The sequence below is a fragment of the Labilithrix sp. genome (genome assembly GCA_019637155.1).
GTDB lineage: Bacteria > Myxococcota_A > Polyangia > Polyangiales > Polyangiaceae > Labilithrix.
In genome coordinates this window covers 1-57671 of sequence record JAHBWE010000031.1, presented here as the reverse complement: position 1 = coordinate 57671, position 57671 = coordinate 1, and the positions used below count along the sequence as shown (strand labels likewise).

The window sequence follows — 57671 nt, the reverse complement described above, 5'->3', positions numbered from 1 at the left end:
ACGCGAGCTTCCACACCGAGCCCGGCCTCGGCCAGGTGGCCAAGGTCGATCTCGTGCGTCAGGTGATCGACTTCGACGGCGTGGCCGTCGGTCCGCCCGAGGTCATCGCCGAGTACGCGACCGACCTCAAGTTCGGGATCGTCCTCGACGTTCCCGGCGCCACTGGCGCCGCGCGCCATGTCGTCTACGACATGGACACGGACAACGGGAACGGAAGCATCTTCAACGCGACGAACGGCCCCAACAGCATCCTGCCGGGGCAGCCCGGGCCGCAGCGCGTACGCTCCGTTCGGTTCCGCCTCGCCATCCGCGCCGCCGTGGCCGACCGTGAGGTCGATCTTCCCACGGGCGTGGCGACCTCCAGGGCCCGCGTCTGCGTCGACACCGCTACACCTTGCAGGAAGTTCGCGCGCGTCCGCACGGTCGTCTCCGAGGTCGCGCTCACCAACCAGGCGGGGGCATTCTACTGATGGCCACCACTCGACCGATCGCACTTCGCCGCGCTCGGGCCCGTCGTCGCGCCGGCGGCGCCGCGCTCTTCATCGTCGCGATCACGCTCGGGCTCCTCGCGGCGATGGGCGCCTGGAGCCTGGCGGGGACCGCGCAGCAGGTCCGCGCGGCCGGTCATGGGCGTCAGGCCGCGCAGGGACAGCACGCGGCGGAGCTCGCGGTCACGATGACGGCGTCGATGCTCACGCCGCGCAACGCGCGCGTCGTCATGAACGACATGATGGCGGACGCGGCGGTGCGCGTCAGTTCGAGGGTGGATTGCACGACCTCGAAGCCGCTCACCTCCGGCGGAAGCTCGATTCGCGACCGCGTCGCGGAGGCGTGCCTCACTCTGACGCCGAAGTCGATGAAACCCTACTCCGAAGACCCGAACAACTACCCCGACCCCAGCACGCCGCCAGACGGCTACAACGCTCCGCCGTACACGATACCTTTCTCGAACCAGAGCTTCGGCGAGGTGCAGAGCTACGCCAACATCCGGGTCGAGCTCACCAATCCGATCGACTGGGCTGCGCCGGCCGGATACTCGGTCTCTTCCGCGGCAGGCCCGCCGCCGGTCTTCACCGTGATCCGCGCTACCGTGTTCGCGGAGATGCGTCCAGCAGCCGTGGGCGGTGTGATGCAACCCGCTCACTCCATCGTCGTCGGGCGCGGACGCCTCGTCGTCGGCCCCTACATGCAGTGAACTGAGGAGGACCAACCGTGCAACGCCATTCGTTCCGCTCGGCTCGTCTCGCCGCTCTCGTCGTCGGCTCTGCTGCGCTCTCGCTCTCCGGAGCCGCCCACGCGCAGGTCGCGGGGACGTCGAGCCGTCCTCTGCCGGACGTCCTGCTCCTCGTCGACAACTCCGGCTCGATGGAGCGCATGCCGAACAACAAGCTCCCCGGCGAGGATCCGGGAACGCTGTGCGACCACGGCGTCATGAGCGAGCCGAACCGCTGGGGCATGCTGCTCCAGGCGCTCACCGGCAACATCCAGCCGTTCTTCAGCTGCGCGGCGAGGCCGCGCGGCGCGACGGAACCGTTCGCCCAGATCTACAAGATCAACAACCAGCCGCCGTACGACGTCGGCTACGCGATCCCGTACCACCAGCCGACCTCCGGCAACTCGCCGGCGAACGCCTGCGCGATCACGCCGTGGCACCTCCCGGGCGCGAGCTCTCCCAACGGCGTCGGCCCCAACGGCCTCGGAGCCGGCGGCCTCGCCACGGACTTCCCCGACAACGCGCTCGCAAGCGTCCTCTACAACTCGATCAACAACGGGCTCATCGCGACGGATGCGTCGGGGCTGAGCCGATGCACGTTCGAGCAGACGAACGACGGGCAGCTCGACGTCGCGCGCGACTTTGCGCGCTTCGCGCTCATGATGTTCGACAGCGACACGTCAGGCTTCACGGGCGTGACCACGAGCGGCAGCAACACGTACATCGACATCGCGAACCCGTTCACCGGCACGTGGAGCTACCACCGACGCTCCACTAGCGCCGACTACAACACCCGCACGTGCATCGCGACGGACGCAGACTGCCCCGTCACCGTCTTCCCGGAGATCGGTTGGACTCGCGGCAGGCCGACGACCGCCCCGCCCTGCCCGTTCACCCCACAAGAGGTCGGCGCGCGCAACCGGGGCGCGCCGCCGTGGGAGGGACGCTTGGTCCCCTTCCCGGACCCCGACGCGAACCTCTACGAGCTCGGCGCGCAGAACGAGCACGTCCAGCAGGTGCTCCTCGCGTCGCGTCCATGGGGTGCGACGCCGATCGACGGGATGCTCGACGACGCGCGCACCTTCCTCTGGGACGATCCGGCGGGGCCGCGGAGCGATCCGTACGGCTGCCGCGACAAGTACATCGTCCTCCTCACCGACGGCGCCCCGAACCTCGATCTCCGTGGCGCGGGCGGCTGCGCCGGGACGGACTGTCCGTACGAGCGCGGCTCCGTCATCGCGAACGACATGTTCACCGCGACGGACCCGCTGAAGAAGGTCACCACCTTCGTGATCGGCTTCTCCGTGAACGGCGTGGCGGGCGGCCCTGCCGAGGGCCTCCCCACCGGCGTCACCTCGTGCAAGGGATGGTTCGACCAGGTGGCCGCCTCCGCAAGCAGCGACCACGACGCTGCGCTCGCGATGCAGGCGGCTTGCACCCCACCGCCGACGGAGGGCACGACCGGCTACGCGTGTTGCAAGCTGAACGAGCTCGCGCTCGCGGGGTCCGAGACGAGCGCGTTCTTCGCAGAGTCGCAGGCCGACATCGTCCTCGCGTTCGGCCGCATCATGGCGAACATCATCCGCAGCGCGAGCACGAAGACGATCCCCGTGATGTCTCCGTCGACTCGCTTCTCGGCTTCCGCGACCGCGGCGTCGCCCACCGCCGTCGCCGGCCAGTTCCACGGTACGTTCATCCCGAGCTCCCAGCGCCCGTGGTCCGGCGAGATCGACCGCACACGGTTCGTATGCAAGAACGACCCTATCACCGGGAAGCTCGCCTCTCTCCCCGACGATAGCCAGCTCGCCAGCAAGGGCGACTTCATGTCCGAGAACCTGGCGAAGCAGACCGAGGACAACGCGCGCTTCTTCCTCTCGGTCGTTGCGGGCGACGCCGGCGATACCTCGATCGACTCGAGCGCGTCCGTTCGTCCGTACGCCAACGCCGGAACACCGTCGTCGACCGGCGCCGATCCCATCACCAAGCCCGGCGGCGGGGCCCCGACCTACGGCGGAACCGAGGTCGCGATGCCCGCCCCTCTCAGCTTCCCCCCCGCGTGGCCGGCAGCGCTCGGCATCACCGAACACACGTGCAAGCGTGGTCGCGCGGTACAGACCGGCGGCCGCATCGACCGCGGCACCACGTTGATCCCTGCGCTCGACGGTGCGGCAGGACCAGCCGAGTGCACGTCGGTGGTATGGGGGTTTGCGACCGCGGTTCCGACCCCCCTCAGCTTCCGCGGCTACGACTTCAACGTCCGGTGCCGCACGTCCGAGTCGGAGCCGGGCAAATGCTCGATCTCGGGCGACTCGTGCGTCCCGCATGCGCTGCCGGCCACGTGCCCGTCCGGCGAGGTCTGCGTCGCGCGCTGCGCTGCGCTCGGCGCCGTCTATCACGCCAACCCCGCCATCGTTCCGCCGCCGCAGAGCCTCCTCCGTGAAGACGGCTTCCGCGACTACCAGGCGAACCGCGCCGCGCGGAGGACGGTCCTCTACGCCGCAACCACCGACGGCATCCTCCACGCGTTCAAGGCGCTCGATGAAGGCGGCACGGACGCGAAGCACGAGCTCTGGGCGTTCGTCCCGCCGGCGGTCCTTCCGCGCCTCGCCTCGAACTACCCCGGCGGCAACCAGATCCTCCTCGACGGCACGCCCGTCGTGCGTGAGACGGTCTGGGATCGCCCCGCGGCCGGTACGCAGGCCGCCTCGCAGTGGCACTCCACGCTGGTCGCCGGGATCGGAACGACGGGCGGCTACTACGCCCTCAACGTGACCGACGCGGACTGCGGCGGTGACTGCACGGCGAACCACCAGACGCCGACGTCGAACGACATCGCCCAGGTCTCGACGAGCGGCGACACGGGCAGCGCGGCGATGAGGGGTCCGCACTTCCTGTGGCAGCTCACCGACGTGCCGCAGGCGAGCGCCACCGACCCGGCCAAGGAGATCCGCAGGTCGACCATCGGCAACACGCCGATGGTCGCGCTGTTCGGCAAGCACACGTCGACGCCCGCCGTCGGGACCGTCGTCATCCGTGACGCGGCCGACGTCGATCGCCAAGTCGGGATCGCGATCCTCCCCGGCGGCTACGACGAGCCGCCGATCACTGGCCAGACCTGCCCGCGCCGCGCGAAGCCCACGACCCCCGACGAGTCCGGCGCGGACTACTCCGACCGCACGCCGCGTACGGACGTCCGCAGGTGGGCGCGAGGCGACTGCACGCAGCCCGTGCCGGGACGCGGCGTCACGGTCGTCCGCCTCGACAACGGCGAGATCATCGCGCACTTCGGGCGCGCCAATCAGGACGTCCCCGCCCTCATCGGCGCCTCGCTGAAGATGATCGACACCCCGCTCGACTCGCCGATGGTCGGCACGCCCGTCGTCTTCCCGGACCAGGTCGGCGTTCCGATCCAGAAGGCGTTCATCGGCGACGCCGACGGCACGCTCTGGCGCATCGACTTCACGAGCACGGACCCGCGAAGGTGGCGCATGAACCTCTTCTCGGACCTCTATGCCGTGACGACGGCCGCCACTCCGGGGCTCGCCGGCCACCCCATCCAGGTCCCGCCGGTCCTCTCGCTCGACGAGTCCGGGAGCCTCATCATCAATGTGGCTACCGGCGATCAGGAGAGCATGGTCGCGAGCAGCGACACCAACTACGTCTTCTCGATCCGCGAGGTCCGCGACGCGAGCTCCTTCCCGAAGGCCAGCACGCTCTGGTGGCAGGTGCTCCCCAACTCCGAGCGCGTCACCGGCCCGATGACCGTCTTCGACCGCATCCTCTACTTCGCGTCGTATCAGCCGCGCCAGCCCGCCACGGGCTCCGCCATCTGCACCGGCCTTGGCCTCACCAAGCTCTGGGGCCTCCACTACACCGCGCCGTTCACCGACGGCGATCCGACGAGCGGCGGCCGGCCCGAGTGGTGCCAGGACACCGACATCGATTCGGTCACGGGGCTATGTGCTCCGGGCGCATCGAAGGTCGCGAACGTGATCCCCGTCGACAGCATCGGCCAGCCGATCAGCGACATCATCCCCGGCGTGACGCTGACCGCATCCTCCGCATGCTCGGAAGACGCCGCAACCGACGAATACGGCAACATGGGCTACCAATCCGTCGCCTCGTCATCCTACAGCCTCACGTTCGGCATCACCCGCCCCGGCGGCGCCGGCAGGAACACGCAGGCGGACCGCAAGTCGGTCTCGCGACCGCTCCCGAAGCAAGCGACGAAAGTCGATTCATGGGCGCTCGTTCTGCAGTGACCATCCTCGCGGCGGCGCTCCTCGCCGCCGCTTGCAAGAAGCCACCGCCACCCCCCGAGGTCGACGCGGGCAAACCGAAAGATCACCTCCGCGAGGGCGAGTTCCCCGAAGGGCACGAGAACGCCTTCGGCCTCGTCCTTCCGCGGGACTCGTCCATCGTCTATCGCATCACGGACATGGTGGAGGTCCGGAGCCGGCTCTTGCCGGAGGAGCTCTCGAACTACGTCCGCGCGCACGTGCAAGACGCGAAGATCGTCGCCGGCGCCCAGAAGACGACGTTCGAAGACGCCGTCCCGCCGAAGGAGCCGAACCGGCGCCTCCACATCGAAGTCACCGTTTCGTACAAGGACGCTGCGCGGAGCTCGATGAGAGTCCGTGACGTCACGCCGCCGCCCCCCGCCCCGTCGATGACGCCCGACGAGGCGTATCGCAAGGCTGGGCGTGGGCCGGATGGGAAGCCGCTCGACCCCAAGAACATGTTCTGAGTCGCGAGACCACCGCTTTGGGGTAATAGAGCGGCGTGCGTTCGGCGCCCGCCCTCCTCCTCATCCTCTTCGCCTGCGAGAGCGACACGGTCGCGACCGAGGCGGCGGGCGGCTGCCCGGGGGCCGAGCTCCTCGTCGCGGCGAGCGACTTCGAGTCGAGCGTCGCGTGTCATGCGCCCGGCTGCGTCGAGGACGAGCGCACCACCGGCGTCGACCTCGGAAACGATCCGATGCTCGTCGGCGACCGCGGGCGCGTGTTCTGGCTCTCGCGCGATCGCGACCTCGTGTTCGAGCTCGATCCCTCGTGCGGAGCGCCGCGCGCGAAGACGAACCTCGTCGAGTTCCGCACGCCGACCGCGCGCGCCAACCCGCACGACGTCGCGAGCGTGGACGACGCGACGCTCCTCGTCGCGCTCTACAACACGCCGAAGCTCGTCTTCGTGAAAAACGGCGAGGTCGACGGCGACCTCGATCTCTCGAGCTTCGACGAGGACGGCAACCCGCAGGCCGAGTCGGTGCGCGTCGTCCCCGTCGGCGGCGTCCCGAAGGCGTTCGTCGCGCTCGAGCGCCTCGACGATCGCTCGACGCCGCCGCTCCAGTCGACGCGCCCCTCGCAGATGCTCCGGATCGACGTCGCGACGCGGACGGTCGAGGCGACGATAGACCTCGCCGGACGGAACCCCTTCAACCCGATGGTCGAGCTCGGCGGCGCGCTGTTCCTCGCCGAGCCGGGCCGCTTCGACGCGGACGACGACGAGCACGCCGGCATCGAGCGCTTCGACACCGCGACGTCGACGACGAAGCTGCTCGCCGCCGAGAGGGCGCTCGGCGGCAGCGTCTCCGAGATCGCGGTGCGCCCCGGCTGCGGCGTCGCGATCGCGGCCGGTCCGCAGCCGGGCGTGAACCCGACCGCGATCGTGACCTTCGATCCCGACACCGGCGCGGTCCTCCGCTCGTACGCGTCTCCCGTCCTCGGCCCCACGCCGGGCTACGACCTCCAGGGCCTCACCTGGCACGGCTCGACGCTCTGGGTCGGCGATCGCCGCGCGGTCCAGAACCAGTTCCTCGTCCACGAGCTCGCCCTCACCGGCGCCTGCGAGCTGACCGAGACCGGCCGCTCGCTCTCGCTCCCGCGCGCGCCGGTCGCGTTCCTCCCCGCGAAGCCATGACCGAAGCGACCAAAGAAGCCACCGCCAACGAAGACGAGCAGAAGCGCGCGGGCCGCGGCGGCCTCGCGATGCTCGCGGCGAACGTCTACTTCCTCGTGACCGGCTTCGTGCAGCAGCCGCTCCTCCAGCGCGCGATCGGCCTCGCGGACTACGGCGCCCTCGCGCGCGTGCTCGCGGTGTCGAACGTGTTCAACAACGTCGTCGTCACGAGCTCGATCCAGGGCGTGAGCCGCGTCACCGCCGCGGCGGGTGACGCCGAGCGCCAGGCGTTCCGCGCCGCGCTCCGCGTCCACCTCGGCGTCGCCGCGCTCGCGACCGCGCTCCTGCTCGGCGCCGCGCCGGTCGTGACCGCGTTCCAGAGCGCGCCCGAGATCCTGACGCCGCTCGTCGTGATCGCGGGCGTGCTCGCGGTGTACGGCGTGTACGCGCCGCTCGTCGGGTACCTCAACGGCCGCCGCATGTTCACGCGGCAGGCGTCGCTCAACGTCGTCGCCGCCACGCTCCGCACCGCGTCGATGATCGGCGTCGGCTGGTTCTTCGCGAAGAACGGCGGCGGCATCGCGCGCGCGGCGGGCACGCTCCCCGGCATGCTCGGCGCGACGGTCGGCACCGTGCTCGCCGCCACCGGCGTGTTCCTCCTCGCGCTCACGTGGACCGGGACCGGCGCCGCGCTGCCGAGCGGCGAGCGGCCCGCCGGCGTGCCGGCCGCGCGCGAGTACGTGCGGCTCATCGTGCCCGTCATCCTCGCGCAGCTCTTCGTCCAGGCCTTGATGCAGGCCGACATCATCCTGCTCGGCCGCTTCCTCTCGCTCTCCGCGGTGAAGGCCGACGGCGCGGTCGCGCCCGGCGGCGCGCTGCTCGAGCCGGGCACCGCCGCGAACCAGTGGATCGCGGTGTACCGCGCCTGCCAGCTCTTCGCGTTCCTCCCCTTCCAGTTCCTGTTCAGCGTGACGCAGGTGCTCTTCCCGATGCTCGCGAAGGCGAAGAAGGAGGAGGGCGACAAACGCGTCGCCGAGCTCGTCTCGCGCGGCGCGCGCATCGGCGCGATCCTGTGCGGGCTCATGATCTCCGTCATCGTCGCGATGCCGGAGCCGCTCATCCGGCTCGCGTACGCGCCGGAGGTCGCGGCGTCCGGCGCGCCGGCGCTGCGCGTGCTCGTCCTCGGCCAGGGCGCGTTCGCGATGCTGAGCCTGACGACGACGATCCTGGTCAGCCTCGGCCGCGAGCGCGCGGCGATGGGGCTCACCGCGCTCGCGCTCGCGCTCCTCGCCGGCGCGTGCAGCGTCCTCGTGCCCGACGCGATCTTCGGAAAGGCGCAGCTCATCGCGTCGGCGACGGCGGTGCTCTCCGCGCTCTCGCTCGCGCTCGTCGTCGGCGTGATCACCGCGCGCCGCACCGCCGGCGCGTTCGTCCCCGCGCTCACCGCGCTCCGCGTCGGCATGTGCGTCGCGCTCGCCGCGTTCGCGGGCCTCTACACCCCGCCCTTCGGCAAGCTCGCCACCCTCGCCGTCGCCCCCCTCCTCGGCGTCGCGTACCTCGGCCTCCTCGTCGCCACGCGCGAGCTCGGACGAGAGGACCTCGGGATGGTCCTCTCGGTGGTGCGGCGGAAGAAGGGCTGACGCAGCTACTTGAGGATCGGCGTCGCCGCGCGGAGCGACTCGCTCGGCGGGGCGGTGGAGCGGCCGCCGCGGAGGCCGTGCTTCTGGACGAGGCGGTGGAGGTACATGCGGTCCATCCCCGCCATGCGGGCGGCCTTGCTCATGTTGCCGCCCGCCGCTTCGAGGAGCTGCGAGAGGTAGCCGCGCTCGAACGAGTCGATCACGGCGTCCTTCGAGATGCGGAACGGGACCGAGAGGTCGATGCCGTTCGCGGGGCCGGAGGTCGCGACGCCGACCGCGCCGTTCTGACCGCGGCGGAGCGCGGGGCTCGCCGACTGGAGGACGACGCTGCGCTCGACGTAGTTGCGGAGCTCGCGCACGTTGCCGGGCCAGTCGTGCTTCGCCATCTCGGAGAGGGCCTGCTGTCCGAAGAGGCGCTCCTCCTCCGGGACCCCGAGCTGCGAGAGGAAGGTGCGGACGAGCAGCAGCATGTCGTCGAGGCGCTCGCGGAGCGGGGGCACGCGCGCGCTGATGACGGCGATGCGGAAGTAGAGGTCCTCGCGGAAGCGACCCTTGTTGACCTCGCGCTCGAGGTCGCGGTTCGTCGCCGAGATGACGCGGACGTTCACCCGGCGCGCGCGGGTCTCGCCGACGCGGCGGATCTCGCGCGCCTCGAGGGCGCGCAGCAGCTTGGGCTGCAGCTCGAGCGGGAGCTCGCCGAGCTCGTCGAGGAACACGGTGCCGCCGTCGGCGGCCTCGAACGCGCCCATGCGATCGCGGTCGGCGCCCGTGAACGCGCCGCGGATGTGACCGAAGAGCTCGCTCTCGATCAGCGCGGGGCTGATCGCGCCGCAGTCGACGACGACGAACGGTTTGTCCGCGCGCGCGCTGCGCTGCATGATCTCCGTCGCGACGAGCTCCTTGCCGGTGCCGCTCTCGCCCTCGATCAAGACGTTGATGTCGCTTTGCGCGATCTTGTCGAGAAGCCCGAAGAGGCGGCGCATCGGCATGCTCGTCCCCACGAGCGCGCCGAACGACGGCAGCATCGGGACGATGTCTTCCTTCTGCGGCGCGCCCGCGCGGATGCGGACGATCGAGTCGCCGAGGCCGAGCACGCCGCCCTCCGCGAGGTCGGCGTCGCGGACGCGGACGTTCTCGAGCTTCGTCCCGTTCATCGAGCCGGAGTCGCGGAGGCGCCACACGCCGTCCTCGCGCACGAGGCGGCAGTGGAAGCGCGAGACCATCGGGTCGCGCAGGACGATGTCGTTCGAGGCGTGCGAGCCGATCTTGCAGACGTCGCCGTCGTGCACGATGGTGCGGTTCGCGGGCATCCCGCCCTCGCGCTCGATCGTGAGCGAGACGCGGGGGACCGAGACCGTCTCCACCAGCTGGCGGACGGTCTGGATGCTCCTCGGCGCCTGGACCCCGCTCGCGACCGGCGGCTCGATGTCCGGGATGGTCGGGTTCGGCTCCGGATAGCTCGGCTCCGCGAGCGCCTGCGGGACCGGCGGTGAAGGCGGAATCGCCGCGGGCGGAATGGAAGCCGGCGGACGCGGGGCGATCCCCGAGGAGCTCTTCCCAGCCGACGGAATTTGGGGCGCCAGCGGGGCGACCGGAGCCGACGGGGTCTGGGGACGAGCGGGCATCTTGGGATGGGCCATGGTGGATCGTCTCTCCGGTCATGGGTGATCGCAAAGGTGATGCCCACCCACAGGGAGGTGCCGCGAACTTGATGTCCCCCGGAGTTGCGGCACAATTTGCTCTGGTCTTGCGCAAATCCAACCACGCCCTGAGGCGTCGTTTACTCACCCTGTTGTAACGATCCCTCACATGCGGGCCCGCACGCTTGAAAGTTCACGGGAAAATTGCTGCCAGAGCGTTCGCGGTGATGCTTCTCGGGAGCATCGGCGCCGCCGCGTGCTCACACGAGAAGCGACCCGCACCTGCGACGGCCGCGTCGACGGTCGCGGACGCGGGATCGGCGCCCAAGACCGAGGCCGAGCCCCCCGCGCCGCGTCCGGCGGAGCCGCCCGAGCCGGTGCGGACGGCGCTCGGCCTCCGCGGCTCGGAGCTCTTCATCCCCTCGTGGTTCACGACCCACGGCGGTCGTTACGACCTCGTCGTCCATTTCCACGGCGAAGGCCGCTGGCAGGAGCAGAACGTCGAGCGCGCGAAGCTGAACGTCGCGGTCGTGAGCGTCAACCTGGGGATGGGGACGCCGCCCTACTCGAACGCCTTCAAGGACCCGGAGGTCTTCGAGCGCTTGCTCGCCGACGTCGAGGCCGAGGTGACGAAGTCGCGCGGCGAGGCGAAGCTCGGACGCCTCGCCCTGTCGGCGTGGAGCGCCGGCTTCAGCTCGATCTCGCGGATCATGTCCGACACGACGGCGGACCGCGTCGACGCGGTCCTCCTCGCCGACGGATTTTTCACGAATTTCAAGAACGTCAGGAAACGCACGATAAACACGGCCGGCCTCGAGCGGTGGACCCGCTTCTCCCAGGCGGCGCGGAAGAACGAGAAGCTCTTCGCCATCACCCACACGACCATCCCGACCGGCCCCTACCCGAGCGTTCAGGAGTGCGTCGGAAAGCTGCTCGAGCTCGAGTCGATCCGGCGCAAGCCGTGCTCCATCGACGGACCGCGACCGAAGATGCACCAGTTCTACAAGGTCGACGAAGGCAGCTTTCACATCGCTGGATTCCACGGCAAGCTCGCCGCAGACCACGTGCGGCAGCTGCACGCAATGGGTGAGACGACGTACCCCTATTTGAAGGAGCGCTGGGAGAAGCAGGACGCGGAGGAGACCGCCGCGCGCTAAGCTCCAAGGTGATGCGGCGCCGAGAGGAACCGACGCTCGCAAAGCGGACCAACCCGCTCCTCGGCCTCATGACCGAGCACGCGACGATCGCGATCGGCGCGCGCGTCTACGGCGACGACGTCGTGCGGATCGGTTCGCATCCCTCGAACGAGCTCGTGCTCGACGACGCGACGGTGTCGCGCTTCCACTGCCGGCTCACGCGCGAGAACGGTCGCTGGCGCCTCACCGACTCCGGCTCGCTCAACGGCACACGTCTCGACGGCGTGCGCGTGCTCGTCGCCGAGGTCGAGCGCGAGGCGACGCTCACGCTCGGCGACACGACACTGCGCCTCGTCCCCGGCAAGACGCACACGTCCGCGCCGCCGCCGCGCGACTCGTTCGGCGCGCTCGTCGGCGCGAGCCCGCCGATGCTCCGTCTCTTCGAGATCGTCGAGCGCGTCGCCGCGAGCGACATCGACACGCTCGTCCTCGGCGAGAGCGGCACCGGCAAGGAGCTCGTCGCGACGGAGATCATCCAGCGGAGCGCGCGCGCCGACGGCCCGCTCGTCGTCGTCGACTGCGGAGCGATCTCGCCTTCGCTCGTCGAGAGCGAGCTCTTCGGCCACGTGCGCGGCGCCTTCACCGGCGCCGACCGCGAGCGCGAGGGCGCCTTCGAAGCGGCCGACGGCGGCACGCTCTTCCTCGATGAGATCGGCGAGCTCCCGCTCGAGCTCCAGCCGAAGCTCCTCCGCGCGCTCGAGAACCGCGAGGTCCGGCGCGTGGGGCAGAACCGCGGCAAGCGCGTCGACGTCCGCGTCATCGCGGCGACGAACCGCGACCTCGAGCCGGAGGTGAACCGCGGCCGCTTCCGCGAGGACCTCTACTATCGCCTCGCGAAGCTCACCGTCCGCATCCCGCCGCTGCGCGAGCGCCTCGACGACGTCCCGCTCCTCGCGCGCGCGTTCCTCCAAGCGCTCGGCCGCCCGCGCGCGATCGACGACGCGGTCCTCGCCGACCTCGCGCGCCACGACTGGCCCGGCAACGTGCGCGAGCTCCGCAACCACGTCGAGCGCAGCCTGGTCCTCTCCGACGCGTCGCTCCCGCATCGCAGCGGCACGGTCCGCCGCTACTCGCCGGAGGAGGCGGCGACGGTCCCGTTCAAGGAGGCGAAGGAGGCGGCGATCGCGGAGTTCGAGAAGTCCTACCTCGAGCCGCTCCTCACCCGCACCGGCGGCAACTTCAGCAAGGCCGCCCGCGACGCAAAGATGGACCGCATGTACCTGCACCAGCTCGCGCAGAAGCACGGCCTCGACCCGAAGCGCCGCTGACGTTCGTTGCTGATGTGTGCATCCCGCAATCGTCCTGCGGGGAGGACCCCGCAACGCGCGCGCGCGGCACGGGAAAATGGGCCTCGGCGCGATGGACCGCGGCGTGCCCTCCGGCAAGTATGCAGTCCACCTTCGCGCGTGCGTGCGGCCTTCGGGGGGCGGAGGTCGCATGGCGATGACCTGCGACGACGAGCGCGTCGGACCGGAGAAGGTCGGCCGCTACGTGCTCCACGCCGAGATCGCGCGCGGGGGCATGGCGTCGGTGCACGCCGCGCGCGTGACGGGCGCGGAGGGGTTCCATCGCCTCGTCGCGGCGAAGCGGCTCCATCCCGAATACGCGGAGGACCCCGAGTTCGTGACGATGTTCCACGACGAGGCGCGCATCGCGTCGCGGATCCATCATCCGAACGTGGTGCCGGTCCTCGACGTCGTCGTGACCGGCGCGGAGGTGATGCTCGTGCAGGAGTACGTGCACGGCGTGCCGCTCAGCGTCGTGATGCGTCGCGCGCGGATGGCGCTGAAGCCGATCCCGACCGGCATCTCCGTCGCGATCGTCGCGGGCGTGCTCGCGGGGCTCCACGCGGCGCACGAGGCGCGCGACGAGCTCGGCACGCCGCTCGACGTGATCCATCGCGACGTGTCCCCGCAGAACATCATGCTGAGCACGGAGGGCGTCCCGCGCCTCCTCGACTTCGGCATCGCGAAGGCGCGGACGAGCGCGCACCAGACGCGGCCTGGCGTGATGAAGGGCAAGCTGAGCTACATGGCGCCGGAGCAGATCAAGGCCGATCCGATCACGCGGCGCGCCGACGTCTACGCGGCCGGCGTCGTGATGTGGGAGCTCCTCGCGAACCGCCGCATCGGCGAGAGCATGAGCGAGACGGACTACCTCTCGATGCTGTTCGACGGGACGATCCCGACGCTGGTCGAGGAGTGCAGCGCGTGGCGCCGGAGCATGGGCCAGGCGGGGTGGAAGCGGTTGATCGCGCTCGACGCCGTCGTGATGCGCGCGATCTCGCTCGCGCCCGGCGACCGGTACGCGACGGCGCTCGAGATGGCGGAGGCGATGTGCACCGCGCATCCGCCCGCGACGCAGGCGGACCTCGGCGCGTGGCTCGCCGAGGTCGCGGACGACCACATGGCGAGGCTCCGCCGCACGCTCGCGCAGAGCGAGGAGGAGTGGCGCGCGAGCTCCCGCGTCGAGGCCGCCACGCTGTCGCGACGGAGCGTGGCCGTCGCCGCCGATCCCGACCCGGCCGAAGAGCGCATGACGGTCCCCACGCCTCGTGTGTTCTTCCCGGAGGAGCTGGAAGCGGAGCTCGCCGCGGTGGCGCAGCCGTCGCCGCGTTCGGTCGAGGTCGACGAGTCCGAGCTCGTCGCGACGGCGAAGCGTCCGCCGCGCGGCGAGGACGGCGCGCTCTTCGTCCTCCCACGTTCCTCGCCGTGCCTCGAGCCGGCGACCCCGAGCGCTGGGTTCGCCCCGCTCGCGGAGGCGCTCGACTCGGCCCAGCTCGCCGCCGCCGCCGCGGCGCGCGAGGCGCTCGAGTCAGGCCCTCGCTTGCCAGCCGCCGCCGCGCCGAGCTCCGGCGCGCTGCCGGCGTCCGAGAAGCGCCGCTCCTCTCGCGACGCACCGAGCTCCGGCGCGCTGCCGGCGAAGCGTCGTGACGTGCTCTCCGACTCGGATGCGCGTCTCGCCGCGCTCGTCGACGGGCCGATCGTGATGTCGCCGTTCGCGCGCGCGGTCGCGGCGCACGACTCCGCGCCGCCGGAGTCGGTGCCCGCGATGACGCAGTCGGGCGCGCCCGCGGCGGCGGGGAGGCGACGCGTGTGGCCGTGGCTCGTCGCGGCGGCGTGTGTCTTCGCCGCCAGCTTCGTGGCGACACGTCACGTCTCGCGCGCCCCAGCGGCGGCGCCCTCCCCTCCCGCGTCGTCGCCGCCGGCGCCGGCGGCGACCGTGCCGCCGCTGCCCGCCGCGCTGCTCGAGATCACGCCCGTCGCGACCTCCACCTCCGCCGAGCCGGCCGCGACCGCGTGCGTCCCCGCGGCGAGCACATCGAGCACGTCGGCGTCGAGCTCACGACCGCCGCCGCCGCCGCCGGCCGCGAAGCCGGTGCGCCGCGAGTGCAAGCCGGTGTGGGATCCGGTGAAGAAGGCCTTCACGACAGCGGCTTGCCGCCGGTGACGCCGAGCACCTCGCCGTTGACGTAGCTCGCCTCGTCGCTCGCGAGGAAGACGAACGCCGGCGCGAGCTCGGCGGGCTGCGCGGGCCGCTTCATGACGGAGCGCGATCCGAAGTCGGCGATCTTCTCCTTCTCGAACGACTGCACGATGATCGGCGTCCACACCGGTCCCGGCGCGACGCAGTTCACGCGGATGCCGCGCTCGATCGTCTCCTCCGCGAGGCCTTTCGTGAACGTCACGATCGCGCCCTTCGTCGCGGCGTAGTCGAGGATCTCCTTCGACGGCTGGTACGCCTGGATCGACGCGACGTTGATGATGCTCGCGCCCTCCTTCATGTGCGGGAGCGCGCGCCGCACGAGGTGGAACATCGCGAGGATGTTCACCTTGAACGTGCGTTCGACGCGCTCGGGGTCGAGGTCCTCGAACGTGTCCGCCGCCTTGCCCTGATGGGCGGCGTTGTTGACGAGGACGTCGACGCGCCCGAACGTGTCGACGACCGTATCGACGAGACGGTGGCAGGCCTCCTTCTCGGCGAGGTCGCCGGCGACGAGGAGGGCGCGGCGGCCGGCCTCCTCGACGAGGCGCTTGGTCTCCTTCGCGTCGTCGTGCTCGTCGAGGTAGGCGATCGCGACGTCGGCGCCTTCCCGCGCGAACGCGAGCGCGACCGCGCGCCCGATGCCGCTGTCGCCGCCGGTCACGATCGCCACGCGGTCCTTCAACTTGCCATGGCCGCGGTAGCTCGTCTCGCCGTGGTCGGGTTTGTCACGCATCCTGGATTCGCGCGCCGGGATCGACTGCGGATCGTCTTCGAACGGCGGCTTCGGGTGTTTCTCCTGCGGGTTCATGCCCGCCGCGCATCAAGAACGATGCCGCTCGCGGACGAAGCTGCGGACGCGCTTTCCGATCGCGATCAGCGCGGAGACGCCGGCCGCGGCGCCGACGATCACGAAGGAGTCGTACGGCATGCGAAGCCGCGCCTCCGCGAAGTAGAGCGCGGCGACGACGACGACGGTGAGCCCGTTCGCGAGCACGACGATCCCGACGAGCCGCTTCCTCCGCGCCACGAGCATCGCCGCGAGCCCGAACGCCCCGATCGGCAGCAAGTTGACGAGCACGACGCGATACACGCGCTGGAGGACGCGCCGAAACGGGACGCGCGCCGCGAAGTCTTCCTCCGGGAAGACGAGCCGGAAGGCGAGCAGGCGCGTGTTGCGGACGAGGCGCCGCGCGTACTCCGAGCGCGTCTCCCGCTTCATGTGCTCCTCGCGGATCCGGTCGAGGATCTCGGCGTCGCCGATGTACCCCTCGTACGCGACGATGTCTTCGGGCCGAACGGGCATCTTCGCCGGCGGCGTGTACCAGGCCTCGTATTGGCCATACTGGTTCTGCCAGCGCGCCTGCACGCGCCCGATGTGCGTCGCGCCGAACACGCGATTGAGCGGCCCGTTCTCCGAGACGAGCCCCCAGTGCCCCGAGAGCTGATGCATCCGCACGGCCGAGAACGCGAGCACGAGCGCGATCGGCGCCACGAGGCGCGCCCAGCCGTCGAGCATCGCGCGCGTGCGCGCGGCTCGCACGACGACGAGCGCCGCCACGAGCGCGACGGTCAACATCGCCTGCGGCCGCACCGCGATCGCGACCGCGAACGCGCAGCCGGCCCCGAGCGCGCCGCTCTTGCCCTCGAGGGAGCGAAGCATCAGCGCCGACCCGAGCGCGATCGCCGCCGAGAACCACATCTCGGACATGAAGAACCCGGAGTGCACCACCGCCGGCTGCCAGAGCGCCGCGACGAGCCCCGCGACCGCGACGATCGCCAAAGGTCGCACGACCCGCGCGGTGATCGCGACGACGCACACGACCGGGATCGTGCCGACGAGCGCGTGCACGAGCGCGACGCCGATCTGCGAGGTGCGCCCCACCACCGCGAGCTCCAGCGCGATCAGCACGTGCGCTCCCCACGGGAAGAACGCGTAGTTGCGCGGATCCCCGCGCGTCGCGCCGTCGAGGAGGTCGATCGCGCGCCCGTGGTAGTTGGCCATGTCGGAGTAGAGGGCGTCGAACGGCGACTGCACCGCGATCCCCCAGACGAGCCGGACCGCGAACGCCACGACGGCGAGAACGATCGCGATCGTTCGCGTCCGCCTCGCCCGCGCGCGCTCGATCCGACCGGCCCAAAACACGCGCGGATGCTACCGCCTACGCCGGCGGCGGGGGCCAGCTCAAATGCATCGTCCCGCCGACGGGGAGCGCCTTCCACTCGCCGAGGAGCCGCCGCATCCGCTCCTGCACGCGCCGCACGAGCTCGACGTCGAGCCAGGTCGGCGCGACGAGCCCGCTCGTCTCGTGAAAGCGTCGAATCCCGGCGACGACCTCGTCGGCGGGGTGTCCCTTCGCCGCCGCGTCGAGCGCCCCCACGAGCCGCTCGATCGCCGCGAGCTCCGGTCCGGCGTCGGCCATCGCGACGCCGGACCGATCGTTCATGTCGGCGAGCGTCTTCCCGCGCGCGAGGTGTCCCCAGAATCCGTGCTCGAGCCGCGCTTCCGCCTCCACCGCGAAGTGGAGGAGGTCATGCCGGAGGAGGCTCCGCGTCTCGCAGAGAACGGCTTCCCGTCCGTTCTCGTCGCTTCGGATCACGAGCTCGTGACGCTCATCGGAGATCTTTCGCAGCGCGATCTTCACGCCGTCGTCTTAGCTACCTCACGCCGCACGCGCCAGCGCGGGTCGCCACCAGTCTCCCGCCGCGCGGATCGCCTCGGCGAGGAGATCGTAGAGCGCGAGGCAATCCGTCAGGATGGCGGGCAGCTCCTCGAGCGATCCGATCCGCGGCGCGGGGTGCGCGGCCGGCCGGTAGACGAAGCCGGGCTCGGTGAAGCGATGCATGTTCCGCGCGAGCTTCGCGAGCGGCGCCGAGAGGTGGCCGTCCGGCGTCGAGAAGAGGAGCGCCGTCTCGACGCGGGCGTCGATGCGCAGATCGAGCCCGAGCCCGCAGTACTTCGGAAGACGCTCCCGCTCCCGGAGCGCGTAGAACTTGAATTGCCTGTTGTAATACCACCTGCGTCCGGTCCCCTGGAGCGCCGGCATGCGCGCGCCGACCGGCACCTCCGGGCCCCGCTTCGGGTGAGCGGCGCAGAGCGCGTCATATCGTGGCGCGAAGTCCACCGCGCGAAGACACTCGTCGAACTGCGCCTGCTCGGGATGCCGATACTTGGTCGGGATATCGTCGACTCTGAAATACATCGAATTTTCCTCCGTCGAATGGAATGTCGAGCCCCGCGCGGAGCGGCCCTCTCGTCGGCCCTCGGCCCTCGGCCCTCGCCCTCGAACCGAGAGGGCCGCCCCGCGATGCGGTCACGCCGCGGCGTCCGCGCGCCGGCCGGGCCGCACCGGACCGGACGCGAGGATGGCCTGCCGCAGCGTCGTCTGAAGCTCCTGATTCGCGGCGATCGCGTCGCGCGAGCGCTCCCGCCCGTTCCCGAGGGTGGTCCCCGCGAACGAGAGGTGATTCCCACTTTTCTCGACGAGCCCGCGCGTGAGCCCGAGATCGACGAGCTCCGTGAGCGTGTCGACGCCCTGCCCGTATCGAATATCGAACTCCGCTTCGCAAAATGGAGGTGCCATTTTGTTTTTTGCGAGCTTTACGCGAGTACGTCCGCCGACGAGCTCGTCGCCGACCTTCACCTGACCGATGCGGCGGACGTCGAGCCGCATCGACGCGTAGAACTTCAGCGCGTTGCCGCCGGTCGTGGTCTCGGGATTGCCGAAGACGACGCCTATTTTCTGACGGAGCTGATTGATAAACATGATGGTGGTCCCCGTGCGATGCGCGACGGCGGTGAGCTTCCGGAGCGCCTGGCTCATGAGCCGCGCCTGGACGCCCATGTGATGGTCGCCCATCTCGCCCTCGATCTCGGCCTTTGGCACGAGCGCGGCGACGGAGTCCACGACGACGAGGTCGATCGCGCCCGAGCGGATCAGCATGTCGACGATCTCGAGCGCCTGCTCGCCCGTGTCCGGCTGCGACACGAGCAGCTTGTCGGTCTCGACGCCGATCGAGCGCGCGTAGGCCACGTCGAAGGCGTGCTCCGCGTCGATGAACGCGCACACGCCGCCCGCGCGCTGCGCCTGCGCGATCGCGTGGAGCGACAGCGTGGTCTTGCCGCTCGACTCCGGACCGTAGACCTCGACGACGCGGCCGCGCGGATATCCGCCGATGCCGGTCGCGAGGTCGAGCGCGAGCGATCCCGTCGGGATCGTCGGCACGGGCTCGAGCTCACCGTCGTCCCCGAGCGACATGATCGCGCCCTTGCCGAACTGCTTCTCCACCGACCCGATGACGCCCTTCAGCGCCTTCATCTTCTCTGCGAGCTCTGCGAACATTTCTATCTCCTTCGATTCCCTATTTTCTATTTCTATATTTCTCTATTTCGAATCATCGTCACGCCGCGGACGCGGGGTGACCTTCGAGGTCGCGGTCGAGAACGCGCGCCGCGAGCGCTTCGCTCACGTCCGCGTGCCGGACCGGATCGACGCCGGCGAGGTCGGCGATGGTCCGCGCGACGCGGAGCACCTTCCCGTAGCCGCGCGCGGACAGCCCACGCCGCTCCACCGCCGCTGCGAGGAGCGACCGCGTCTTCGTGTCGAGCGCGCAGATCCGCTCCACGTCGCGTTGCGCCAGGTGGGCGTTCGTCGCCGCGCTCGTCTCGCCGGCCCTGAAGCGCGCGAGCTGCACCTCTCGCGCTCGGGTCACGCGCGCCCGCACGTCGGCGCTCGCCTCTCCGCGCGCGCCGCCTTGCAGGTCGGCGAGCTCGACGCGCGGCAGGACGACGTGCACGTCGAGCCGGTCGAGCAGGGGACCGCTCAGACGACGCCGGTACGCGCGCACGGCGTCGGCGGCGCAGGTGCAGCGCATCGTGCCGTCGCCGCGGTTGCCGCACGGACACGGGTTCGTCGCGCCGACGAGCATCGGCCGCGCGGGGAACGTCGTCGTCGCGCGCATCCGGCACACGGTGACGGCGCCGTCCTCGAGCGGCTGCCGCAGCGCCTCGAGCGCGGAGCGGCGGAGCTCGGCGAGCTCGTCGAGGAAGAGCACCCCATGATGCGCGAGGCTCACCTCTCCCGGCCGCACGTGCTCGCCGCCGCCGACGAGGGCGAACTCGCTCACGGTGTGATGCGGCGCGCGGAACGGCCGCTCGTTCACCGAGTGCACGCCGAGGAGGCCCGCCACGCCGTGAATCGCGAGGACCTCGAGCCGCTCTTCGCGCGTGAGCGAGGGCAGGATCCCCGGCAGCCTCCGCGCGAGCATCGTCTTCCCCGCGCCGGGCGGGCCCATCATGAGGAGGTTGTGCCCGCCGGCGGCGGCGACCTCGAGCGCGCGCCTCGCGCCGTGCTGTCCGCGAACGTCGGCGAGATCGTCGACCAGCCAGGCGCGTCGTTCGAGCACGTCCGAGCGCCGGGGACGCGCGAGAGGCTCCGCGCCGCGCAGCGCCTGGACGATCTCGCCGAGCGTCGCGGCGAGCCCGACGTCGACGCCATCGACGAGCGACGCCTCTTCCTCGTTCGCGAGCGGCATGATCGCGCGCGCGACGCCGCGCTCGCGCGCCCCGACGAGATGAGCGACCGCACCGCGCAGCGCGTGGACGCGTCCGCTGAGCGAGAGCTCTCCGAGCAGCAGCACGCCCGCGATCGCCGTCTGCGGCAGCTGCTCGAGCGCGACCAGCGTCCCGATCGCGATCGCGAGATCGAACGAGCTCCCGTTCTTCCTCACGTCCGCCGGCGCGAGGTTCACGGTGATGCGATGCTCGTTGATCTTGATCCCGACGTTCTCGAGCGCCGCCTTCACGCGGACGCGGCTCTCGCGGACGGTCGTCTCGGCCAGCCCGACGAGCTCGAACGCAGGGATGCCTGCCTCGGCGCGCACCTCCACGCGAACCGGCTGGGCGGTGACCCCCGTGAGAACAGCGCTCTCGGCGATGGCGAGCATGCCCGCGACGAAAGCGAACGCCATGCCGACATCGCGCCCGAGCGATTACGCGCCGTTGGAACGCGTGACCATATGGCCCGGCCAGGCCAGGGCCAGGCCAGGGGCCACCCCAAAGCCTGCGTCATGCACGCGTTCTCCACGACCTCTTCACAGCCAACGTACTGCCGGGACGACATCGCGCGAACCAGGCGCCGCGCTCCACGTTGCCGCCGCGTCGAGAGGCCGGTGATGTCCTCGGCCTGCTCGATATCGCGCATCCGGCGCCACACTCCATGCTGCCGCCGCGTCGAGAGCCCGGTGATGTCCTCGGCCTGCCGGTGATGTCCTCGGGCGCGCATCCGGCGCCACACTCCATGCTGCCGCCGCGTCGAGAGCCCAGTGATGGCCTCGGCTTGCTCGTCATCGCGCATCCGGCGCCACGATCCATGCTGCCGCCGCGTCGAGAGCCCAACGCGTCGCGCCGTCACCGTCGGCCACATCGGGCACCGCTCTGCTCACGCGCGTGCTCCTTCTGCACTTCGCGCTCGCTCGCGCCTCTTCTCGTCGCTGAAAGATGTTCGTTTGTCCGTTGCTCACGCGCTGGCAGCGAAGCGAGAGATTTTTGATTTAAAAGCTTGCGGGGCACGAAAGGCCAGGCTATAGATTGAATCGCTTCCCCGTCGGGAACGTCTACGAACGACACCATCTCTCCTCAGGAGGCACGTGCCGGTGGCCCCGGGCGTGTTCGTCTCGCGTGATCCTCTCCCTTTCCAACAACAGGACGACTGCCGAAGCGCTGAAGCGCAGCGGCTTGGCGTGCCTCGCGTCGGAAGCGGGAGGCTCGTCGCATCGCGTCAGCGATACGTCCTGGCGTGGGCCGGCCTATCGGCCAGCTTCCGTGTCGTCAACCTCCACCATTTTTGGCGGTAGCTCGTCCTTTGCAGCCCCTGCACGTCCGCAGGGTCTCGCGCTCGGCGTCTGCCGCATGTCCACCGCCCCTCTCACGCTCGATCCGAGCGCCAATCAGCAGGAGGGCGGCGCCTAAAAGGCGGTCCCAGCCATCGTCTCCACGTTCGGAGCCGTTTGCGAAGGCCGCCCGGGGCAACCCGAGGTGGCCTTTCCGCATTTGTGGCTTTCGAGCGCTCTCGCGACCCGGCGGTCCTAGAACCGTCGCGTCGATCCGCCCGAGCTCTCTCGGGTCGAGCGGAGCGATCCGCCCAAGGCTGCAGCTGCAACGGTCCTCCGTCCCGTCGGGGCGGCAGTAGCGTCCTCATGCTCGTGTGGGCACGAGCATGGGAACAGACAGTGTCAGGCGATGGCATACGCTCTCTGCGCGTATTCAATGGTCATTTGCGTCAAAAATCAAATGCCATTGTCATCATGATTTCTGGCGATCGGTCACGGCTCTCCAAACGACGTTGTCACGCGGGGCGCTAGCTCAATCGGCCGAGCACCGGGCTTTTACCCCGAGGGATGAGGGTTCGACCCCCTCGCGCCCCACCCCACACACGACGCTCACGCTCGCTTCGCCCCCCCCAGGCGCGCTCACGCATGACGCTCCGGCGCGCTCGCGCATGGCGCTCGTCGTCCACGTTCCTCTCCCACGTGCCTCGCCGTCACTCCTCACCCGCGCTCGTCGTTCCGCACCCTCCGTTCGTCGTCGTCGCTCCTCACCCGCGCTTCGTCCGCGCTCCTCACCCCGCGCTTCGTCCGCGCTCGCGCGTTCCTCGTCACTCCTCACCCGCGCTTCGTCCGCGCTCTCGCGTTCCTCGTCACTTCTCACGCAGAGCTTGCTCTGCTCGTTCGCCCACGCCCATGCGTCGCGCTCTCCTCGTTCGTGATCGTCTCGCTCGCGACATGACTTCTCGTCGCCTCTCTGGCTGATCCTCCACCTCACTCCTTCCGCCGGCGACGTCGGCGCTGACTCGCACAACTCATCTCGCCACGGGTCCGTGGCGCAACGGCAGCGCATCCGGCTCTTACCCGGCATGTTGAGGGTTCGACTCCCTCCGGACCCACCGACGAGACGCCGCGCTCGCGCGTCGACTCGTCTGTCTCTGCTCCGGGATCGTCTAGCTGGCAGGACACTGGCCTCTGAACCCAGAAAGACAGGTTCGAATCCTGTACCCGGAACTGCACGGACTCACGACGTGGGTCCCCGCTCTCTGAAAACCTGGCGTCAACACGCTCGTCGCGCATGCGCGTGTGGTGTGCTCCTCGTGTCGGGAGATCGCTCGTCGATCGACCGCCCCGTGGCACGCACCCTCGCGCATGCTGCCACGAGCTCATTCCAGCGAAGCCGAATGGTCAGGCACCCGGCTGTTAACCGGAGATTCGAAGGTTCGATTCCTTCCGCTGGAGCTGCTTCGTCCCCTCGAAGAGGTCATACACGCAAGAACATGTTGGTTCGAATCCAACCGTGCCGCCCGGGGAATTCCCCTCCAACCCCGGCGCGTAGCCTAATGGTAAGGCACCTCGCTTCAACGAGAAATCGAAACGACTTCCTCACTCGGACGAGCAACCTCTTAAAGCAGCGCCACGATGGCGCGACACGACATCCAACGCTCGGCACGCGAAGGTTCGACTCCTTCCGTTGGATCCACTTTCGTCCACCCGAAAAGGCCCTACACGCAAATAGAAATGTCGGTTCGAATCCGACCCGATCCACAAGCCGCGCGCGGTACGCCGCGCATGGCTCCGTCGCACGACGGCACCTGGGTCGGTTGCCTAATGGTAAGGCGCTCGTTATGGAAACGAGTCTGAAAAGACCCGGCTTCTTCACTCGGACGAAAGGTCTATTTCACCCGCTCCAGACGCGGGTCTTCAACGCCGATCGGATCGGTGCGTCGAAGGTTCGACTCCTTCCGTTGAAGCTGCTTCGCCCACTCGAGAAGGTCACACACGCAATTTCAAGTGTTGGTTCGACTCCAACTCGGTCCCCGGCCTCCGCAAGGGCGTCTGGGAGCGATAGCCCAATTGGTAGAGGCGCTCGTCTAGAAAACGAGTCTGAAAAGACACCTGACTTCCTCACTCGGACGAAGAAAACTTTTCCGCTGCTCGCGCCGGCGCGCGCCGTCTCTCGCTGACGGTCCGCGCGCACCGCGAGCACTGCCCGCGTAGCTCGATAGGACGAGCACCCGACTCGTAAACGGGAGGATCCGGTTCGATCCCGGACGTGGGCTCCGACGATGAAAACAAATCGACACTAGGCACTTGCGAAGCAAGCGCCGCCGACACAGAATAGCGCGGCGCAAATCGCCCGCGCAGCTCGAGTGGACGAGCCCCCGTCTTGTAAACGGGAAGGTTCCGGTTCGAATCCGGACACGGGCTCAGGTGGAGCCACCGTCTCGTAGGCGGGAACGCTCGAACGAAAGCGAGAGTTGCCTCGGCGGCGCCGACGCTCTCGGCGCCGAGGCGAGCTCTCAACTGCGCTCTCGGCGGCGAGAGCAAGCTCCGAAGAAAGAAAAAACCGAAGTCGCCACTCGACAACGAGAGCGACGATGCATAAAGTTCCCGCGCCGCACGGACGTTCGAGTCCGGCGAGCGAGCGGCCCTCACCCCGGCCGCCCCGCCGCTCCGTCCCCGCGAGCGCATCCGAGCTCACCTCGAGCTCCCCGTCAGGCGAGCCCCACGCCGACCTGACGCTCCTTTTCCGCGATGCGCAGGCCGCATCGCCAAAGAATGTTCGCAGCCCATCGAAGAAGACCCTACACGCAATCCAAAGTTGGTTCGACTCCAACCGGGTACCCCGAGCCGCGAGGCTCTGCTCGCAAGAGCGCACGGTGCCCGTAGCCTAACGGTAAGGCAATCATTCGTGAAATGATCCAAAGCACCTGGTTTTCGCACTCGGGCCGCGACAAAATTTTCAAGACTTCGTCCGTTCGAGCAGGCCTCACACGCAAAGGAATATGCTGGTTCGAATCCAGCCAACTGCGTCTCAGCAGCTGTCGTCCAATGGTAGGACACCGGCCTGTCAAGCCGTCTTCACAGACAACGGCTTGCTCACTCGGACGATAACTCTCCCGCACGCAGCGTCGCTGCGTGTCTGCTCCCGTCATCTAGTGGTCAGGATCTCCGTCTTTCAAGCGGAAGGTGTCGGTTCGATTCCGACCGGGAGTACCAGCCGGCCGCCGCCGCGAGGCGACGCCGGTTCTACGTGGCGTTACTCGTCTAGTGACGAGGACTGACTGTGAATCAGTGGAGGCGGGTGCAATCCCCGCACGCCACCCCGACCGGTCCTCGGACCGGAAGGAAAGACGCGCGACCAGGCCGAAAGGAAAAGGCGCGCGTCCCCGTGGCCGAACGGAAAGGCGCCGGCCTCCTAAGCCGGTTCGACGCAGGTTCGACTCCTGCCGGGGACGCCCAGACAACGTCCTCGTGGCCGATCGGATAGGCGCCGGTCTTCTAAACCGGCATAGGCAGGTTCGACTCCTGCCGAGGACACGACACGACACGACACGAAATGCCTCGTAACGCTACTGGCGTGGCGATCCCACTGTCTATGGGACGAGACGGGTTCGATTCCCGTACGAGGCGCTGATGGGCTGCAGAGTCATGGTGACCGGCCGGGCCTCCAAAACCCGGAGAGAGGGTTCGATTCCTTCGCGGCCCGCTGCGCGCTGCGGCGCGTGACACGAGAGAGCTGGGGCGATAGTTCAACAGGAGAACGATGCGTTCGCATCGCATAGATCGGGGTGCGATTCCCCGTCGCTCCACCAGCGGGATCGTAGCTCAAACAGGAGAGCGCCTCGATGGCATCGAGGAGGTTGCCGGTGCGATTCCGGCCGATTCCACGAAGGGACACGAAACGATACGAAACGAAACGAAACGACACGGAACGTCGGTCTCGAATGCCGATGAGGACTACATCCGTAACTATAACGGTCCTAAGGTAGCGATGATGGGGCGACCCATCCAGCGACGGCAGTGAAGGAGTGGGACGTAGGCGCGCCGACCCAGCGCGCGGACGTTCGGGTACCGCCTCGGCGGACTCCCTCCTGCGGGGCGAACGGGGCGAACCGCGAGGGACGCTCAATGTGCCGATTGCAGAAGCCCGGGCGACCGGGCGGACGCTAACGTCTTCGTCAATCTCGTCGAGGCTTTTTTGAATATACGATACGCGGGCATCGTCTAATAGCCAGGATATCGGTCTTCCAAACCGAGAATGAGGGTGCGATTCCCTCTGTCCGCTCCAACGACACGACACGAGCCGATTCTCCGGCGAGGATCGCCGGCTGCAACCCGGCGCGTGAGGGTTCAACTCCCTCTCGGCTCTCTGCACGGATCACGACGGGATGGTTACCCTGGGCTCTCTGATAAGGAGCTTGCACTGCGTTCGATTCGCAGGTGATCCACGGAACGAAACGTCGAGCGGCGCTGGCAGTCTAGTGACTGTACCTGTATGACTAACAGGACCAGGCGGGTGCGATCCCCGCGCGCCGTACAACGCGTCCCACGCCGGACCCGGCGGGCCTCTGGCCCGATGGGCAGGCGGCGTGGGGTAGCGCCTAACGGGCTTGTCTCAGAGTGAGGGCTCTGTCTTGCAAACAGAGCGACCGGGCGCGACTCCCGGCTCGTCCACCGGGTCTTCGGACCCCACTGCGAAGGAGAACCTGTGACATGGAAATTCTTCGAACATACCCGTGTATGGCTCAACCTGGCTAGAGCACTCCGTTCGGGTCGGAGGGATTGGAGGTTCGAATCCTCCTACACGGACTCAAGAGAGCCACCGGCGTTTCGTCGCGCCGGTATCCCGTCAAAGGCTCCAAGACGAGCACGCCTGCTCCGTGAGGAAACGACCATGCGCAACGCTCGGGCATAGCCCGCGCGCCGCATGCGAGAGTCCCCGGACGGAACGTGCCACATGCCGACGTGGCCCAATTGGTAGAGGACGCCGTCTCAGAAACGGTGTGTTGTGAGGGTTCGACTCCCTCCGTCGGTACCATCGTCCAAGGATCGTTTTTGCGGTTCACGGACGCGATACGTCACCGTGGTGGAATTGGCATACACAGCAGCTTGAGGTGCTGCGCCCCAACGGGTGTGAGGGTTCGACTCCCTCCGGTGACACTAGCGCGATCATCCTGAGCAGCAGAACCGATTCTTTCTCAACCCTCCGACAAGGAGATCATCCGTGAAACCGAGAAAGAAAAGGTAGTCCCCATGCAAACGCTGATGCTGACCCCCTGGATGGCGCCCCACAAAATCATCTCCTGGCAGCGTGCCGTCGTCCTCACCTACCTCGGCAAGGTCGAAGTCATCGAGACCTGGGACGCGGAGCTCCGCGGCCCGAGCGCGACGATGCTCACCCCCGCCGTCGTCCGGCTGAAGAAGGGGTCCGTGTCGACGAAGCAGTCTGTCCGGTTCTCCCGCGTGAACGTGTTCACCCGGGACAAGTTCCGGTGCCAGTACTGCGGCGAGAAGAAGACTCTCAAGCAGCTGAACTACGACCACGTCGTCCCTCGTGTGCAGGGAGGAAAGACCGTCTGGGAGAACATCGTCACCTCCTGCTACCCGTGCAACGATCGGAAGGGAAGCCGCACGCCCGAGCAGGCCGGCATGAAGCTGCTGCGGCAGCCGAAGAAGCCGACCTCGCTCCCCGTCGTCCCGCCCATCCGCCTCTCGGACGGGGCCCTGCCGGAGACCTGGCAGCCGTACTGCGACGGCTTCCAGGAGCCGGCTCCGCTCTCGGCCTGAGGTGTGAGCGGCGATGAACACGCTGCGGAGCTCCCGCGTCCTGGTCCACGACGACATAAACTGGACCAACTATTCAGGGCGTAGCTTAGCCTGGCAAAAGCGTCAGTCTGGGGGACTGAAGAGCGCAGGTTCGAATCCTGCCGTCCTGACCGAACGATGAATGGAAGGTGGATCCGCGAGGCGCGGAGCCTGCTTGGAAAGCAGTGCGGTCGGCTGAACGCCGATCGAGGTTCGAGTCCTCCAACTTCCGCCGCGCCCGCCTTCGGGCGGCGACTTCGAAGAAACTACGTCGGTAAGCTCAAGTGGTAGAGCGGCAGTCTGAAACGCTGCGCGTAGAGGGTTCGACTCCCTCACCGACGACGACCGCACCCGCGGGACCACACGGAAGAAAAATCGGCAAGGCGCCGAGCTTGTTTCGAAAACAATGCGCACCTCTCGAGCGAGGGGTGTGGGGTTCGACACCTCTTTCTTCCTCCGAGACGCGACAATCGAATCGGGCATACACGCAAACAAGAATCTTTCCTTCCAGAAAGACAGTGGTTCGACTCCACGACCTTCCACCACGGCCTCCGGGCCGCGCCGCGCGAGCGGCAATACGGGAGGTATGCGCGGTGGCGCGCCTTCGTCCTCATAAGACGTTGCCAATTCTCCCAGCCCGATTCACTCGCCGCGTCTCAGAATTTTCACCCTCGAGGCATATGGAAGAAGAACCGGCGCGGAGCCGGGCCTGCCTTGAAAGCAATGCGCACGCTCGATGAGGGCGTGTGGGGTTCGACACCTCCTTCTTCCTCTCCGATCTCGCCGCACGGCTCTCGAGCAAGGCCTACACGCAACTTCCTCGGCTAAAGGTAAGTCCCGCGCCTTCCTCACTCGCCGCGCTGCACCCCTCTCTTCGTCGTAGTGGAGCTACGCATCGGCGAGCGAAGCCGATCCCCCAGGTTCGATTCCTGGCGAAGAGACCGCCACCTCTCTCCTCTCCTCGTCGTAGTGGCTCTACGCATCGGTCTACGAAGCCGGTTGTCCAGGTTCGATTCCTGGCGAGGAGACCATACCTTCGTCCTGACGGAACAGGGCCGAGCCTCCGAAGCTCGCGGACCGGGTTCGACTCCCGGCGAAGGTACGAAGCAGCAAGTTATGCAGCGTGGGGAAGTAGTATCCTGCGAGCCTCATAAGCTCGAGATCGTCGGTGCGAATCCGACCGCTGCACCCAGGTCATCCACGCGGTTCGAGCCTACACGCACTTTTGATTCGCCTAAAGGTAGGGCGTCAGTCTCGTAAACTGAAAGTCTGGGTTCGATTCCCGGATCAAGAACATCGCGCTCGATTCACTCGGATGACCACAATTCACGTTTCCTTCGTCTAGACGGCCAAGGACACTGGGCTCTCAATCCAGGAACACGGGTTCGAATCCCGTAGGAAACGCCAATTCGCGACCGCACGTCGAGCCGCGCGGTCGCGGACAACCAACGAAACCCGCTCGGAAAGGAGAACGCACGAGAGCCATGGCGAACAAGCATCTATTCCACACCGGTACCAGCACCGTCGTCCGCAACGAAGCCGGCGGCAAGGCCTTCGCGTTCTCACCCGAGCATGCGCTCGCGCAGTACGCGGTCACGGGGACCTTCCACGGCACCTTCTACGCCGACGCCGACGACCAGCTCGCCAAGGTGCAGGAGCTCGCCGGTGCGGTCGCGCCGGAGCTCGTCGCCAAGACGGCGATCTACTGCCGCCAGAACGGCAGGATGAAGGACGTCCCGGCGTTCCTCGTCGCGTTGCTCGCGACGCGCGACGTGGGGCTGATGCTGAAGGTCTTCCCACGCGTCATCGACGACGCGCGAATGCTGCGAGCGTTCGTGTCGATCGTTCGCTCGGGTGTCACGGGCCGCAAGTCGTTCGGCTCGGCGCCGAAGCGTGCCCTCCGGGCATGGTTCGCGGCGCGCTCCCCCGAGACGCTCTTCCGCCAGTCCATCGGTCAGAGCCCGTCCATGTCCGACGTCATCAAGATGGTTCGCCCTCCCCCGCGGAACGACAAGGGCGAAGCCGATGCCGTTCGGGAGGCCCTCTACGGCTACCTCATCGGAAAGAACGTGGACCACTCCAAGCTCCCCGCGCTCGCGATTGCCTACGAGGCATTCAAGGCGGCGGGAGGCCCGCTGCCCGACGTGCCGTTCGAGATGCTGACCGCTCTCCCGCTGCGCGCCGAGCACTGGATCGACCTCGCGAAGAAGATGACGTTCGGCCAGCTCCGGCAGAACCTGAATACCCTCTTCCGTCATGGCGTCTTCGCCGACGAGGCGATGATCGCGCTCGTCGCCGAGCGGCTCTCCGACCCGGAGGCGATTCGCCGCGCGCGGACGATGCCGTATCAGCTCCTCGCCGCCCACCGGTCCGTCACGGAGAGCCTGCCGAAGGAGATCAAGCGCGCCCTCGGCCGCGCGGTCGAGCACGCCGTCGCGAACGTCCCGTCCTTCCCCGGATCGGTCGCGCTCTGCCCCGACGTCTCCGGATCGATGCACTCGCCCCTCACCGGCCGCCGCGGCACCGCGACGACCAAGGTGCGCTGCGTCGACGTCGCCGCCCTCGTCACGGCCGCGTTCCTGCGGAAGAACGAGGAGGCCACCGTCCTTCCCTTCTCCGATCACGTCGTCGCGCTCGAGCGTCCGATCAACGCGCTCGACTCGGTCGTCGCGAATACCGACTTGCTCTCGTCGCTCCCGAGCGGTGGGACGGCCTGCGCCGCTCCGCTCCGGTGGCTCAACGAGCGCAACGAGGCGCCCGACCTCGTCGTCTTCGTCTCCGACAACCAGTCGTGGGCCGACTTCAAGCACGACACGACGATGGATCACGAGTGGAACCGGCTTCGTGAGCGGAACCCGAACGCGAAGCTCGTCCTCATCGACCTCCAGCCGTACGCGACCACCCAGGTCGAGACGCGCGAAGAGGTCCTCAACGTCGGCGGCTTCTCCGATGCCGTCTTCGACGTCGTCGCCTCCTTCGTCACGGAAGGCGGTCGCGGGGAAGGATTCCTCGACGCGATCCAGGCCGTGACGATCTGACCGACACCGAGCACGACAAATGCGCCGCCGGGCGAGACCCGGCGCGCACCACTCGTTGTCGATCGCTCGACTTTGCCGTCCACGCCCAGACAGCGGGGCACCTCACTGGTAGCGAGGAATGAGGAGGGTGCAATTCCCTCGGATGGCTCCGGCGCGTGTGACGGACGCGCCCACGATTTTGCGGTGGTAGTTCAAGAGCAGAACCCGAGCCCGCCACGCTCGAGATCCGGGTGCGATTCCCGGTCACCGCTCCAGCCGCCCTCGTGACCGCCTTCGGGCGAGAACGAGGACGCGGCCCGACGCTGCGATCCTCGGAGGACGGCGCGCCTCATAAGCGCGGTCGAGACAGTTCGACTCTGTCCGTAGCGACCGTCTTCCGGGATCGTCCAATAGCCAGGATACGCGGCTTTGAACCGCTGAGATGGGGGTGCAAGTCCCTCTCCCGGAGCTACGCCACGCGGGGCCCGTCATCTGGTGATGACACCTGTCTCACACGCAGGCGCAGGAGAGTTCGATCCTCTCGCCCCGTACCGCATCACTTATGGAAGTCATACTGCGAGAGGTTCGCAGGCCCGGTTGCTACCCGGGAAGTCCGCGAGGATTGGTGTTCGACTCACCTGACTTCCGCCACGACGCCAGTTTTTCCCACGGATCGGACGCGGATATCGGATGGCCGCACCCCGCTGTAAATGGGGTCCCTAAAGGCACTGGGGGTTCAATTCCCTCCCGATCCACTCATTACATCTCAAAAGTAGGTCCCCCTCGGCGCGGCGAGTTACGCTCCTCTGCATGAAGAAGGAGGCCATCCGCGTCACGACGGCGATCCCGGCGGCACCGACCACCCTCTATTACGCGTGGCTCTCCTCGGAGCAACACAGCGCGATGACGGGGGCGACGGCGAAGATCGATCCGACCGTCGGCGCGAAATTCACGGCCGCGAACGGGTACATCAGCGGCAAGCTGGTGATCCTCGACCTCGGGCGCCGCATCGTCATGGCGTGGCGAACATCGGACTTCCCGAGAGACGCCCACGACTCGAAGGTCGAGGTCCACCTCGAAGCGATCGGCGGCAGCACGCGGATCACGCTGATCCAGACGGAGATCCCGGAGGGTCAGGGCGAGAAGTGCCGCTCGGTCTGGAACGACTCCTACTTCACGCCGATGCGGAACTTCTTCAGTAAGTTCCTCCCCGATCCTCGGAACCCGCCCCCGCCGCGGAGGCCGCTCCCGCCCCCGGAAGACGACGAGGAGGACGAGGAGGAGACGCCGCCGAAGAAGGGCAGCCTCAAGGAGCGGCTCGCGGCGAAGAAGGCGCTCGCGGCGAAGAAGGCCGCGCCGCCGCCGCCGAAAGCGCCGCCCGCGAAGGCGAAGGCCCCTGCGAAGGCGAAGGCCCCCGCGAAGCCGGCCAAGCCCGTCGCCAAGAAGCCCGCGCCGAAGCCGGTGGCCAAGAAGCCCGCCGCCAAGAAGCCCGCGCCCAAGCCGGCGGCCAAGAAGCCGGCGCCGAAGAAGCCCGCGCCCAAGCCGGCGAAGGGCAAGCCCAAGAAGAAGAAGTGAGGAGCGCCGCGCGGCCGTTCGATAGACTCGCCGCGTGACCGATCTGCTCCCCGATCTCCTCGCGTTCCTCGGCGACTCCCCCACCCCGTTCCATGCCGTCGCGGGCGCGATGCAGCGCCTCGCCAAGGCCGGCTGGAAGCCCATCACGGAGGCGGACGCGTGGGAGGACCTCGCGCCCGGCCGCTACATGATGAGCCACGGCGGCTCGAGCCTCTTCGCCTTCGTCCTCCCCGAAGGAAAGAAGATTGCCGGCTTCCGCATCGTCGGCGCGCACACCGACTCCCCGAACCTGCGGCTGAAGCCGAACGCGGAGTACAAAAAGGAGGGCTACGCGCAGCTCGGCGTCGAGGTCTACGGCGGCGTGCTCCTCAACTCGTGGCTCGACCGCGACTGCTCCCTCGCCGGCCGCGTCTTCGTGCGCGACGCCAAGACCGGCGCCCTCGCGTCGCGCCTCGTCCGCTTCACGAAGCCGCTGTGCCGCGTCACGCAGCTCGCGATCCACCTCGACCGCGACGTCAACGACGGCCTGAAGCTGAACCGCCAGGAGCACCTCGCGCCGATCTTCGGCCTCGCGCGCGACGGGGCCCCCGACCTCGCCTCGATGCTCGCGGAGGAGCTCTCGGTCGCGAAGGACGCGATCGCCGGGCACGAGCTCATGCTCTACGACGTCGTCCCGCCGACCCTCGGCGGCCGCGACGACGAGCTGCTCTTCTCGGCCCGCCTCGACAACCTCGGGATGTCGCACGCCGGCGTCGTCGCCCTCGCGGAGGCCGCGGCGAAGGCGCAGAGCGGAGACCTCGTCCCCGTCGTCGTCCTCTTCGACCACGAGGAGATCGGGAGCGAGACCGCGTACGGCGCGCACTCCGGCTTCTTGCCGCGCGCGCTCGAGCGCGTCGTCACCGCCCGCGGCGGCTCGCGCGAGGACTACCACCGCGCGCTCGCCGGCTCCTTCTGCCTCTCCGCCGACATGGCGCACGCGGTCCACCCGAACTACGCCGCGAAGCACGACGAGCGGCACAAGCCGGCGCTCAACGGCGGCCCCGTCGTCAAGATCAACGCCCAGCAGCGCTACGCGACCTCCGGCGCGACCGCGGCGATGTTCCGTGAGCTCTGCAAGCAGGTCGAGGTCCCGTTCCAGCACTACTCGCATCGCACCGATCTCCCGTGCGGCAGCACGATCGGGCCGATCGCGTCGACGCTCCTCGGCATCCGCACCGTCGACGTCGGCAACGCGATGCTGAGCATGCACTCGATCCGCGAGCTCTGCGGCGCGAAGGACCCGGCCCTGATGACGCGCGTGATGACGGCCTTCTACAACCACCCCGATCCCGGCGGCGCGTGAGGATCTTCGCGCTCGTCCTCTTGCTCGTCGCCGCGGCGTGCAACAAGACGAAGGAAGGCGCTCCCTGCAAAGGGAACGAGCAGGCCTGCGCCGCCGACAAGGCGAGCGGCCTCGTCTGCCGCAACGGCACGTTCGTGTCGGTCGCGTGCGCCGGCCCGCTCAAGTGCGCGAAGTACGAGGACCACATCAACTGCGACACGTCGATCGCGAGCGCCGGCGCGACCTGCATGGGCGAGGACGACGAGCACGCGTGCACGGCCGACAAGAAGCAGGCCCTCGCCTGCAAGGGCGGCCGCTTCGAGAAGCTCGCCGACTGCCGCGGGCCGGACGGCTGCTCGATGTTGGGGCGCACGCCGGCGTGCGATGCGTCGGTCGCGGTGAAGGACGACGCCTGCAACAAGGACGGCGCGCTCGCCTGCACCGAGGACAAGAAGCAGATGCTGGCGTGCCGGAGCGGCAAGTTCGTGCTCCACCGCCAGTGCCGCGGGGAGCACGGCTGCATCACGAAGCCGGAGGGACCGTCGTGCGACGAGTCGATCTCCGAGGTCGGCGACCCCTGCGGCGTCGCCGGCATGGTCGTATGCTCGACCGACGGAAAGACGGAGCTTGTCTGCCAGGGCAACCGCTACACGAAGACCCGCACGTGCAAGACGTCCTGCACCATCTCGACCCGCCCCGGCCGCCCCATCGACTGCAAGTGACGCGCATCGACTGCCAATAACTCCCCGAACCCCCTCTGCGGGGTACGGGGGCGGCGGAGCGCGCCCCGCGCACGGAGAGGCCCCCGGCGGGAGAGCTCGAGAGGGCAGCGCCCTCTCGAACGTCAACGAGGGTTCGCGCAGCAGCGGAAGCCGGTCGAGTAGTCGTGGTACGAGAGACCGTGGGCGTCGGTCTTGTAGCCGCAGCCGTCGCCGTTGAGGTGCGTGTCCTGGTAGTAGCCGCCGCGGAACACGCCGCGTGATCCGTTCACCTCCGCGGTCCACTCGTGGAGGTTGCCGACCATGTCGAACACGCCGTAGGCGTTCTTGCACTTGTCGAACTTGCCGGCCGGCGCGACGGTGTTCGGCGCGCGGTTGATGCGCGGATCGTTCAGCGCCGCGTGCGAGGAGTAGACCTCGTCGCCCGGGAGCTCGGGGTGGAGCGCGGCGAGGGGCGCGCGGCCCGAGTCGTTGCAGTAGCCGTCCTTGCGCTCGTCGCCGTACGGGAACTTCGTCGGCTTCCGCCCCCGGCACGCCGTCTGCCACTCGACCGCGGTGCAGAGGCGCTTCTTCGCCGCGACGCAGGCCGCCTCCGCCTCGTTCTTCGAGATGTACCCCTGCGGCACCGCCCCCGCGCGCGAGACCGCCTTCACCTTGAGGTTCGTCACCGGCTCGTACGGCGCGTGCGCGACCTCCTCCTTGCCGCGGATCTCGACGACCGACGCCTCGTACTTGTCGATGCAGTAGCCGCGCGGCGCGCCGTCGAGATCGATGTGCACCATGCCGGCGGGGCATGGACCGCGCCCGCCCTCGACCGTGTTCGAGGTGAAGAGCGAGCACGACGCGACGAAGACGGCGAACGTCACGACCGCGGAGCGTCGGCAGAAGAGCGCCACGGGCCCAGAGCTACAACAGCCCGCGCACGCATGCCAACTAGGCGCAAAAGCGCCCTGATTCCGCCTGGATGGACAGGCCTTCACGGGTGGGGGATGAGGCCGGAGAACCACGCCGCGCCGGCGGCGGCGGCGACGACGAGGAGCACGACGACGCCGATCGTGGCGCTATTGCCGCCGCCTTCCTTCGCGTTGGGGTCGAAGCCGGTTCGCATCGGTACCGCGTTCGGCGGCGGCGGCGGCGGGATCGACGGGCCGCGCGGGGCGAGGAGCGACGCCGGGTCGATGGTCGGTCCGCCGATCGGCGTCGGGCGCGGCGGGACCGGGCGTGAAGAGGCGGGCGTCTCCTGCTCCTCGAGCGCCGAGAGGTTTCCCTGCTCGAAGATGTCGCCCGGGAGCGAGGCGCGGAACGCGTCGTAGGCGCCGCTCCCGCCGATCGGCTGCGAGCGGCCGACCGCGATCTCCTCCGCCCAGTTCGTTGGGTCGACGAAGGAGCCCGGGTTCAGCGGCGCGGCGGCGGCGCTCACCTTCATGCCGGCCTGCGAGGCGCCGTCCTCCTTGAGGGAGGTGAACTCGAAGAGCGCCTCCTCGATCAGCTTGTCGATGATCGAGCCCTGCGGCTGCCGCACGCGCTGCTTGTCGCGCATCGTCGACTGCACGATGTTCGCGATGTCGAACGTGCCGATCGCCTGGCCGTAAGCGAAGAGGAACCGGTTGAGGTCCTGCCCCAGCTCGCGCGCGGTCGCGTAGCGGGCCGTCACGTCGCGGGCGAGGGCCTTGTTCACGATCCGTTCGAGCTCGGGCGGGACGCGGCGGTTCACCTGCGAGATCGGCGGGACCTGGGTCTGCTGGACCTTCTTCACCGTCTGGAAGTCGGTCTCGCCGAGGAAGAGGCGCTGCCCCGCGAGGAGCTCCCAGAGGATGATGCCGACCGCGAAGATGTCGGTCGCGGGCCCGACCTCCTGCCCCATCGCCGCCTCCGGCGACAGATAGGAGAACTTGCCCTTGATGATGCCGGGCTCGCTCTTCTCGAGCTGCGAGCTCGCCTTCGCGAGACCGAAGTCCACGATCTTCACCTCGCCGTACTTCGTGACGAGCACGTTCGGCGGGGACATGTCGCGGTGGACGATGTTGAGCGGCATGCCGGTGTGGTCGGTGAGCTCGTGCGCGTAGCTCAGGCCTTTGCAGATCTCGTGGCAGACGAAGGCGGCCGCGGCGACGGGGAAGTCCTTGCCCTGCTTCTTCAGCGACTCGGCGATCGACTTGAGGTTCGCCCCGTCGACGAACTCCATGACGATGAAGTACGCGTTGTCACCGACGCCGATGTCGAAGACCTGCACGCAGTTCGAGTGCGTGAGCTGCGCGGAGATGCGCGCCTCGTCGAGGAACATCGCGATGAAGCGCTTCTTCTCGCTGAGGTGCGGGAGGACGCGCTTGATCGCGACCTGCTTGCGGAAGCCCTGGAGGCCTTCGCTCTCCGCGCGGAACACCTCCGCCATGCCCCCCGACTCGAGCTTTTCGACGACGCGGTATCTTTGTGCGCTCTCGGTCATTTTGCGGGGCGAACCCGGCGCCATGGAGCGTGCCACCCCCCTGCAATCGCCGTCAACAGCTCTCGCTCCCGTTGCCCAAATGAGCGCGTCTGAGCGCGTCGGGGGCCCCCGCGACCGCGGCCGCCCCAGCGGGTGCGAAGCAACCCTCGCGCTCCGCGCGAGGGCCGTGGTCGCGGGGTGGGGGTGTCGGGGGCAAAGCCCCCGACGTTGATTGACATGAGCACAGCCTTTATTGATGCTGCGCGGGCGCCGTGGTGTCCGCTCGTTTCCTGTGTGCCAGTCTCGGCTTCGCCGCGTTTACGGCGAGCGGGAGGGCGGGCGCGGACGACCAGCCACGACGGCCGATCGACGCGGAGGTCACCGCCGATACGGCGGCCCAGCTCTACGAGATGCGGAGCCCTTCGGGGCAGACCGTCATCGGGCGGCGGCGGCTCACGACGACGATCGGCGCGTCGGCCTACAACCTCCTCGACAAGCCGCTCGATCCGATGGCGCCGACGCTCACGTTCCGCGCGCGCCTCCGCTACGACGCGGACTACGGCGGCAGCGCGGAGGAGACGTCGCTGAACCGCCTCGATCGCTTCGTCCCGGGGTTTTACCGCGGGCCGGTCGACCTGATGTACGGCTACGTCGAGGGCCGCCGTTTTCTCCGCGGCTTCCTCAACTTTCGCGTCGGCCGGCAGTACGTCACCGACGCCCTCGGGTGGTGGTCGTTCGACGGCGGCCAGGTGCAGGTCACGACGCCGTATTACTTCGCGGTCGAGGCCTACGGCGGGCTCGAGCAGCGCGGCGGCTTTCCGTTCAACACCCCCCGCTACGAGCGCGACGGCATCTGGCGCGGGCGCACGAACGACTACGACAACAACCCGAACGTCTACCCCTCGTTCCAGCCGAACAACCTCGCCCCCGCCTTCGGCGCCGCGGTCGAGACGGCGGGCTTCACCTGGCTCCACGGCCGCGCGACCTACCGGCGCGTGTACAACACCGGCGGCTCGAACGCGTCGCCGTTCGCGAACGGCCTCCGCCAACCCATCGGCTACGACGGCGCGCGCATCTCGCAGGAGCGCGTCGGCTACGCGGTGGACGGCATGCTCCCCGAGCTCGGCGGCTTCAAGGCCGGCTTCGCGTACGACCTCTACGTGCAGCGGATGGCGAACGTCTTCGCCTCCGTCGACTGGTACACGAGCAAGAAGGTCACGCTCAGCCTCGACTACGACTTCTACCAGCCGACCTTCGACGGCGACTCGATCTTCAACTTCTTCATGGCGATGCCGATGAACGACGTCGCGTTCCGCGCGGCGTGGGATCCGAGCAGCCGGCTCAGCGTCGCGGGGAACCTCCACGCGCGGCTCTTCACGGTGGCGACCGGCCCGGAAGAAGGGATCAACAACACGTCGCCGGGCGGGCTCGCGCTCGCCAACTACTACCCTTCGAGCGCCGTCTCGCCGGTCGGCGGCGCGAACCTCTCCGGGCGCTACCGCATCGGCGAGGGAATGCTCGGCGCGCGCGGCGCGGCCGACGTCGCGACGAGCGGCGATCGCGTCGGCCTCGACGTCTACGGCGAGCGCACGCTCGAGACCCGCTTCGTCTTCCAGGGGCGCCTCGGCGTCTGGCAATGGAACGACAAGCTGCGGCCCGATCGCGACGCGACCGACCTCGGCTACGCGGTCGCGGCGGGCTACAAGTTCCTCCCGCGCTCGCTCGTCCTCGCCGACTTCCAGCACGATATGAACCGCCTCGCCGGCCAGCGCTTCCGCGCGATGCTCTGGTTTTCGATCGCCCTCTCGTTGTCGGGGAAGGACCGATGAAACCCGCCGCCCTCCTCCTCGTCGGCGTGCTCCTCGGCGCGATCGGGACCGCGTTCGCGGACGATCCCGTCCCCGCCCCCGTCACGACGCCCGCGTCGGCGGCCCCGGCTCCGAGCGCGCTCGGCGGCCTCTACCCGATGCCGGACAACACCGCGGTGCCGCTCCAGTGGATGCCGCCCGGCTCCTTCGACAAGGACCGCGGGCCGTCCACCGCCGTGTTCCCGCCGCAGAAGCTCACGATCCGCTTCAACCACAAGCTCCACGTCGGCAAAGAGAAGCTCCGCTGCGAGACCTGCCACACGAAGGCGCTGACGAGCCAGCTCGCGTCCGACGCGCTCTTGCCGCCGCCGACGACCTGCGACGGCTGCCACGGCACGAGCCACGGGAACCTCGACGAGGTGCTCGCGGGCGACGACGCCGCCGGGAAATGCGAGTTCTGTCACCTCGGCTACCAGCCGGGCGACGGGAACAAGGTCGCGCGCGTGTCGATCCCGCCGCCCAACATGGTGTTCAACCACCAGAAGCACGCGGCGCGGAACATCAAGTGCCAGCAGTGCCACGGCGACGTGCAGGAGCTCGAGCTCGCGACGCGCGACTCCCTCCCGCGCATGCGCGGCTGCTTCGGCTGCCACCAGCACCCGGACGCCGCCGCGCGCGGCGACGCGAAGAGCAGCTGCGAGACGTGCCACCTGAAGGGCGGCGCGGCCGAGGGCGGGCGACTGAAGACCGTGTTCGCGAGCGGCACGATGAACCCGCCGCGCTGGATGCACAACGCCCAGCACGCGCCCGACTTCATCGAGCGCCACAAGATGGTCGCCGCGAACGACTCGCAGTTCTGCGCGAACTGCCACAAGGAGGACTTCTGCGTCGCCTGCCACGACGGGCGGGTCCGGCCGCGGAACATCCACCCCGCCGACTACATCTCGATGCACCCGATCGAGGCGCGGCTCGCGACGCAGCGGTGCACGAGCTGCCACCGCGAGCAGAGCTTCTGCCTCAGCTGCCACCAGCGCCTCGGCGTCTCGATGAGCGGGCCGGCCGGCGTCCGCGAGCCGGGGCGGTTCCACCCCCCGAAGAACGAGTGGAGCGACGCCCCGCGCCGCCCCGGCCACCACGCCTTCGAGGCGATGCGGAACCTCAACGCCTGCGTCAGCTGCCACGTCGAGCGGGACTGCGTCATTTGCCACGGCGGCGCGGGGATCGGAGGCGGTTTCAACCCGCATAGCGCCGGCTTTGCGGGCTCTTGCGCCGCGCAGATGCGGCGCAATCCGCGGCCCTGCCTGGTCTGCCACGAACCCGGTGCGGCTGTGCTTCAGAGGTGCCAATGACGCAAAGTAGGCGTTTTGGCTTGCGGTTCGAGCGGGGCGACGACTATACGAGCCCCTCGACGACACGTTGCTTACCGCCCGAGGAGGCCCCCTGTGAAAGAGCTGGTTCGGTACCTCTTGGACAACCTTTACGTGGACTTCCAGGGGGAGATCTCGCTCGACCAGGTCCGCCAGTACCTGCGCGGGGACGACAGCCGCGAGTCGAAGGCGCTCCTTCAGAAGCTGATCGAGGACAAGGGGGTCGACGACCTCCTCATCACCCTGGCGGACGTGCTGAAGGAGCACATCCGCACGGGCGTGAACGATCAGGTGATGAAGGAGCAGCTCGTCATGTACGCCGAGAGCTGATCGCTCTCGCCGCGTTCACCGCCGCGGTGCTGGCGGCGGCGTGCGACATCAAGGACACGCAGCACGAGCAGAACACGTACGGGCCGCTCGTCCGCGTGCTCGGCACGAGCATCGATCCGACCACCGCCGAGGTGCCGGCCGACGGCGTGATCCAGCTGTCGTTCGACCGCTACCTCCTGCCGTCGACGATCACGCGGCAGTCGTACGCGATCGTCGACAACCAGAACCAGCTCCTCGAGGCGCTGGACCTGAAGACGGTCTACGACCCGATCGCGCGCACCGTCACGATCGTCGGGCCGCTCGGACCCGGCGTGCCGTGGCTCACGCCGGGCCTGGAGTACAAGCTCGTGCTCGGGCTCCCGCGCGACGAGCGCTCGGACCTCGGCGGGTTCCGCGCGATCGATCGCTCACCGCTCGAGCCGAGCCAGAACCGGCAGTTTTCGTTCCGCGCCGGCGCCGTGCGCGGCGCGACGACGCTCGATCCGCCCGTCGACTTCTGCGCCGACGTCCTCCCGATCTTCCAGGCGCGCTGCAGCGGCGCGACGTGCCACGGCGCGCCGGCCGGCACGAACCCTCCGCGCGCCGCCTCCAGCCTGGTCCTGAACAGCCACGACGGTCTTCGCCTCAGCGCGATCGGCCGAGTCGCGCAGGGCGCGAACACCGGCGCGAGGGCGTTCACGCCGGCGTCGGACGGGCCCGTCTTCGGCGTCGACATGGCGCTCATCGCGCCCGGCAACCCCGGCGCGAGCTGGCTCATGTACAAGATCGAGATGGCGCCGCTTCCGGTCGTCGATGCGGGGCCGCAGCCGGCGTACGTCTGCAAGCGGCCCGGGGCGGCGGTCCCCACCCCCGCGCAGCCGTACCAGGCGCTCGCGTCGCCGTGGAACGACCGCGCGTCGGACGCGGAGCGCGGCCGCCTCGGCGACTACGTCCTCGGGCGCGAGATGCCGTACCCGCCGGTTCAGCCGCTCACGTTCCAGGAGCGGCAGCGGATCCGGATGTGGATCACGGCGGGCGCAGAGGTCCGCGACTGCGGCGACTGCACCGTCGTCGAGCCCCCGGACGGCGGGACCTAGGCGCCGACGACGCGGTTCCGGCCGGCCTTCTTCGCGTCCTCGAGGCGTTTGTCCGCTTCTTCGTAGAGCGTCTGCGCCGACGTCATGCGCTCGTTGAACGACGAGGTGCCGAGGCTCACGGTGCAGCCGAACTGCTTGTCGTCGACGACGAACCGCGCGCTCTCGACGAGGCGGCGGACCTTCTCCGCCGCCACCATCGCGCCGGCAGGCTCGACCTCGGGCAGGAGCACCGCGAACTCCTCGCCGCCGACGCGCGCGAGCACGTCCTGCTGGCGGAGGCGCGGCTTCACGACGAGGGCGAGCTGGCGGAGGACGTTGTCGCCCGCGACGTGCCCGTAGCTCGCGTTCACGTTCTTGAACTCGTCGATGTCGAAGAGGATGAGCGAGAGCGCGCGCCGGTACCGCATGCTGCGGAGGTACTCGCGCTCGAGCGCCTCGTTGAAGTACCGCTTGTTGTGCGTCTGGGTGAGGGCATCCATCGTCATCAGGCGATAGATCTCCTCGTGGTAGTTGGCCTCGATGTTGTCGCCGGCCATGTACTTGAGGATCGAGCGGCCGACCTTGACCGTGTCGCCGTCCTTCAGCGCCGTGCGCTTCGACGCCTGCTCGTTCACGAAGGTGCCGTTCGTGGAGCCGAGGTCCTCGATCAGGTGGCGCGTCCCGTCGAACGTGATGCGCGCGTGGTGGCGGCTGATGCTCTCCTGATCGATCGGCAGATCGGACTTCGACGACCGGCCGATCTCGAACGCGCCGTGGCCGAGGGCGGCCCGCTTCCCGAGCTCCGGCCCATAGATCACGACCAGGCATGCACGCTCGACCGGGGCTTCGCTCAAGACCCCAAATCATACGGTCCGCCGGACCGCCGACCCAAGTTTGGAGCTAGACCGTGAATTCTTTCAGCTGGATGCGCGCGCGGTCGGCGATGCCGAGGCCGAGGTCCTGGCCGATCTTGATGTAGTAGGGCTCCTGGCCCTGATCGACGAGCGGCTTCAGCTTGAAGTCGGCGCGGTGCTTCTCGATGACCTCCCAGCCGATCGCGTCGATCGCGACGGGGTCGGTGGAGGCGAAGACCGACTCGTAGACCTTGTGGAACTGCGGCGTCTTGCCGAGCGGGCCGCCTTCGCACATCGTCTTGAACGCGTCGGCGATGTTGAGGCGGACGCGGCTCTTGATCACGTCCTGCGCGTACATGAGCGCGATCTGCGGGCTCGCGTGGTGGGCGTGGAACGCCTCCGGGTTGACGCTGCAGCCGTGCGTCATGTTCTTCATCGCGCCGGTGTAGCCGCAGATGGAGTGGTGCTTCACGAGCGCGAAGTTGATGCACGCCGTCGCCTCGGTGAGGTAGCGCGTGAACTGCGTCTTCACCCCGCCGGTGCCGGGGATCGGGCGCTCCGCCATCGTCGCGTTCCCGTTCGAATGCGTGAGGATCTTCACGCCGGAGGGCACGTTCTGCGCGGTGATGCGCGTCGCGGCGAAGTAGCCGTGCCACTGCTCGAGCAGCGTGATGTTCTCCGGCTTCATCCCGGCGGTGACCATCGCCTCGACGAACGGAATGACGAGCTCCTTGTTCGTCGCGAACTGCTTCTGCGCGATGCCGTTCACCTTCACGACGATCACGTCGTCCGGGTGGACGAACTCCTTCACCGCGGAGACGAGATCCGGCTTGCCGGTGAGCTCGGTCAGCGCCTTCGTGAGCATCTCCTTGGCGTCGTCCGCCTTGGGATACATCTTGTTCGCCTCGAGGCACCCGGCCTTCGTGACCTTCACGACCTTGCCCGGCGCGTTGAAGGGGCTGAACCCCTCCGGCGGCGCGGCGGCGAGGCTCTTCGCGTCCTTCGCGTCCTTCGCGTCCGCCGTGGACGAGGTCAACGTGGTCACGGCGGCGGCCGCCGCGGCCGCGCCTCCCAGGAACGTACGACGCCCGAGGTGAGGGTTCGGCCACGAGAGCTCCCTCTCGACCAACGCGCGCGACTCCTTCTCGTTCATAGCGAAGCCTCCTAGCCGCAAACCCTATCACTGTTCAACGTCGGGGGCTCCGCCCCCGACACCCCTACCCCAGACACGGCCCTCGCGCTTTGCGCTCGGGGCGCTTCGCGCCCGCTTGCGCGGCCGCTTCTGGGGCCCCTTCTGGATGAGGCGAGATGAGGCGAGCGTCCGCGGTCAGGGCGAGCTCTAGCTGGCATCTGGCCTGGCCCTGGCCGGCACGGGCCATATGGTCACGGGCGGCAATGGTGCGGAATCGTTGGGGTCGGGTGTTGGCCCGGTTCGTGGTTGTGGCGCGGCGCGGAGGTGGGTCGATGAAGAAGGCTGGCGTCGCGGTTCGTGTCCTCATGCTCGTCCTTGGTCTTGTCGCGCTCGCGGGGATCGGGCGCTTCGCGGCGGCGCGCGCGACCGTCATGGCGACGTCGCTCGACGCGGGGGTGGCGCCGGTGCTCGCGAGCGCGCCGGTGCCTGCGCCGCCGCCGCCGCCACCCGCGGAGCCGCCCTCGACGCCGGTGCTCACGCCGCCGCCGCCGTCGTCCGCGCGCGCGACGCCGGACGATCCCGTCTACGTCAACTACGCGAGCGCGGAGCAGCTCCGCCGGCTGCCCGGCGTCGGGCCGAAGCGCGCCGAGGCCATCGTCGCGCTGCGCGCGCGCATGGGGAGGTTCCAGCGGATCGAGGACCTGCTCCGCGTGAAAGGCATCGGCCGGTCCACGATCAAGAAGTGGCGGCCGCTCCTCCGCCTCGACATGCCCTACGTCGACGGCGGCGCGCCGTGACGGAGCGCGCGGACGAGGGCGCCGGCGGTGTCGGCGCGAAGCTTGTAAGATGCACGGTTCGCGACGAGGAGGGTGGAGACGGCGAGGACGTCCTCCTTCACCTCGAGGCCGTTCTCCGCGAGCGTGCGGCCGGTCTCGACGAGGTCGACGATGAGGTCGGCGAGGCCGGTGAGCGGCGCGAGCTCGACCGAGCTCTGCACGTTCACGATCTCGACCTGGACCCCGCGCTCGGCGAAGTGGCGCGCGGCGGTGCGCGGGTACTTCGTCGCGATGCGGGGCATGCGCGCGAGGGCGGGCGCGGGGCCGATCTTCCCCGCGACGACGAGGCGACAGCGACCGATGCCGAGGTCGACCGGGAGGTACGCGTCGATCTCGCGCTCGACGAGGACGTCGCGACCGCAGACGCCGAGGTCGGCGGTGCCGTACTCGACGTAGGTCGGGACGTCGTCCGGCTTGAGCAGGAGCAGGTGCACGACGCGGCCCGCGAACGTGCCGCGGCGCACGAGCGCGCGGCTGTCCTCGTCGAGCGCGTGCGCGAGGTCGTGCCCGTCCGCGCCCTCCATCCCCGCGGCGGCGAGCAGCGTGGTCACGGGCCGGAGCGTGCGCCCCTTCGGGAGCGCGATCGTCAGCGCCGGCGCGTCCGATGAGGTCACGCCCGATGAGGTCACGCCTCCGCGCCTTTGACCCGCTGCACGTCGCCGCCGAGGCCGCCGAGCTTCTCCTCGATGCGCTCGTAGCCGCGATCGAGGTGATACACGCGGCGCACCTCCGTCTCTTCGCCCGCGTCCGCGGCGAGGCCCGCGATGACGAGCGACGCGCTCGCGCGGAGGTCCGTCGCCATGACCGACGCGCCGAAGAGCTTCGAGACGCCCTGCACCACCGCGGTGTTGCCGCGCGCGACGATGCTCGCGCCCATGCGCTGCAGCTCGGGCACGTGCATGAAGCGGTTCTCGAAGATCATCTCCGAGACGACGCTCTCGCCCTTCGCGAGGCACATCAGCGCCATGAACTGCGCCTGCATGTCGGTCGGGAAGCCGGGGTGCGGGTTCGTCGTGATGTTCACCGCGCGGAGCGCGCCCTTGCGCCGCACGCGGATGTCCTGGTTCTCGCTCGACACCTCGACGCCGGCGTGGCGCATCTTCGTCGCGAGCGCCTCGAGGTCGCCCATCTCGGCGCCCTCGATCACGACGTCGCCGCCCTCGATCATCGCCGCGGCGCACATGTACGTTCCGGCCTCGATGCGGTCCGGGATGATCGCGTGATCGAACGGGGCGAGGTCGCCGCGATCGCGACCCGTGATGTGGATGACGTCGGTGCCGGCGCCGTTCACCTCCGCGCCCATCTTGTTGAGGATGCGACCGAGCTCCTCCACCTCGGGCTCGCGCGCGGCGTTGACGAGGGTGGTGCGCCCCTTCGCGAGCGCCGCCGCCATCATGAGGTTCTCGGTGCCCGTCACGGTCGGCATGTCGAAGCACACCTCGCTCCCGCGGAGGCGCCCGCCGCCGCCCGGGCCCTCGGCGATGACGTAGCCGCGTTCGAGCTTGATCGTGCAGCCCATCGCCTCGAGGCCCTTCAGGTGCTGATCGATCGGGCGCGCGCCGATCGCGCAGCCGCCGGGGAGCGAGACCTTCGCGCGGCCGAAGCGCGCGACGAGGGGACCGAGCACGAGCACGCTCGCGCGCATCTGCTTCACGAGCTCGTACGGCGCCTCGGGCTTCACCTGCGAGCCCGCCGCGACGTTGACCTCGGGCGCGGCGAAGGAGACGTCGCGCCCGAGGAAGCGGAGGAGCGCGGAGGTCGTCTCCATGTCGCGGAGGCGCGGGACGTTGCGGAGCTTGCTCGCGCCGTCGGAGAGGAGGGTGGCGCAGAGGATCGGCAACGCCGCGTTCTTCGCGCCGCTGATGCGAACGCGACCCGTGAGAGGTTTGCCCGTAGCGCGGATGCGGAGCGCGTCCATCGCCATGACAAATGCCGGAAAACCGCGCCGAGGCCAAGGTATTCACGGCGCCGCGAGCACGATGCGGGGCCGCGGGTCCCCGGCGGCAAGCGCGAGCGCACCGCCGACGCGAAAGAGCCGGCCGTCGCCGCGCGCGTCGGGAGCGACGAGCACGGGCCGCGCGCCGCGGGCGGAGAGGTCGAGCCGGAGGAGGCCCTCCGAGGTCGAAATCCACGCGACTCCGTCGTCGATCACGAGCCCCTGCGGCTCGGGGAGATCGCCCACGAGGACCTCGGGCTCGCTCGCCTCACTCCCACTCCCCTCACTCGCGGCGCCGGTGGCGGGAAGGCGGCGGAGCCGGCCTTGGCGGTAGACCCTGCGCTTCGGCTCCGGCGTTCGATACCCCATGCTGCACGGCCTACACTCCTCGAGCGCTTCGCTCGACTCGCCGCGTTCGAGCCAGTAGAGGAACCTGCCGTCGGTCGCGGCGGCGACGGCGGTGACCCCTTGCGAGAGCCGGCGCGGAGGCTCCTGCCGCCCGCGCTCGACGGCGTAGATGCCGAGCGGCAAGAGCGCGAACACGCGCGCGCGGTCCACGGCGAGGACCGCGCGGAGAGGGTCACCGTCACGCATCGGGATCCCGTACGTCCAGCTCGCGCGCATCTCGTCGTCGACGTCGCGGAGCCCGCGCTCGGAGAGCCAGACCACGCTGCCGTCATGGACGGCGAGCTTCGACATCGCCGGCCACTCGACCTCCTGGACCCAGCGCTCGCCCGTCTCCTTCGAGCGCGCATGAAGCGTGAAGTGCTTGCCGCTCCGCGTGGTCGTCCAGTAGACGCGGCCGGCCGTCACCGCGAGGTCGAGGATCTGCTCCTCCTCGCGCGCGAGCTCCTGCACGTTCCATCCGGTCACCATCGATCGCTCGGCGCGCCGCACGGCGTGGAGGTCGTCGATCCAGTAGACGGCACGCCGGTCGGCGGCGAAGGCCTGCGGCACCTTCGAGAGCGTCGCGACCTCCTCGAGCGCCGCCGTCCGCGCCGGAATCTCGAAGCGCCGCGGAGGCCCCGACGGCTCGCAATCCAGCTCGACAGGATGAAAGCCCGACCCCTCGCCGCTGCTGCTCACCTCCATCACACGCCGCGACTTCCCACACGCACACACGAGCAGCAGGACGAACGCGCCGATGCCGATCCCGCGCCGCATGCCCCCACGACGACGACGCACCGAAATTTGTTCCCGCACGCAACGAGACTCCCGCCCCCCTTCGACGCGAAGCAGCGGCGCTGTGCGAAGCTTTCTCCCCCCGCCGCTTCGACGCGATGCAGCCGCGCGGTGCGAAGCTTTTCCCCGCCGCTTCAACGCGATGCGGCGGCGCATATGCGAGCGGCGCGTGGCCGGTGCCACCGCAAGCTTCGGCGGGGGCGCGGTTGGCTTTCTTTTTTTGGGCCCGCACGACGTCGTCTCACGTTTCGGCGTGATCGCGTGGGGCGCGGGTGGGCCTCCTCACCTACGACGTCCTCATCCACGCGCGCGGCAACGATACGGAAAGGCGGACGACGACACGGCCGCGGGGAGCGGCAACGAGACGGAAGCGGACGACGACACGGCTGCGGCAGCGAGACGGAGAGGCGGCGACACGGCCCCGCGCGCGGCAACCGGATGGAGAGGCGACGCAGGCGCGGCGGAGGGGCGGGCGCGGCGCGGTGGCGTCAGGTCTTCTTTGCGGCGCGGGCTTCCTTTTCCGCCTTCAAGCGGGCGCGGAGGCGGGGGCCGTAGCCTTCCTTGTTCTCCTGCTTCGCGCGGCCGATCGCGAGGGCGTCGGGGGGGACGTCCTTCGTCACGGTGGTGCCGGTGCCGACGTAGGCGCCGTCGCCGATCGTGACGGGGGCGACGAGCTGCGAGTCGGAGCCGATGAAGGCGCCCTTGCCGATGCGGGTGACGTGCTTCGAGAAGCCGTCGTAGTTGCAGAAGATCGTGCCGGCGCCGATGTTCGCGCCCTCGCCGACGAAGCCGTCGCCGAGGTACGCGAGGTGGTTCGCCTTCGCGCCCTTGTCGAGCCGCGTCTTCTTCAGCTCGACGAAGTTGCCGACGTGCGCCTCCTCCCCGACCTCGCTCTCGGGACGCAAGTGCGAAAACGGCCCGACCTGCGCGCGCGTCCGGACCACCGCGTCGCTCACCACGCTGTACGGCTTGAGCGCCGCGCCCGCGTCGACGACCGCGTTCGTGAGCACGCAGCCGACGTCGACGAGCGCGCCCTTGCCGATCTTCGTCTCTCCACGCAGGACCGCGAAGCTCTCGATCGTCGCGTCCTGCTCGATCGTCACGCCGTCCTCGATGCGCGCGCCGTCGCGGATGGTCACCCCCGCGACGCGGTGCTTCTTCACGATGCGCTCCACCATCGCGCGGTCGATCTGCGCCAGCTGGTGGCGGTCGTTGACGCCGTCCATCACCGCCGCGTCGGAGTGCACGCCGACGACGCGCCTCCCCTTCTCGATCGCGTACGCGACGATGTCCGTGAGGTAGTACTCGCCCTGCGCGTTGTTGGGCTCGAGCGTCGCGAGCGCCTCCTCGAAGAAGGCGCGGCTCGCGGCGAAGATGCCGGGGTTCCACTCCTTCGTCGCCTTCTCGGCGTCCGTCTCGAGGTCGCGGTGCTCGCGGATCTCGACGATCTCGCCCTTCGCGTCGCGGAGAACGCGGCCGTAGCCGGTGGGATCGTCGATCGTGCACGTCGCCATCGCGACCGCCGCGTCCGGCGCCTCGTCGAGCTTCTTCGCGACCGGCCCGATGTCCTCCGCCCGGAGCATCGGGACGTCGCCGTAGAAAAGGAGGATGCGCTCGCACGATGTGCCGACGCCGGAGAGCCCCGCCTTCGCCGCGTCCCCCGTCCCCCGCTGCTCTTTCTGCACCGCCGTCGTGACGTTCGATCCGAACGCCTTTGCCAGATATGCTTCGACTTGCTCCCGGCCATGTCCCACGACGACGACGACGTTCGCGCATCCGGCGTCGAGCGCCGCGCGTACGGGATAATGAACGAGGGGCCGACCCGCCACCGTGTGCATCACCTTCGGCAACGAGCTCTTCATGCGGGTGCCCTGCCCCGCGGCAAGCACGATGGCGGTCGTCTTCTCGAACATGGCGCGTCTTTCGCTTGGTGAAGAGAGGGTGTCTTGATGCGACGGAGTCCGAACGCCGCAAAACCAGAGTCCCCCGACTCTACCCGATGTGATCTGGATCAGAACGGATCCTCCAGTCATCCCGATTCGGATACCCATGGGGCACGAACGACGGCGCGGCGCGTCAGCCTCCTCGGCGTCGTCGGCATCGCCCTCGTCGCGACGGTCGCGCCTGCGTGCCACGAGTTCGACACGACGCGGGAGCTCCCGGCGCGGGGGTCGGTGGGGCAGGAGATGTACGGCGTCCTCTGCGACCGCGTCGCGGCGCAGGCGCTGCGGGAAGACCTCACCGGCGCGTCGTTCCGTAGCGTCTGTCACAAGCCGGCCGGGGGCGAGTTCGCGGACAAGGTCGATCGCACGCTCTTGCCCCCGCTGACCGAGGGCGCCGTCAACACGAAGGGCGAGCCCGTCTCGGTCGAGAAGCAGCGCGTCGATCGCGATCGCGCGTGCGGGAAGATCGAGGCGCTCGCGCGGCGGCGCGACGACCTCATTCGCGCGCTCGACGCGACGTTCCCCGCCGACGAGAAGATCCCGATCAAGGACCTCGACCACGCCGACCCGACGAAGAGCTGCGACGCGCCGGCGAAGAGCGGCGAGGGGCTCCTCACCGAGCAGCTCGCCGACATGCTCGGCCGCATGGGCGAGCTGTACACCGACGGGACGCTCCCGCAGTCGACGTCCTCGCTCGCGCGCGTCGTCGACGTGTTCCAGAAGGACGAGGAGGCGCAGAAGGCGTGGCAGCGCATCAGCGCGCGCCAGGGCTACCGCCCGATCGAGACCGCGCTCGGCGTCGCGCGGCCGATGGTCGCGTACCCCCACCTCCGCGAGCTCTCGAACGCGAGCCTCCGCCTCCTCTCCGCCGACTCGAAGCCGTACGAGCTGAACCCGCAGCGCGACGCCGACGGCAACCGCGTCCCGATCGCCGGCCCCGCGAACGCGGCGTTCAACAAGATGCTCGAGGTCGCGCACGAGGAGCTCCTCGCGGTGAAGCCCGACGACCCGCTCCCGCCCCTCGTCACGCGGCCCGACCCGACCGGGCGCGTCTTCATCTCGCGCCCGCGCGACAACATCGAGATGCTGCAGCAGGTCCTCTTCACGGACGACGACGCGTTCGTGAACGGCCCCTCCCGCTTCATCGTCCGCCGCGACTCGCGGGGCTACGCGCGCGTCCGCAACGGCGAGGTCCCCGCCCCCTTCCTCGACGCGAACGACGACGGGCTGCCCGACGTCGACGAGGTCGGCAACTTCAAGACCGCGAACGGCTCGCTCGCCCCGTCCCCCTTCGCCTTCGCCGGCAGCCCCGAGTTCTCGCGCGACGGGCAAGGCCGCGCGATCGCCGGCGGCGGCCTGCTCTACGACTACATCGACACGAGCCGCACGTTCGCGGCGCAGATGATGAAGGACATGAAGCCGCTCGTGAACAGCGACCCCGCTGCGAAGCACGAGACGCTCATGGACATGATGGGCGGCCTGCCGATCATGATGGGCCCGCGCGAGACGCGGACGAAGACGTACGCCGACGGCGTGCAGGTGTCCTACGACGGCATCCGCACGAAAGAGTCGCCGATGCTCGACGTCATGTGGGCGCTCGGCACGATCCTCGGCGACCAGACCGCCGACCTCACGCTCTCGATGTCGCGGGAGCTCTTCACGACGAAGAGCCGCGAGATGGCGCGCGTCACCGGCGCGATCAACACCGCCTTCGACATCGCACAGAAGCACGACGAGGCGAAGATCCCGCGCGAGTCCACGTTCTGGGACGAGCAGCTCGACATCATGGCGAAGCTCGTGAAGGAGCCGGGCCTCCTCGAGGACGTGCTCGCCGCGTTCGCCGCGCCCGAGTCGCAGAACCTCGGCGTCATCTTCTCGAAGTTCGCGAGCTTCAAAGACCACATGACCTACGACCGGGACGACATCAACGGTCCCGCGCTCAACCTCACGACCAAGAGCAAGAGCGACCCGAAGACGCCGGTCGACCGCGGCGCGCCGATCACGGGCGACAACCGCAGCGCGCTGATGCAGTTCCTCAAGACCGTGAGCGACACGGTCGGGGTCGCGGCGTGCAACAAGCCCGACGCGAAGCTCCACGTCGACGGCCTCCCCGACATCCCGTTCCTCACCTTCAAGGAGTGCGAGGTCTTCAAGATCGACGACCTCGGCGTCTTCTACGTCGACTCGATCGGCGACGGCTACCACAACGCGCCCGCGAACGTGGACCCCCGCCCGGGCACGATCTTCATGCGGAAGAGCGTGCTCTCGGCCGCGTCGTCCGGGAGCCTCATCGAGGCCTCGGCCGGCATCCTCGGGATGTACCCCACCGGCGGCGGCGTCCTCGGCTTCGGCACCGCGATCGCCCCGACGCCGCGCTTCTTGAACCGCCTCGTGTTCTTCGACCTCGAGAACGACACGAAGAACCAGAAGTCGAACACCTTCATCAAGGACCTCCAGGGCGAGTTCATGGGCACCGCGGCGTGCCCGGAGCGCATCATCGACGACCCCGCCCCCGACGCGAAGGACGCGCGCCCCGACGGCAAGGTCCGCGGCCTCCGCAACTGCGCCGACGGCGAGTGGCTCCAGCAGCGCAACCCGGACGGGCTCTTCCCGCTCGAGAGCTTCGGCTTCTACGACGCGATCAAGCCGCTCGTGAGCGCCTTCGTCGCGCACGGCCGCGAGGACCTCTTCCTCGAGCTCTCCGCCTCGCTCTACAAGCACTTCCCCGGGCCCGACGCGTCGGTCGGCGAGTGCAAGCTTCCCGGCGGCAAGGACTGCCCGCGCGACGACATGGTCAGCTACGAAGGCGTCGTCTCCGAGGCCTTCGGCGGCGACGTCGTCCCCGCGCTCGGCGAGCTCACGAAGGCGCTCGAGACGCTCACGGTGAAGACCTGCAAGGTCCAGCCCGGCGAGGGCGGCGTCTGCCCGGAGAACCAGGTCGAGCTCCTCTCCGGCATCCAGGTCGCCGCCGCGGCCACGCGCGCGCTGCTCGACCCCGACCGCGCGAAGGCGCAGCGGCTCACCGACCGCGCCGGCAACGTCACGACGACGCGCAACGACGGCACGACGGTGCCGCAGGTGACGCCGGCCTACCTCCTCACCAACGCGCTCCTCGGCATCGACCTCGCCTTCGACAAGTACGAGGAGCAGAACCCGAACGACAAGGAGCGCCGCGCGGGGTGGCGGCGCGCGCGCTCGCAGCTCGTCGACCAGTTCCTCGGCGTGAGCGGCATCAAGTCGAACAGCTCCTTCAAGAACCCGAGCATCCCGAAGATGACGCCGGTCATCCTCGACCTGTTGCGCTCGCAGCTCTGGGCACACTGCCCCAACACGTTCGCCGCGCCGCTCGACGACAACGTCGCGCACCCCACCTGCGAGTGGGCGCGCAAGGAGCTCGTGGAGAAGGCCTCCGACTCGCTCGCGGGCCCGCTCGCGACGACGGGCATCGACGTCATGGACGCGATGCGCAAGGACCCCGAGGCGCGCCGCGAGATGAACCGGATGATGGAGTACCTCGTCGACGCCGCGTCGCAGAACGACGCGCTCGGGAGCGTCCTCGCCTCCACGAACGACATGCTCCAGATCCTCCGCGACGACGAGAACCTCATCCCGCTGCTCAAGGTCGCCGCCGCCGCAGTCGACGGCTCGACCTACGACGACAAGGGCCGCGTGAAGGAGAAGAGCCTCGTCGACGCGCAGATGGCGCTCCTCGCGCGCATGAGCGGCAAGTACTTCGACAAGGACGGCAAGGAGATCTGCCGCAACGAGGTCGACCCGAACCAGGTCATCGCCTCCGTCCTCGCGCGCGTCGTGACGCCGATCAAGGACGGCGACTTCAAGGGCCAGACCCCGCTCGAGGTGATCATCGACGTCGTCGCGGACGTGAACCGCGAGGACCCCACCCAGCCGTACGACGGCACGCTCCGCCAGCCCGACTACGCGAACATGAGCAAGAACGTCGTCGAGTTCCTCGTCGACCCGCAGCGCGGCCTCGAGCAGTTCTACGAAGTCGTACGAAACGGCCTGAAGTGACGGTACGCTGCCGGGAGGCGTGAGGTCCCGGAGCTTCCTTCTCGGCGTCGCGGTGCTGCTCGGTTCGTCGAGCGCGCAGGCGGGCGGTCTGTTCATGACCGATCGCGGCGTTCGTCCGCTCGGACGCGGGGGCGCGTTCGTCGCCGGCGCCGATGACCTGGGGGCGATCTGGTACAACCCGGCCGGCCTCGCCGACGCGGGCTCCAGCGTCCTCGTCGACTTCTCGTGGCTCAACTTCAGCGCGGAGTACACGCGCAGCACGCTCGTCACCGACGCCGGCGGCACGGTGCGGCAGATCGACTTCCCGCAGGTGAAGGGCAGCTCGCCGTTCTTGCCGATCCCCACGATCGCGGGCTCCTACAACTTCGGGAAGGAGAAGGAGTACACCGCCGCGATCGGCATCTTCGCGCCGTACACCGCGATCGCGAGCTACCCGCTCAACGTGAACGGGCAGCCCGCCCCCTCGCGGTACTCGCTCGTCTCGCTCGAGGGCTCGGCGCTCGTCGTCGCGGGCGGCTACTTCGCCTACAAGCCGATCGAGCAGTTCCGCGTCGGCCTCGGCCTCCAGGCGCTCGTCGGCAACTTCAACGCGACGACGGTGTTCAGCGCGAGCCCGCCCGATCGCCTCATCGGCGCGCCGGAGGACCCGCAGTACGACGCCTTCAGCCAGCTCGCGGTCGGCCCCATCGTCTCGCCGAGCGGCAACCTCGGGATGATCGCGGAGCCGTCGAAGTACCTGCGCCTCGGCGTCTCGGGGCAGCTGCCGTTCTGGGTGAACGCGCCGGCGAAGATCAAGGTCCGCCTCCCGACCGCCGCGCCCTTCGACAACGCGCGCCAGGTCGGCGAGGACGCGAACGTCCGCTTCGTGCTCCCCGCCGTCGCGCGCGTCGGCGCCGAGCTCCGCACCGACTTCGGCGACGCGTCGCGCCTCCGCATCGAGCTCGCCTACGTCCGCGAGTTCTGGAGCATGCACGACTCGATCGACATCCGCCCCTCGAACATCAAGCTCCACGACATCACCGGCTTCCCGAGCCCCTTCGGCGTCGCGCCGATCTCGCTGCCGAAGAACTTCCAGGACTCGAACTCGATCCGCCTCGGGACCGAGTACTCGCTGAAGAACCTGCTCAAGGAGTACTGGATCGACCTCCGCGCCGGCATCTCGTACGAGACGAGCGGCGTGCCGCGGGCGTGGGTCGCGCCGCAGACGTACGACGCGGACAAGGTCGTCGCGAGCGTCGGCGGCGGCCTCCACATCGGGCAGCACTGGCGCATGGACGCCCTCGCCGCCCTCGCGCTCCTGAACGGCACGAGCGTCGATCCCGCCGAGGCGCAGGTCCCGCGCGTCAACCCGGTGAAGGGCAACCCGACCGACACCGAGAAGATCAACGGCGGGCTCTACGCCGCGCGCGCGCTCATCCTCGGCGTCGGCGTGAACTACAAGTTCTAACGCGGGCGCGTCGCGATCTTGATGTCGCCGGGCTGCGCGCCGACGCTGCTCAGGTAGAGGCGGCAGCCGTCGGGCGAGACCCAGTGCGGCCAGTCCGTCTCCGCCGTGTTCACGTTCGGGACGAGCTCGATGTTCGACCACGCGTCGGTGTCCTTGTCGCGGCGCGCGGTCCAGATGTCCATCTCGCCGAGGCCGCCCGCGCGGCTCGATCCGAAGAACACGCGGAGCCCGTCCGCCGTCACCGCCACGGACTCCTCCGCCGCGGAGGACGCGAGCTCGTCCACCTGCTTGGGCTGCACGTACTCGCCGAGGTCGTCGCGCTCGGCGCGGAAGATGCGGCCGCGCTTGGCGGCGATGTCACGCGTGAAGAAGAGCGCGCGACCGTCGCCGGTGACGAATGGGAACGTGTCCTCCGCGCCGGCGGCGATGCGCGCGACGTCGAGGATGCGATCGAACTGGCGGCCCCGCGTCGTGCGGGTGGCGTTCATGATCCGGAAGCCCTTCTGCGGATCGAGCTGCGCGTAGAAGAGCGAGAGGCCGTCGGCGGTGACGGAGGGGCTGTAGAGGAGGCCCGACGTCCCGAGCTCGGTGACCTCCTGCGGCGGATCGAAGTCCACGTCGATCGAGGTCCGCGTCGCGCGGAGGATCGTGCCGCCGTCGAGGCCGCTCGTGCGCTGGAAGAAGATCTCGAGCTCGTCGCCCGTCAGCGCCGCGCCGGTCTCGTGCACCGACGTCGACATGCCCGCGAGCGGCACCGGCGCGCCGAACGGTTTGTTCGGGTCGCAGCGCGGGCCTCCGGCGTCGTCCTTCGGCGCGGCGTCGGGCTTCTGCGGATCGGTCGGCTCCTCGTCGCCGCCGTCCTCTTCGCCCTCCGCCGACGCGCGGACGCGCGTGAGGTCGCCCCAGCCCACGACCGCGTTGCACGCGACGGCGGAGAGACCGAGCAAGAGGGGCGCGAGCCTTCGCACCCGGTCATTCTATCGCGTCAGGGCAGCGCGGGGAGGAGCGACGGCGCGGGGGCGCTGTCGAGCGGGGGCGTGCGCTCGGGGACGACGGGCGGCTTCGCGAGGGCGGCGAGCTGCGGCGCGTCCGCCGCGAGCGGCGCGGACGGGCCCGGGCTCCACACGACGACGCGCTCGCCCTCGGACAGGGTCTCGCGGCGACCGCGGCGGTTGATGCGCTCCATCAGCGCGGGCGACACGCCGAAGCGGCGCCCGATCTGCTCGATCGTCTCGCCTGCCTTCGCGGTCACGACCGTGCGGCGGCGGCCCTTCTCCTCCCAGTGGCGGAAGAACTCCTCCGTGCCGGCGACGATCGTGTGCACGTCGCTCTCGCCGAGGACGACCATCTGCGAGAGGTCGCACGACGGCGGGGCGAAGACCTGGAGCGTCATGCCCTCCACCAGGCGCGCGGACGGATCGATGTCGTTCCAGCGGCGGAGCTCGTCGGTGCCGACCTTGAACGCGGTCGCGACGTCCTTCAGCGTGTCCGCGACCTGCACGCGGTAAAAGACGCGCTTGCGATCGGGGTAGACGAAGAGGTCCTGCGGGACGATGACGGCGGGCTTGTCGTTCGACGCGCTCTTCTTCGGATCGGTCTTCGCGTCCGCGACCGCGGGCGCGTTCGGATCCATCTTCGGGACGATGAGGACGGTGCCGCCGCGGATGACCTCACCCGGCTGGATCGCGTTCAGATCGACGAGCTTCGCCGCGGTGGTGCGGCGCGCCTGCGCGACCTGCTCGAGCGTCTCGCCGAAGCGGACGGTGTAGTGCTCGGTCGGCGCCTCCTTCCGCGCCTTCGCGAGGCTCGCGCTGCAGCCCGCCGCCTTGCCGGCGGGGACGAGCACGCGCCAGTCCTCGGTCGACGGCGGCGTGCGCGACGCGCGGAGCTCCGTGTTGAGCGCCTCGACCTCCTTCGTCGTCGTCCCGCAGGCCTGCGCGACGGTGGCGAGCGCGGTGCCGGGCGCGACCATCACCTCCTCGCCCTCGAGCGCCGCGTCCTGCTGCACGTCCTGGAACCCGAACGCGGCGAGGTTCCGCGAGACGACGGCGGCGGCGAGGATCTTCGGGACGTAGAGCGTCGTCTCCCACGGGAGCGATCCCTCGAGCTTCGAGAGCGCCCAGTAGTCGTTCGTGTTGTAGCGGCGCACGGCCTGCAGCACGCCGCCGTAGCCCATGTTGTACGCCGCCATCGCGAGGTCCCAGCTCCCGAAGCGGCGATGGAGATCGGAGAGGTGATCGGCCGCGGCCTCGGTCGCGATCGTGACGTTCATGCGCTGGTCGGCCCAGCGGTCCTGCATGAGGCCGTAGATCTTGCCGGTCTCGGCCATGAACTGCCACATGCCGAGCGCGCCGACCGGCGATCGCGCGGTGGGCGTGAACCCGCTCTCGATCATCGCGAGCGCGGCGAGGTCTTCGGGGAGGCTCTTGTTCCGGAGCGTGCGCCGCACCTGCGCGATGTAGCGCCCCGAGCGGCGATGCCAGAGCGTGAACGTCGCGCGGCCGCGCGGATCGTCCTTGAAGAACTCGAGGTACCGCACCACGCGCCCGTCCCAGCGCACAGGGAGATCGGGGAGGTTCAGCGTCGCGAGCCACGCGAGGTCCTTGCCGCTCTCCGACGTGACCGGCGGCGCGCTCGGCGGCGGGGCGGGCGGGAGACCGGACGCGTGCACGCGCGGCTTGTCGTCGGTCGCGGCGACCGGGAACGGCAGCTCCTCCGGCCACGGCGAGGAGAGGTCGCGCTGCGAGGGCGGGAAGAGCTCGCGCTCCGCCGCCGCGAGCGCGCGGAGCTCGGGGGTGTCGGCGCCGAGCGCGGTCTCGTCGTAGGTGGGGCCGCTCGCGATCGCGCGGCGCGCGGCGCTCTCCGGGATGCGCGGCCCTCGCGGCGTGGACGACTTCGAGGAGGCGTTCTTCGCCGCAGGCTTCGCGGGCGCCGACTTCGCGGCCTGAGGCGCAGGCTTCGACGCAGGCGGCGGCGGCTTCGCGGCCGG

38 protein-coding genes and 30 tRNA genes (1 of these 68 running past the window's edge) are annotated in these 57671 nt (G+C 69.3%); 51 read left to right on the top strand and 17 right to left on the bottom strand.

Going from position 1 to position 57671, the window contains the following annotated elements:
* The 6 genes in view from KF837_42510 to KF837_42485 are tightly spaced (at most 35 nt apart) and all read left to right on the top strand, a layout consistent with a single transcriptional unit that may run on beyond the window.
* Positions 1-470, top strand: the 3' end of a protein-coding gene (locus tag KF837_42510) for a type II secretion system protein (GenBank protein MBX3234043.1). Its footprint begins 916 nt before the window's first position; the window shows 470 of its 1386 coding nt (coding positions 917-1386); its start codon lies off the left edge, out of view; the stop codon is at positions 468-470.
* Positions 470-1195, top strand: coding sequence for a hypothetical protein (locus tag KF837_42505; GenBank protein MBX3234042.1), 726 nt, complete (start codon positions 470-472; stop codon positions 1193-1195). The genes KF837_42510 and KF837_42505 overlap by 1 nt, the downstream gene beginning before the upstream one ends.
* Positions 1196-1212: 17 nt before the next feature.
* Positions 1213-5475 (top strand): hypothetical protein, encoded by a 4263-nt coding sequence (locus KF837_42500; protein MBX3234041.1) that lies wholly within the window; start codon positions 1213-1215, stop codon positions 5473-5475.
* Positions 5454-5960 carry a hypothetical protein gene (locus KF837_42495; protein ID MBX3234040.1) on the top strand — a complete coding sequence of 169 codons (507 nt, stop codon included), beginning with the start codon at positions 5454-5456 and terminating at the stop codon, positions 5958-5960. Before KF837_42500 ends, KF837_42495 begins: the two co-directional genes overlap by 22 nt.
* Before the next feature lie 35 nt (positions 5961-5995).
* Positions 5996-7129 carry a hypothetical protein gene (locus tag KF837_42490; GenBank protein MBX3234039.1) on the top strand — a complete coding sequence of 378 codons (1134 nt, stop codon included), beginning with the start codon at positions 5996-5998 and terminating at the stop codon, positions 7127-7129.
* A complete protein-coding gene (locus KF837_42485) occupies positions 7126-8748 on the top strand; it encodes a lipopolysaccharide biosynthesis protein (GenBank protein MBX3234038.1) in 1623 nt (540 codons plus the stop codon). Before KF837_42490 ends, KF837_42485 begins: the two co-directional genes overlap by 4 nt.
* 5 nt (positions 8749-8753) lie before the next feature.
* On the opposite strand, the gene KF837_42480 is transcribed toward KF837_42485, so the two are convergent.
* Entirely contained in the window at positions 8754-10058 is a 1305-nt protein-coding gene (locus KF837_42480) for a sigma 54-dependent Fis family transcriptional regulator (protein MBX3234037.1), read from the bottom strand.
* 554 nt (positions 10059-10612) lie between these two features.
* Between KF837_42480 and KF837_42475 the strand changes: the two genes are divergently transcribed.
* From KF837_42475 to KF837_42465, 3 genes are all read left to right on the top strand, one after another.
* Complete coding sequence (locus KF837_42475) at positions 10613-11545, top strand: hypothetical protein (protein MBX3234036.1); 933 nt, start codon at positions 10613-10615, stop codon at positions 11543-11545.
* 11 nt (positions 11546-11556) lie between these two features.
* Positions 11557-12852: a sigma 54-dependent Fis family transcriptional regulator gene (locus KF837_42470; protein ID MBX3234035.1), complete on the top strand. Its 1296-nt coding sequence runs from the start codon at positions 11557-11559 to the stop codon at positions 12850-12852.
* A gap of 175 nt (positions 12853-13027) precedes the next feature.
* Positions 13028-15034 carry a serine/threonine protein kinase gene (locus tag KF837_42465; protein ID MBX3234034.1) on the top strand — a complete coding sequence of 669 codons (2007 nt, stop codon included), beginning with the start codon at positions 13028-13030 and terminating at the stop codon, positions 15032-15034.
* Here KF837_42465 and KF837_42460 read toward each other — a convergent pair.
* From KF837_42460 to KF837_42435, 6 genes are all read right to left on the bottom strand, one after another.
* Positions 15009-15878, bottom strand: coding sequence for a glucose 1-dehydrogenase (locus KF837_42460; protein MBX3234033.1), 870 nt, complete (start codon positions 15876-15878; stop codon positions 15009-15011). The two genes, KF837_42465 and KF837_42460, sit on opposite strands and share 26 nt — an antisense overlap.
* A gap of 12 nt (positions 15879-15890) precedes the next feature.
* Positions 15891-17141, bottom strand: a complete 1251-nt coding sequence (locus KF837_42455) for a hypothetical protein (GenBank protein MBX3234032.1) — start codon at positions 17139-17141, stop codon at positions 15891-15893.
* Positions 17142-17229: 88 nt separating this feature from the next.
* Positions 17230-17712 carry a hypothetical protein gene (locus KF837_42450; protein MBX3234031.1) on the bottom strand — a complete coding sequence of 161 codons (483 nt, stop codon included), beginning with the start codon at positions 17710-17712 and terminating at the stop codon, positions 17230-17232.
* 18 nt (positions 17713-17730) lie between these two features.
* Positions 17731-18270, bottom strand: coding sequence for a hypothetical protein (locus KF837_42445; GenBank protein MBX3234030.1), 540 nt, complete (start codon positions 18268-18270; stop codon positions 17731-17733).
* A gap of 111 nt (positions 18271-18381) precedes the next feature.
* Entirely contained in the window at positions 18382-19410 is a 1029-nt protein-coding gene (gene recA, locus KF837_42440) for a recombinase RecA (protein ID MBX3234029.1), read from the bottom strand.
* Positions 19411-19468: 58 nt separating this feature from the next.
* Positions 19469-21013 carry a YifB family Mg chelatase-like AAA ATPase gene (locus tag KF837_42435; GenBank protein MBX3234028.1) on the bottom strand — a complete coding sequence of 515 codons (1545 nt, stop codon included), beginning with the start codon at positions 21011-21013 and terminating at the stop codon, positions 19469-19471.
* A gap of 1406 nt (positions 21014-22419) precedes the next feature.
* Here KF837_42435 and KF837_42430 point away from each other — a divergent pair.
* The 35 genes from KF837_42430 (at position 22420) to KF837_42260 (ending at position 34338) form a co-directional block, all read left to right on the top strand.
* Positions 22420-22492, top strand: a tRNA-Lys gene (locus KF837_42430).
* A 446-nt stretch (positions 22493-22938) separates the two neighbouring features.
* Positions 22939-23010, top strand: a tRNA-Lys gene (locus KF837_42425).
* A gap of 43 nt (positions 23011-23053) precedes the next feature.
* Positions 23054-23125: transfer RNA gene (locus tag KF837_42420), tRNA-Gln, on the top strand.
* Positions 23126-23281: 156 nt separating this feature from the next.
* A tRNA-Asn gene (locus KF837_42415) sits at positions 23282-23353 on the top strand.
* 600 nt (positions 23354-23953) lie between these two features.
* Positions 23954-24050 (top strand) — tRNA-Ser (locus KF837_42410).
* Between the two features lie 52 nt (positions 24051-24102).
* Positions 24103-24174 (top strand) — tRNA-Thr (locus tag KF837_42405).
* A gap of 75 nt (positions 24175-24249) precedes the next feature.
* Positions 24250-24322, top strand: a tRNA-Thr gene (locus KF837_42400).
* Positions 24323-25039: 717 nt separating this feature from the next.
* Positions 25040-25114, top strand: a tRNA-Glu gene (locus KF837_42395).
* Between the two features lie 166 nt (positions 25115-25280).
* Positions 25281-25353, top strand: a tRNA-Arg gene (locus tag KF837_42390).
* 10 nt (positions 25354-25363) lie between these two features.
* Positions 25364-25435: transfer RNA gene (locus KF837_42385), tRNA-Arg, on the top strand.
* A 21-nt stretch (positions 25436-25456) separates the two neighbouring features.
* Positions 25457-25528 (top strand) — tRNA-Asp (locus KF837_42380).
* Positions 25529-25533: 5 nt separating this feature from the next.
* Positions 25534-25604, top strand: a tRNA-OTHER gene (locus KF837_42375).
* Positions 25605-25636: 32 nt separating this feature from the next.
* Positions 25637-25710, top strand: a tRNA-Ala gene (locus KF837_42370).
* Between the two features lie 2 nt (positions 25711-25712).
* Positions 25713-25785: transfer RNA gene (locus KF837_42365), tRNA-Ala, on the top strand.
* Positions 25786-26111: 326 nt separating this feature from the next.
* Positions 26112-26186 (top strand) — tRNA-Gly (locus KF837_42360).
* A gap of 12 nt (positions 26187-26198) precedes the next feature.
* A tRNA-Cys gene (locus tag KF837_42355) sits at positions 26199-26267 on the top strand.
* Between the two features lie 365 nt (positions 26268-26632).
* Positions 26633-26707 (top strand) — tRNA-Pro (locus tag KF837_42350).
* 150 nt (positions 26708-26857) lie between these two features.
* Positions 26858-26936: transfer RNA gene (locus tag KF837_42345), tRNA-Leu, on the top strand.
* 39 nt (positions 26937-26975) lie between these two features.
* Positions 26976-27058, top strand: a tRNA-Leu gene (locus KF837_42340).
* A gap of 93 nt (positions 27059-27151) precedes the next feature.
* Positions 27152-27685 (top strand): HNH endonuclease, encoded by a 534-nt coding sequence (locus tag KF837_42335; GenBank protein ID MBX3234027.1) that lies wholly within the window; start codon positions 27152-27154, stop codon positions 27683-27685.
* 74 nt (positions 27686-27759) lie between these two features.
* Positions 27760-27834: transfer RNA gene (locus tag KF837_42330), tRNA-Pro, on the top strand.
* 13 nt (positions 27835-27847) lie between these two features.
* A tRNA-Ser gene (locus tag KF837_42325) sits at positions 27848-27935 on the top strand.
* A gap of 37 nt (positions 27936-27972) precedes the next feature.
* Positions 27973-28045: transfer RNA gene (locus tag KF837_42320), tRNA-Phe, on the top strand.
* 615 nt (positions 28046-28660) lie between these two features.
* Positions 28661-28734: transfer RNA gene (locus tag KF837_42315), tRNA-Arg, on the top strand.
* An 86-nt stretch (positions 28735-28820) separates the two neighbouring features.
* Positions 28821-28895: transfer RNA gene (locus KF837_42310), tRNA-Met, on the top strand.
* 31 nt (positions 28896-28926) lie between these two features.
* Positions 28927-28997 (top strand) — tRNA-Thr (locus KF837_42305).
* Positions 28998-29033: 36 nt separating this feature from the next.
* A tRNA-Glu gene (locus KF837_42300) sits at positions 29034-29110 on the top strand.
* A gap of 77 nt (positions 29111-29187) precedes the next feature.
* A complete protein-coding gene (locus tag KF837_42295; protein MBX3234026.1) occupies positions 29188-30741 on the top strand; it encodes a TROVE domain-containing protein in 1554 nt (517 codons plus the stop codon).
* A gap of 180 nt (positions 30742-30921) precedes the next feature.
* Positions 30922-30995, top strand: a tRNA-Gly gene (locus KF837_42290).
* A 121-nt stretch (positions 30996-31116) separates the two neighbouring features.
* Positions 31117-31189: transfer RNA gene (locus KF837_42285), tRNA-Gln, on the top strand.
* Between the two features lie 9 nt (positions 31190-31198).
* Positions 31199-31271, top strand: a tRNA-Val gene (locus KF837_42280).
* A gap of 119 nt (positions 31272-31390) precedes the next feature.
* Positions 31391-31475, top strand: a tRNA-Tyr gene (locus tag KF837_42275).
* 55 nt (positions 31476-31530) lie between these two features.
* Positions 31531-32295 (top strand): SRPBCC domain-containing protein, encoded by a 765-nt coding sequence (locus KF837_42270; GenBank protein ID MBX3234025.1) that lies wholly within the window; start codon positions 31531-31533, stop codon positions 32293-32295.
* 34 nt (positions 32296-32329) lie between these two features.
* Positions 32330-33637: a M18 family aminopeptidase gene (locus tag KF837_42265; protein MBX3234024.1), complete on the top strand. Its 1308-nt coding sequence runs from the start codon at positions 32330-32332 to the stop codon at positions 33635-33637.
* Positions 33634-34338, top strand: a complete 705-nt coding sequence (locus KF837_42260) for a hypothetical protein (protein ID MBX3234023.1) — start codon at positions 33634-33636, stop codon at positions 34336-34338. Before KF837_42265 ends, KF837_42260 begins: the two co-directional genes overlap by 4 nt.
* Before the next feature lie 122 nt (positions 34339-34460).
* Here the strand turns inward: KF837_42260 and KF837_42255 are convergent, their stop codons facing one another.
* Both KF837_42255 and KF837_42250 read right to left on the bottom strand, forming a co-directional pair.
* Positions 34461-35201, bottom strand: coding sequence for an SUMF1/EgtB/PvdO family nonheme iron enzyme (locus KF837_42255; GenBank protein MBX3234022.1), 741 nt, complete (start codon positions 35199-35201; stop codon positions 34461-34463).
* A gap of 110 nt (positions 35202-35311) precedes the next feature.
* Positions 35312-36727 carry a serine/threonine protein kinase gene (locus KF837_42250; protein ID MBX3234021.1) on the bottom strand — a complete coding sequence of 472 codons (1416 nt, stop codon included), beginning with the start codon at positions 36725-36727 and terminating at the stop codon, positions 35312-35314.
* Between the two features lie 308 nt (positions 36728-37035).
* Between KF837_42250 and KF837_42245 the strand changes: the two genes are divergently transcribed.
* The 4 genes from KF837_42245 to KF837_42230 all read left to right on the top strand — a co-directional run bounded on the left by KF837_42245 (position 37036) and on the right by KF837_42230 (position 41341).
* Positions 37036-38589: a hypothetical protein gene (locus KF837_42245; protein ID MBX3234020.1), complete on the top strand. Its 1554-nt coding sequence runs from the start codon at positions 37036-37038 to the stop codon at positions 38587-38589.
* Positions 38586-39917, top strand: a complete 1332-nt coding sequence (locus tag KF837_42240) for a cytochrome c family protein (GenBank protein ID MBX3234019.1) — start codon at positions 38586-38588, stop codon at positions 39915-39917. The genes KF837_42245 and KF837_42240 overlap by 4 nt, the downstream gene beginning before the upstream one ends.
* Positions 39918-40010: 93 nt before the next feature.
* Positions 40011-40265, top strand: coding sequence for a hypothetical protein (locus KF837_42235; GenBank protein ID MBX3234018.1), 255 nt, complete (start codon positions 40011-40013; stop codon positions 40263-40265).
* Positions 40266-40291: 26 nt separating this feature from the next.
* Positions 40292-41341 carry a hypothetical protein gene (locus KF837_42230; protein MBX3234017.1) on the top strand — a complete coding sequence of 350 codons (1050 nt, stop codon included), beginning with the start codon at positions 40292-40294 and terminating at the stop codon, positions 41339-41341.
* Here the strand turns inward: KF837_42230 and KF837_42225 are convergent.
* Together KF837_42225 and KF837_42220 are read right to left on the bottom strand one after the other, a co-directional pair.
* Positions 41338-42174: a GGDEF domain-containing protein gene (locus KF837_42225; GenBank protein ID MBX3234016.1), complete on the bottom strand. Its 837-nt coding sequence runs from the start codon at positions 42172-42174 to the stop codon at positions 41338-41340. The genes KF837_42230 and KF837_42225 overlap by 4 nt on opposite strands.
* A 46-nt stretch (positions 42175-42220) precedes the next feature.
* Positions 42221-43327 (bottom strand): DUF362 domain-containing protein, encoded by a 1107-nt coding sequence (locus KF837_42220; GenBank protein ID MBX3234015.1) that lies wholly within the window; start codon positions 43325-43327, stop codon positions 42221-42223.
* A gap of 410 nt (positions 43328-43737) precedes the next feature.
* On the opposite strand from KF837_42220, the gene KF837_42215 reads away from it, so the two are divergent.
* The gene (locus tag KF837_42215) at positions 43738-44103 is read left to right on the top strand and encodes a ComEA family DNA-binding protein (protein MBX3234014.1); all 366 of its coding nucleotides are present in this window, start codon (positions 43738-43740) and stop codon (positions 44101-44103) included.
* Here the strand turns inward: KF837_42215 and KF837_42210 are convergent.
* The 4 genes from KF837_42210 to glmU form a co-directional block, all read right to left on the bottom strand.
* Positions 44079-44732: an ATP phosphoribosyltransferase gene (locus tag KF837_42210; protein MBX3234013.1), complete on the bottom strand. Its 654-nt coding sequence runs from the start codon at positions 44730-44732 to the stop codon at positions 44079-44081. The two genes, KF837_42215 and KF837_42210, sit on opposite strands and share 25 nt — an antisense overlap.
* Positions 44733-44767: 35 nt before the next feature.
* Positions 44768-46060, bottom strand: a complete 1293-nt coding sequence (gene murA, locus KF837_42205; GenBank protein MBX3234012.1) for a UDP-N-acetylglucosamine 1-carboxyvinyltransferase — start codon at positions 46058-46060, stop codon at positions 44768-44770.
* A gap of 42 nt (positions 46061-46102) precedes the next feature.
* On the bottom strand, positions 46103-47242 hold the full coding sequence (locus KF837_42200) for a hypothetical protein (GenBank protein MBX3234011.1): 1140 nt from the start codon (positions 47240-47242) through the stop codon (positions 46103-46105).
* Between the two features lie 506 nt (positions 47243-47748).
* A complete protein-coding gene (gene glmU / locus KF837_42195) occupies positions 47749-49173 on the bottom strand; it encodes a bifunctional UDP-N-acetylglucosamine diphosphorylase/glucosamine-1-phosphate N-acetyltransferase GlmU (protein ID MBX3234010.1) in 1425 nt (474 codons plus the stop codon).
* Between the two features lie 36 nt (positions 49174-49209).
* Here glmU and KF837_42190 point away from each other — a divergent pair, with 36 nt between their 5' ends.
* Entirely contained in the window at positions 49210-53235 is a 4026-nt protein-coding gene (locus tag KF837_42190) for a hypothetical protein (GenBank protein ID MBX3234009.1), read from the top strand.
* 19 nt (positions 53236-53254) lie between these two features.
* A complete protein-coding gene (locus KF837_42185) occupies positions 53255-54682 on the top strand; it encodes an outer membrane protein transport protein (protein MBX3234008.1) in 1428 nt (475 codons plus the stop codon).
* On the opposite strand, the gene KF837_42180 is transcribed toward KF837_42185, so the two are convergent.
* Positions 54679-55650 (bottom strand): hypothetical protein, encoded by a 972-nt coding sequence (locus KF837_42180; GenBank protein MBX3234007.1) that lies wholly within the window; start codon positions 55648-55650, stop codon positions 54679-54681. The genes KF837_42185 and KF837_42180 overlap by 4 nt on opposite strands.
* A gap of 17 nt (positions 55651-55667) precedes the next feature.
* Positions 55668-57671: transglycosylase SLT domain-containing protein (locus KF837_42175; protein ID MBX3234006.1), on the bottom strand; the 2004-nt coding region annotated here is incomplete at its 5' end.

Excerpts from the sequence above, each read along its gene's own strand:
- KF837_42505 (MBX3234042.1), top strand. The coding sequence starts at position 470 with ATGGCCACCACTCGACCGATCGCACTTCGCCGCGCTCGGGCCCGTCGT.
- KF837_42495 (MBX3234040.1), top strand. The coding sequence starts at position 5,454 with ATGGGCGCTCGTTCTGCAGTGACCATCCTCGCGGCGGCGCTCCTCGCC.
- KF837_42485 (MBX3234038.1), top strand. The coding sequence starts at position 7,126 with ATGACCGAAGCGACCAAAGAAGCCACCGCCAACGAAGACGAGCAGAAG.
- KF837_42480 (MBX3234037.1), bottom strand. The coding sequence starts at position 10,058 with ATGCCCGCGAACCGCACCATCGTGCACGACGGCGACGTCTGCAAGATC.
- KF837_42470 (MBX3234035.1), top strand. The coding sequence starts at position 11,557 with ATGCGGCGCCGAGAGGAACCGACGCTCGCAAAGCGGACCAACCCGCTC.
- KF837_42465 (MBX3234034.1), top strand. The coding sequence starts at position 13,028 with ATGACCTGCGACGACGAGCGCGTCGGACCGGAGAAGGTCGGCCGCTAC.
- KF837_42460 (MBX3234033.1), bottom strand. The coding sequence starts at position 15,878 with ATGAACCCGCAGGAGAAACACCCGAAGCCGCCGTTCGAAGACGATCCG.
- KF837_42445 (MBX3234030.1), bottom strand. The coding sequence starts at position 18,270 with ATGTATTTCAGAGTCGACGATATCCCGACCAAGTATCGGCATCCCGAG.
- recA (MBX3234029.1), bottom strand. The coding sequence starts at position 19,410 with ATGTTCGCAGAGCTCGCAGAGAAGATGAAGGCGCTGAAGGGCGTCATC.
- KF837_42435 (MBX3234028.1), bottom strand. The coding sequence starts at position 21,013 with ATGCTCGCCATCGCCGAGAGCGCTGTTCTCACGGGGGTCACCGCCCAG.
- KF837_42335 (MBX3234027.1), top strand. The coding sequence starts at position 27,152 with ATGCAAACGCTGATGCTGACCCCCTGGATGGCGCCCCACAAAATCATC.
- KF837_42295 (MBX3234026.1), top strand. The coding sequence starts at position 29,188 with ATGGCGAACAAGCATCTATTCCACACCGGTACCAGCACCGTCGTCCGC.
- KF837_42270 (MBX3234025.1), top strand. The coding sequence starts at position 31,531 with ATGAAGAAGGAGGCCATCCGCGTCACGACGGCGATCCCGGCGGCACCG.
- KF837_42250 (MBX3234021.1), bottom strand. The coding sequence starts at position 36,727 with ATGGCGGAGGTGTTCCGCGCGGAGAGCGAAGGCCTCCAGGGCTTCCGC.
- KF837_42240 (MBX3234019.1), top strand. The coding sequence starts at position 38,586 with ATGAAACCCGCCGCCCTCCTCCTCGTCGGCGTGCTCCTCGGCGCGATC.
- KF837_42220 (MBX3234015.1), bottom strand. The coding sequence starts at position 43,327 with ATGAACGAGAAGGAGTCGCGCGCGTTGGTCGAGAGGGAGCTCTCGTGG.
- KF837_42215 (MBX3234014.1), top strand. The coding sequence starts at position 43,738 with ATGGCGACGTCGCTCGACGCGGGGGTGGCGCCGGTGCTCGCGAGCGCG.
- murA (MBX3234012.1), bottom strand. The coding sequence starts at position 46,060 with ATGGACGCGCTCCGCATCCGCGCTACGGGCAAACCTCTCACGGGTCGC.
- KF837_42200 (MBX3234011.1), bottom strand. The coding sequence starts at position 47,242 with ATGCGGCGCGGGATCGGCATCGGCGCGTTCGTCCTGCTGCTCGTGTGT.
- glmU (MBX3234010.1), bottom strand. The coding sequence starts at position 49,173 with ATGTTCGAGAAGACGACCGCCATCGTGCTTGCCGCGGGGCAGGGCACC.
- KF837_42190 (MBX3234009.1), top strand. The coding sequence starts at position 49,210 with ATGCGACGGAGTCCGAACGCCGCAAAACCAGAGTCCCCCGACTCTACC.